Origin of the sequence: Psychrobacter pocilloporae, from assembly GCF_029872915.1 — a bacterium.
GTDB lineage: Bacteria > Pseudomonadota > Gammaproteobacteria > Pseudomonadales > Moraxellaceae > Psychrobacter > Psychrobacter pacificensis.
Map to the genome: position 1 here is coordinate 57,672 of NZ_PGFT01000001.1, position 57,671 is coordinate 115,342.

Annotated in this window: 39 protein-coding genes, 4 tRNA genes, 6 rRNA genes and 1 pseudogene (2 of these 50 cut by a window edge); 20 read left to right on the forward strand and 30 right to left on the reverse strand. The window is 45.2% G+C overall.

Features of this window, described 5'->3' with window-relative positions; translation table 11 throughout:
• The 4 genes in view from CUR83_RS00275 to CUR83_RS00290 are tightly spaced (at most 50 nt apart) and all read right to left on the reverse strand, a layout consistent with a single transcriptional unit that may run on beyond the window.
• Window positions 1–985, reverse strand: the 5' portion of a protein-coding gene (locus CUR83_RS00275) for a PDDEXK-like family protein (RefSeq protein WP_212564083.1). 314 nt of this gene lie to the left of the window's left edge; the window shows 985 of its 1,299 coding nt (coding positions 1–985); its start codon is at window positions 983–985; the stop codon falls past the left edge of the window.
• Between the two features lie 50 nt (window positions 986–1,035).
• Complete coding sequence (locus tag CUR83_RS00280) at window positions 1,036–1,956, reverse strand: class II glutamine amidotransferase (RefSeq protein ID WP_093070101.1); 921 nt, start codon at window positions 1,954–1,956, stop codon at window positions 1,036–1,038.
• Entirely contained in the window at window positions 1,957–2,331 is a 375-nt protein-coding gene (locus tag CUR83_RS00285) for a hypothetical protein (protein WP_227517134.1), read from the reverse strand.
• Window positions 2,332–2,379: 48 nt separating this feature from the next.
• Window positions 2,380–3,546, reverse strand: coding sequence for a homoserine kinase (locus tag CUR83_RS00290; RefSeq protein ID WP_093070099.1), 1,167 nt, complete (start codon window positions 3,544–3,546; stop codon window positions 2,380–2,382).
• A 186-nt stretch (window positions 3,547–3,732) separates the two neighbouring features.
• Between CUR83_RS00290 and hisF the strand changes: the two genes are divergently transcribed.
• The 7 genes and pseudogenes from hisF to glmS all read left to right on the forward strand — a co-directional run bounded on the left by hisF (window position 3,733) and on the right by glmS (window position 11,521).
• On the forward strand, window positions 3,733–4,515 hold the full coding sequence (gene hisF, locus CUR83_RS00295) for an imidazole glycerol phosphate synthase subunit HisF (RefSeq protein ID WP_071002744.1): 783 nt from the start codon (window positions 3,733–3,735) through the stop codon (window positions 4,513–4,515).
• Between the two features lie 185 nt (window positions 4,516–4,700).
• The gene (gene ribH, locus CUR83_RS00300; protein ID WP_057762077.1) at window positions 4,701–5,219 is read left to right on the forward strand and encodes a 6,7-dimethyl-8-ribityllumazine synthase; all 519 of its coding nucleotides are present in this window, start codon (window positions 4,701–4,703) and stop codon (window positions 5,217–5,219) included.
• Between the two features lie 217 nt (window positions 5,220–5,436).
• A pseudogene (gene nusB, locus CUR83_RS00305) lies at window positions 5,437–6,285 on the forward strand (transcription antitermination factor NusB); the annotation flags it as partial.
• A gap of 11 nt (window positions 6,286–6,296) precedes the next feature.
• Complete coding sequence (thiL, locus tag CUR83_RS00310; protein ID WP_284718844.1) at window positions 6,297–7,340, forward strand: thiamine-phosphate kinase; 1,044 nt, start codon at window positions 6,297–6,299, stop codon at window positions 7,338–7,340.
• A gap of 3 nt (window positions 7,341–7,343) precedes the next feature.
• On the forward strand, window positions 7,344–7,949 hold the full coding sequence (locus CUR83_RS00315; protein WP_284718845.1) for a phosphatidylglycerophosphatase A family protein: 606 nt from the start codon (window positions 7,344–7,346) through the stop codon (window positions 7,947–7,949).
• Window positions 7,950–8,116: 167 nt separating this feature from the next.
• Window positions 8,117–9,493, forward strand: coding sequence for a bifunctional UDP-N-acetylglucosamine diphosphorylase/glucosamine-1-phosphate N-acetyltransferase GlmU (gene glmU, locus CUR83_RS00320; protein WP_093070089.1), 1,377 nt, complete (start codon window positions 8,117–8,119; stop codon window positions 9,491–9,493).
• Window positions 9,494–9,676: 183 nt separating this feature from the next.
• Window positions 9,677–11,521, forward strand: coding sequence for a glutamine--fructose-6-phosphate transaminase (isomerizing) (gene glmS, locus CUR83_RS00325; protein WP_071002739.1), 1,845 nt, complete (start codon window positions 9,677–9,679; stop codon window positions 11,519–11,521).
• A 424-nt stretch (window positions 11,522–11,945) separates the two neighbouring features.
• Here the strand turns inward: glmS and CUR83_RS00330 are convergent, their stop codons facing one another.
• Window positions 11,946–12,311: a MerR family transcriptional regulator gene (locus CUR83_RS00330; RefSeq protein ID WP_071002737.1), complete on the reverse strand. Its 366-nt coding sequence runs from the start codon at window positions 12,309–12,311 to the stop codon at window positions 11,946–11,948.
• 86 nt (window positions 12,312–12,397) lie between these two features.
• Between CUR83_RS00330 and CUR83_RS00335 the strand changes: the two genes are divergently transcribed.
• The 3 genes from CUR83_RS00335 (at window position 12,398) to CUR83_RS00345 (ending at window position 14,245) form a co-directional block, all read left to right on the forward strand.
• Window positions 12,398–13,276 carry an alpha/beta hydrolase family protein gene (locus CUR83_RS00335; protein WP_071002736.1) on the forward strand — a complete coding sequence of 293 codons (879 nt, stop codon included), beginning with the start codon at window positions 12,398–12,400 and terminating at the stop codon, window positions 13,274–13,276.
• Window positions 13,251–13,655 (forward strand): hypothetical protein, encoded by a 405-nt coding sequence (locus tag CUR83_RS00340; protein ID WP_201604183.1) that lies wholly within the window; start codon window positions 13,251–13,253, stop codon window positions 13,653–13,655. Before CUR83_RS00335 ends, CUR83_RS00340 begins: the two co-directional genes overlap by 26 nt.
• Before the next feature lie 65 nt (window positions 13,656–13,720).
• Complete coding sequence (locus CUR83_RS00345; RefSeq protein WP_058023454.1) at window positions 13,721–14,245, forward strand: PaaI family thioesterase; 525 nt, start codon at window positions 13,721–13,723, stop codon at window positions 14,243–14,245.
• A 417-nt stretch (window positions 14,246–14,662) separates the two neighbouring features.
• Here CUR83_RS00345 and CUR83_RS00350 read toward each other — a convergent pair whose 3' ends face one another.
• The 7 genes from CUR83_RS00350 to CUR83_RS00380 form a co-directional block, all read right to left on the reverse strand.
• Window positions 14,663–15,481: a sulfite exporter TauE/SafE family protein gene (locus tag CUR83_RS00350; protein ID WP_071002733.1), complete on the reverse strand. Its 819-nt coding sequence runs from the start codon at window positions 15,479–15,481 to the stop codon at window positions 14,663–14,665.
• 66 nt (window positions 15,482–15,547) lie between these two features.
• Window positions 15,548–16,051 carry a flavin reductase gene (locus CUR83_RS00355; protein ID WP_201587532.1) on the reverse strand — a complete coding sequence of 168 codons (504 nt, stop codon included), beginning with the start codon at window positions 16,049–16,051 and terminating at the stop codon, window positions 15,548–15,550.
• 103 nt (window positions 16,052–16,154) lie between these two features.
• Window positions 16,155–17,183, reverse strand: coding sequence for a methionine synthase (locus CUR83_RS00360; RefSeq protein ID WP_212564082.1), 1,029 nt, complete (start codon window positions 17,181–17,183; stop codon window positions 16,155–16,157).
• A 57-nt stretch (window positions 17,184–17,240) separates the two neighbouring features.
• On the reverse strand, window positions 17,241–18,233 hold the full coding sequence (locus CUR83_RS00365; protein WP_071002731.1) for a DUF1852 domain-containing protein: 993 nt from the start codon (window positions 18,231–18,233) through the stop codon (window positions 17,241–17,243).
• Between the two features lie 264 nt (window positions 18,234–18,497).
• Window positions 18,498–19,016 (reverse strand): hypothetical protein, encoded by a 519-nt coding sequence (locus tag CUR83_RS00370; RefSeq protein ID WP_284718846.1) that lies wholly within the window; start codon window positions 19,014–19,016, stop codon window positions 18,498–18,500.
• Window positions 19,017–19,218: 202 nt separating this feature from the next.
• Window positions 19,219–22,308 carry an efflux RND transporter permease subunit gene (locus CUR83_RS00375; RefSeq protein ID WP_284718847.1) on the reverse strand — a complete coding sequence of 1,030 codons (3,090 nt, stop codon included), beginning with the start codon at window positions 22,306–22,308 and terminating at the stop codon, window positions 19,219–19,221.
• Window positions 22,305–23,648 carry an efflux RND transporter periplasmic adaptor subunit gene (locus CUR83_RS00380; RefSeq protein ID WP_284718848.1) on the reverse strand — a complete coding sequence of 448 codons (1,344 nt, stop codon included), beginning with the start codon at window positions 23,646–23,648 and terminating at the stop codon, window positions 22,305–22,307. The genes CUR83_RS00375 and CUR83_RS00380 overlap by 4 nt, the downstream gene beginning before the upstream one ends.
• Before the next feature lie 485 nt (window positions 23,649–24,133).
• Between CUR83_RS00380 and CUR83_RS00385 the strand changes: the two genes are divergently transcribed.
• On the forward strand, window positions 24,134–24,262 hold the full coding sequence (locus CUR83_RS00385; RefSeq protein WP_256714007.1) for a hypothetical protein: 129 nt from the start codon (window positions 24,134–24,136) through the stop codon (window positions 24,260–24,262).
• A 165-nt stretch (window positions 24,263–24,427) separates the two neighbouring features.
• Here CUR83_RS00385 and recG read toward each other — a convergent pair whose 3' ends face one another.
• A complete protein-coding gene (gene recG, locus CUR83_RS00390) occupies window positions 24,428–26,779 on the reverse strand; it encodes an ATP-dependent DNA helicase RecG (RefSeq protein ID WP_284718849.1) in 2,352 nt (783 codons plus the stop codon).
• 406 nt (window positions 26,780–27,185) lie between these two features.
• Here recG and CUR83_RS00395 point away from each other — a divergent pair, with 406 nt between their 5' ends.
• The gene (locus CUR83_RS00395; protein WP_284718850.1) at window positions 27,186–28,172 is read left to right on the forward strand and encodes a patatin-like phospholipase family protein; all 987 of its coding nucleotides are present in this window, start codon (window positions 27,186–27,188) and stop codon (window positions 28,170–28,172) included.
• A gap of 140 nt (window positions 28,173–28,312) precedes the next feature.
• Here CUR83_RS00395 and CUR83_RS00400 read toward each other — a convergent pair whose 3' ends face one another.
• Entirely contained in the window at window positions 28,313–28,900 is a 588-nt protein-coding gene (locus CUR83_RS00400) for a hypothetical protein (RefSeq protein ID WP_284718851.1), read from the reverse strand.
• A 341-nt stretch (window positions 28,901–29,241) separates the two neighbouring features.
• On the opposite strand from CUR83_RS00400, the gene argA reads away from it, so the two are divergent.
• On the forward strand, window positions 29,242–30,564 hold the full coding sequence (argA, locus tag CUR83_RS00405; protein ID WP_071002725.1) for an amino-acid N-acetyltransferase: 1,323 nt from the start codon (window positions 29,242–29,244) through the stop codon (window positions 30,562–30,564).
• A gap of 94 nt (window positions 30,565–30,658) precedes the next feature.
• On the opposite strand, the gene bamJ is transcribed toward argA, so the two are convergent.
• Complete coding sequence (gene bamJ, locus CUR83_RS00410) at window positions 30,659–31,390, reverse strand: BamJ family beta-barrel-assembly machinery protein (RefSeq protein WP_284718852.1); 732 nt, start codon at window positions 31,388–31,390, stop codon at window positions 30,659–30,661.
• Window positions 31,391–31,867: 477 nt separating this feature from the next.
• On the opposite strand from bamJ, the gene CUR83_RS00415 reads away from it, so the two are divergent.
• The gene (locus CUR83_RS00415; protein ID WP_093070061.1) at window positions 31,868–33,538 is read left to right on the forward strand and encodes a mechanosensitive ion channel; all 1,671 of its coding nucleotides are present in this window, start codon (window positions 31,868–31,870) and stop codon (window positions 33,536–33,538) included.
• A 137-nt stretch (window positions 33,539–33,675) separates the two neighbouring features.
• Here the strand turns inward: CUR83_RS00415 and CUR83_RS00420 are convergent, their stop codons facing one another.
• Window positions 33,676–35,115 carry a hypothetical protein gene (locus CUR83_RS00420; RefSeq protein WP_212564080.1) on the reverse strand — a complete coding sequence of 480 codons (1,440 nt, stop codon included), beginning with the start codon at window positions 35,113–35,115 and terminating at the stop codon, window positions 33,676–33,678.
• Window positions 35,116–35,409: 294 nt separating this feature from the next.
• Between CUR83_RS00420 and budC the strand changes: the two genes are divergently transcribed.
• A complete protein-coding gene (gene budC, locus CUR83_RS00425) occupies window positions 35,410–36,192 on the forward strand; it encodes a meso-2,3-butanediol dehydrogenase (RefSeq protein ID WP_093070056.1) in 783 nt (260 codons plus the stop codon).
• Between the two features lie 18 nt (window positions 36,193–36,210).
• Here the strand turns inward: budC and CUR83_RS00430 are convergent, their stop codons facing one another.
• From CUR83_RS00430 to CUR83_RS00440, 3 genes are all read right to left on the reverse strand, one after another.
• On the reverse strand, window positions 36,211–36,912 hold the full coding sequence (locus CUR83_RS00430) for a lysophospholipid acyltransferase family protein (RefSeq protein ID WP_093070053.1): 702 nt from the start codon (window positions 36,910–36,912) through the stop codon (window positions 36,211–36,213).
• A gap of 167 nt (window positions 36,913–37,079) precedes the next feature.
• Window positions 37,080–38,969 carry a DNA topoisomerase IV subunit B gene (gene parE, locus CUR83_RS00435; RefSeq protein WP_186474995.1) on the reverse strand — a complete coding sequence of 630 codons (1,890 nt, stop codon included), beginning with the start codon at window positions 38,967–38,969 and terminating at the stop codon, window positions 37,080–37,082.
• A 110-nt stretch (window positions 38,970–39,079) separates the two neighbouring features.
• Entirely contained in the window at window positions 39,080–39,733 is a 654-nt protein-coding gene (locus CUR83_RS00440) for a YqiA/YcfP family alpha/beta fold hydrolase (RefSeq protein WP_186474996.1), read from the reverse strand.
• A gap of 188 nt (window positions 39,734–39,921) precedes the next feature.
• On the opposite strand from CUR83_RS00440, the gene CUR83_RS00445 reads away from it, so the two are divergent.
• Window positions 39,922–40,182 (forward strand): DUF1289 domain-containing protein, encoded by a 261-nt coding sequence (locus CUR83_RS00445; RefSeq protein ID WP_071002718.1) that lies wholly within the window; start codon window positions 39,922–39,924, stop codon window positions 40,180–40,182.
• A 166-nt stretch (window positions 40,183–40,348) separates the two neighbouring features.
• Here the strand turns inward: CUR83_RS00445 and CUR83_RS00450 are convergent, their stop codons facing one another.
• The 11 genes from CUR83_RS00450 to CUR83_RS00500 form a co-directional block, all read right to left on the reverse strand.
• Window positions 40,349–40,846, reverse strand: a complete 498-nt coding sequence (locus tag CUR83_RS00450; RefSeq protein ID WP_186474997.1) for a hypothetical protein — start codon at window positions 40,844–40,846, stop codon at window positions 40,349–40,351.
• Between the two features lie 146 nt (window positions 40,847–40,992).
• A 5S ribosomal RNA gene (gene rrf, locus CUR83_RS00455) occupies window positions 40,993–41,106 on the reverse strand.
• Between the two features lie 162 nt (window positions 41,107–41,268).
• Window positions 41,269–44,124 (reverse strand): 23S ribosomal RNA (locus CUR83_RS00460).
• A 340-nt stretch (window positions 44,125–44,464) separates the two neighbouring features.
• A tRNA-Ala gene (locus tag CUR83_RS00465) sits at window positions 44,465–44,540 on the reverse strand.
• Between the two features lie 96 nt (window positions 44,541–44,636).
• Window positions 44,637–44,713 (reverse strand) — tRNA-Ile (locus CUR83_RS00470).
• Window positions 44,714–44,786: 73 nt separating this feature from the next.
• Window positions 44,787–46,323, reverse strand: a 16S ribosomal RNA gene (locus CUR83_RS00475).
• A gap of 713 nt (window positions 46,324–47,036) precedes the next feature.
• Window positions 47,037–47,150: ribosomal RNA gene (gene rrf / locus CUR83_RS00480) — 5S ribosomal RNA — on the reverse strand.
• Between the two features lie 161 nt (window positions 47,151–47,311).
• Window positions 47,312–50,167: ribosomal RNA gene (locus CUR83_RS00485) — 23S ribosomal RNA — on the reverse strand.
• 340 nt (window positions 50,168–50,507) lie between these two features.
• Window positions 50,508–50,583 (reverse strand) — tRNA-Ala (locus CUR83_RS00490).
• A gap of 96 nt (window positions 50,584–50,679) precedes the next feature.
• Window positions 50,680–50,756: transfer RNA gene (locus tag CUR83_RS00495), tRNA-Ile, on the reverse strand.
• A gap of 73 nt (window positions 50,757–50,829) precedes the next feature.
• Window positions 50,830–52,366, reverse strand: a 16S ribosomal RNA gene (locus CUR83_RS00500).
• Together the 16S, 23S and 5S rRNA genes with 4 tRNA genes alongside form the textbook arrangement of a ribosomal RNA operon.
• 1,113 nt (window positions 52,367–53,479) lie before the next feature.
• On the opposite strand from CUR83_RS00500, the gene thrS reads away from it, so the two are divergent.
• The 4 genes from thrS to rnr form a co-directional block, all read left to right on the forward strand.
• Complete coding sequence (gene thrS / locus CUR83_RS00505) at window positions 53,480–55,414, forward strand: threonine--tRNA ligase (RefSeq protein ID WP_186475373.1); 1,935 nt, start codon at window positions 53,480–53,482, stop codon at window positions 55,412–55,414.
• 23 nt (window positions 55,415–55,437) lie between these two features.
• On the forward strand, window positions 55,438–55,941 hold the full coding sequence (gene infC / locus CUR83_RS00510) for a translation initiation factor IF-3 (RefSeq protein ID WP_071002713.1): 504 nt from the start codon (window positions 55,438–55,440) through the stop codon (window positions 55,939–55,941).
• 332 nt (window positions 55,942–56,273) lie between these two features.
• Window positions 56,274–57,518: a toxic anion resistance protein gene (locus CUR83_RS00515; protein WP_071002711.1), complete on the forward strand. Its 1,245-nt coding sequence runs from the start codon at window positions 56,274–56,276 to the stop codon at window positions 57,516–57,518.
• Between the two features lie 139 nt (window positions 57,519–57,657).
• On the forward strand, window positions 57,658–57,671 hold the beginning of the coding sequence (rnr, locus tag CUR83_RS00520) for a ribonuclease R (protein WP_284718853.1). 2,263 nt of this gene lie beyond the right edge of the window; only the first 14 of its 2,277 coding nucleotides appear in the window; the start codon lies at window positions 57,658–57,660; the stop codon falls past the right edge of the window.

The following is a 57,671-nucleotide window of genomic DNA, read 5'->3' on the forward strand; positions in this document are numbered from 1 at the left end:
CGAAATAAACATTCTTATAGACCTGTATAAAACAATTAATATCGTACTCTTCTAAACTACCAATTTTACACTGAATACCGTATTTTCTAGATGGTTTCTGAGGTTTATAGTAGTTCTTAATTTTTTTATTCCTATCACACAACTGTAGATTCTCATCACAAAAATTGAAATCATAGCCTTTCTTCTTTAATACTTCTTGTAACTCTTGCCAAAGTTTCTTTTGTAAATCAATTTGAAAGCTGACAAGCGACTCGCTCAGCTCATGCGCCAGTTTAAAATTGTCTTTTTGGTATAACAGTTCAATATGCGCTTGTTTCATTTTTGCCGACCTTGTATCACCCGTCAATTTTCCAACCAATCTTCTGTACTGTAACAATGTGTGCTCAATATGGGGATATGGTTTTGCCTCAATAATACAAGCATCTAACCAATTTGCCACATCCTCTTTATAGCTTATTTGCGCAAAATCACTGTCTTTTAAATTCCCTTTACTATAAGTACTAACTGGATCACCATATTTATTTAAATATAAGATATAGATATTTTCTGGTTCATAGTTCATATTTCTACAAGCTTCATAATAGCGCTGGAGCTGTGCTCTTTGATCATAAGCATTGATTTTGTTTTCAACAACGATGATATTTTCGTTATTTTTTAAAATAATATCTATCCGACCAGAATTTGTGATAGCCACTTCAGTTTGACACGTATAGGGTTGATTTAGACAAAGTGGCAGACGTTTTTCATCTTTATTTTTAAAAGCTACATTCACTACCTGATCGATAAATAGCTTTTGAAAGGCATCCATACCATGGCTACCTGTTGGACTTAAAAGCTCCGCTAAAAACTTAGAATGTAGACCCACTTCTTCATCATCTCTTCTCAAGATAGAGAATATATTGAAACCATACTTTGTATTGGATGCTTCTTCTGTCGCTGCCTGATCAATTTTCTCTAACGCTTGGAAAAGATTGTTGTAGACCATAATCGCTCGTTATTTTTTGTAAATGTTAATGTTGACTGCCACACTGATTCCTAAACACTCGCCCCCACTTCCCGCGCAATGGCGATACCTTCATCAATGGTCAAAAATTTACGCAGGCTTGGGCTGTCTTTATAAATGACGTCACCATCTTGAAAGATTAAGCATTCATTGACGGCGAGCTGCTGCCACTTCTCATTTTCAGTCAATGGCACGGTCACCAAAATCGTCACCTTATCGGTATCGGTGGTGACATCGCTAAAATTAATCGCCATATCATCGTCCGCCAGTTTGGCTTCACCAAATGGCGCTTTGCGCGTGAGATAAAACAGTAAGCTACCTGCATACGCCAGTTGCCACCTGCCATTGGATATTAAGCAATTAAATAACCCATTGGCCGATAGATAGCGACATTGGGTGGTCAAAAAATTAAACAGTGTCTTGTCATCAGGACGGGTTTTAAAGCTGCTCTTTAAACGATTGACCAAATAGCAGAATGCCATCTCAGAATCAGTACTGCCTACTGGTTGACAATGCGCGGCATTGCCGTTGTCTTGCAAGCGCTGACAGCGTTTGATAAATTCGCTATTCATCTGTCCATTGTGCGCAAATACCCACTGTTCGCCCCAGACTTCACGGACGAATGGATGGGTGTTTGCCAAGCAGTTCTGCCCTTGCGTCGCTTTACGAATATGCGCAATAACGTTCATGGCTTTGATTGGATAGTTGTTAACCAAATCAGCGACTGGCGATAGATGGCTTGGACGATTATCATGAAACAAACGCAGACCCGTTGAGTCATTTGCCGTCTCATCATTGGTTTTGTCATTATTGCTGCATTCGCTGCGCTCAAAAAACGCAATACCAAAGCCATCTTCATGACTGTCCGTCATACCGCCGCGCTTGCGAAACCCTGCAAAGCTAAAACCAATATCTGTTGGGGTATTACAGTTCATTCCTAAGAGTTGACACATTTATAAAGTACCGCCGTTATTGTCATCTATTATTGAGTTACCTTGAGTAGCATTGCCTTGAGTAGCATTGCCTTGAGTAGCATTGCCTTGAGTAGCATTGCTTTGATTGGCAGATAGCGCATCAAAGTCAGCATCACTCATCTCATCAAGCAAAGCGGCACCATCAGTTGGGATGGTATCCAAAATGCGCTGAGCTTCTGCCAAGACGGTGTCTTCTACCCAGAGAACGATACCCGAGTTCATACCAGGGATTGCGCTGAGCGGCTGCAAGGACACGGTTATGCCGTTATTACGTAATAGATTGGCATGCAGCTCGCCTTGTATATTGGTATCAAAGCGCGCCAGTTTGTGCCAGTTGTCAACGTGATCGGTCATGGGATCGCCTTCAAAGTGTTGGTAGGTACATACCTGAGTAAAACATACTTATGCCAATTGGTCTAACGTATATGTTTCAATCGTAAAATCATTGGTGTTGGTTAAGTGATCATGTGCTTGCTCAGCTTGGGTAATACTGCTAAACACACCGACTATTTGATTGTCTGGTTTGCTTAATAGTACAAATACGGTGTTTTGCGACTTTTCAACATGCGCCCAATGGTAAGCGGCCAGACGCTTCATTAGGTCAGGGTTTTTGACCATGATGTTATCACCCGTACGACCTTCGGTACGGTTGTAATGAATCACATTGAGGCGCAATAACCAAAAAATCACGGCCGCTTTTGCTAGCATCACAGGTAGTGCACGTTTTTCCTCACCATTGAGTGGACGTATCGATTCATAACCTTGTAAGAACGCTGCCATTTTACTGCGGTCAAAGTTCACAGATTCACCTTGTTCTGCGCCGCCCCACGTGGTACAAAAATCATTGATAGTGATCGCAATATCCATCACGTAATGCTCGACGCTGACTTCGGTGAAGTCTAGTAGACCTGTCAGACGCGCCTCGCCTTTTTGTAGATTCCATAAGGTATTGTCGGCAAACATATCTAAATGGCATAGACCTTTTGGCAAGGTATCTAATGGCAGCTCTGAATAAGCGCGCCAAATATCGCTCATCAGCTTGCCTTCGTCACCTGGCATGAACTGCATTTCACGGTCACGCACGTCGCTCCATGGATACAAAGGCACGCCGTACTGCTCACTTGGCTGCAATGCTTGCAGCGTCTCATGTAGCGTCGCCAATGCTGCGCCAATATCGTGACACATCGCTTGCGTAGTTTGCTCGGGATGTGAGCCTGCTAGACACGGCACTAAAGTGATGGCTTTGTCTTCATAATGGATGACATAGCGTTTATCATCACCATCTGTTCGCGAACCATTTGACTCAATAACGGCTAACGGTGCGGCGACTGGTAATTTGCCATTTAACTGATTGAGGATAACGGCCATTTTTTCGATATCAGCAGGAGGACGCTCTTCAAATAATGTAAACACGTAAGAGTAGGTGCCGTCTACATCGTCAGTCGTTTGAATAAACCAGTTTGAGTTTTTAATACCTTGAGTGATCGGAATCGCGCGGGCAAACGATACGCCAAAACTTTGGCAAAAGGCGGCAAACTGATCATCGGTTAACTGGGTATAGACGGACATGACATCTCACTTATAGCAATTGGGTAAAGAGGTTAGATAGAATAAATTGATGCGGTAATGACCGCAATTGTACCGCACATCATAAAACGATGGTGAAAAGCGTAATAATCTTGCGAAAACCTGCCTGAAATAGCAGTGATTTTGCTAGACTAGCGCCTATGAATTGATTATAAGGTGAAAGACCCTATGTTAGCAAAGCGTATCATTCCTTGCTTGGACGTTGACAATGGCCGCGTGGTCAAAGGCGTACAGTTTGTCGATATCAAAGACGCAGGCGACCCTGTCGAAGTCGCTCGCCGCTACAATGAACAAGGCGCTGATGAGATTACTTTTTTGGATATTACTGCGACCAATGACGAGCGCGATACCACTTATCATACGGTCGAGCGTATGGCTGAAACGGTATTTGTCCCACTCACCGTAGGCGGCGGCGTGCGAAAAATCGCTGATATCCGCAATTTGCTCAATGCGGGCGCAGATAAAGTCGCAATTAACTCAGCTGCGGTATTTACGCCTGAGTTCGTCGGTGAAGCCGCGCAGAAGTTTGGCAACCAATGTATCGTTGTGGCCATCGATGCCAAACGCGTCGCTGACATCAACGTCGATGGGATTACTGTGCCGCGTTGGGAGATTTTCACCCATGGTGGCCGTAAGCCAACCGGTATCGATGCCGTCGCTTGGGCGAGCAAAATGGCTGAGCTGGGCGCTGGTGAATTGCTGGTCACCTCAATGGACGGTGATGGCACCAAAAAAGGCTACGATTTGGCACTCATGCAACAAATTACGAGCCGCGTCAATGTGCCCGTCATTGCCTCAGGCGGCGTCGGCAACCTGCAACATTTGGCAGAAGGCGTGTTAGAAGGCGGCGTCGATGCGGTACTTGCCGCCAGTATTTTTCACTTTGGTGAGTATACCGTGTCGGAGGCCAAAGCCTATATGGCAGCACAAGGGATACAGATGCGTCTGTAGCACGCTCGTAAAATACAAATAACACCCAAAAAAATGCTATCATAGTGCTAACCATTTATTTTCGTTCAATTAACTAGAGCAACGCCAAAATAATAGGCGGCCAAGTCGATTGAACGCATCAGACTGTTTAGCTATTTATTGATGCCTATATTTCAATTGAACGCTTATTAAGCAAAGGATTTTTTATGTCGAATTTACAACAGCAGCGCAACGACGTGACTCATATCGATGGTAACTTGCATCAAAACGCTGACGCGCGCATTGGTATTGTCGTCGGTCGTTTTAATGGTTTTGTCGTTGAGTCATTGGTTGATGGTGCGATTGATGCCCTACTCCGTCATGGTGTATTGGGTAGCAACATTACTGTTATTCGTGTGCCTGGAGCATTCGAGCTGCCACTTGTGGCCCAGCGTGCTGCGGAATCAGATCGTTTTGACGCCATTGTGGCATTGGGTGCAATCATCCGTGGCAGCACGCCACATTTTGATATTGTAGCCAGCGAGTCGGCCAAAGGTTTGAGCGCTGTGGCAATGGATTATAATATTCCTGTCGCCAACGGTATCATCACTACTGACAGCATCGAGCAAGCTATCGAGCGCTCCGGTACCAAAGCAGGTAATAAAGGCTCTGAAGCTGCGATGGTCGTATTAGAGATGATTGCTGTTCTATCACAGCTTGATATTGATGATATCGATGAAGCTTAAGCCTTAAAGCTCAAATTTATTAGTCTAACTGGTGCTGCTATTGAGCAATAGCAGCACCTTGTAACATGACGCCAGCTATCAACACACTGGCTATTTTTTGAATTTTCGCCGTATTTCTATACTCTTTAAAGTTTTAAATAAACAAAGCTAAAAAGCTACTTTGTTAATTTATATTTTGACTGGGTATCATCTCAAAAAATTTAGGTACAGACCCCCTATGACTGACCAACTCAAGCGCGCGATTCGCGCTGCGAAAACCGCACAAGCCAATCAAGCTGAAGCTACCCGTATAGCGAGCAGTAGTGCAGGTGATCAAACCTTCGATATGAGTGAGTCTTCTTACAAGACCAGTCATACCGCTATCCGTAAGGCGCGCCGCTTTGCTATGCAAGGTCTATACGAGTGGCTTGTCACCGACCGCCGCTTTGATATAGATGGCAAGCTTGGCTGGAAAGACAATGCGCCGCATGATATCGCGGCACGCACGCGCGCAACCAACGCTATGCACACCGTCCATATCGGCTACTATCACGAAATGATGCGCGATATCCCAGAGCAGATCGACGCCCTAGACGCGCTTATCAGCCAACACCTTGATCGTGAGATTGATAAGTTAGATACGGTTGAACACGCTATTTTGCTGATTGGTGCGTACGAGCTACAAAACCGTATGGAGATTCCTTACAAGGTTGTACTCGATGAAGCAATGAAGCTGAATAATCACTTTGGCGCGACTGACGCTCACAAACTGATCAATGCGGTACTGGATAAAATGGCTGGTGAGCTACGTGCTTTAGAGGTACAAGCAGATACCAATGCCAACCTACGTACGTCACAAAAAGCGGCGGCTAAACAATCTGAAGCGAGTTCGGCTGAAGTAACGGTAGCTGACAATATCGAAGCGGCTGCTGAAACAGAAAGCGCGATCGATAATGCGCCGACTGCATCAAATAAGCCACGTATCAGCGCTAACAAAGCTAACGTTAAACGCAGTAGTGCCAGTAAAGCTAGTGCCAATATCAGTGACTTCAAGGCGAGCAAGAAAAGCGCTAACGATACCAAAGACTAAGACTAGTTATGAACGAGTTTGAGCTGATTGAGCGTATATTTTTGCAGCGGCAAGCGGCACAGAGCGCAGCGGCTGGTACTAAAAACAGCATCGAAAAAGGTATCGGTGATGACGCGGCTGTGATGGCATTGCCAGCAAGATCACGCTTGGTTAGCTGCATTGATACATTGGTTCAAGGGCGTCACTTTCATGCTGACTTTGCACAAGTAGATAAGCTTGCGTTTGAAATTGGTTATAAAGCTGTTGCGGTTAATGTTTCAGACATTGCAGCGATGGGCGCGACGCCGCATAGTATTTTGCTAGCGTTGGCATTGCCTGAGCGTCTAGCGAATCATGAATGGCTCACGACATTTGCCAAAGGATTGTTTCATGCCTGCCAGCTGTTTGGCGTGACGTTGATTGGCGGTGATACCACGCGCAGTGCGCAATTGGTGCTGAGTGTCAGTGCGCAAGGATTGCTTGCCGCAGGTACACCAGCTGTTTATCGCTCAGGGGCACAAGTTGGCGATAAAATCTATGTTTCAGGCACCCTTGGTGATGCTGCCTATGCCCTCAAGCACCCCGATAGCCCTATTGGTAAGCAACTGGCGCATCGCTTGCACATGCCGACGCCGCGCATTGCCTTAGGTGCCGCCTTGGCACAAGCTGGCGCAACCTCGATGATCGATATCTCTGACGGTCTTTATCAAGATCTTGGACATATCTGTCAGCAAAGCTCAGTCAGTATGCGTATTCATTTAGATCAATTACCGAGTAGCAAGTCACTAGCCACGGTAGAGTTATCTGAGCGTTTGTTATGTCAATTAGCGGGTGGCGATGACTACGAATTGGCGTTTACCTTGCCTGCACATATTGAACCACCTACTTCTAATACGCCTGTCACTTGTATTGGAGAAATCGTTGCGCGCGCAGATTCTATTGCGACAGATGCCAAATCGCCTAATCACTCACGTCTTGAACTGTTTTATCAAAATCAGCCAGTCACACCGACTCAATCTGCCCCCTTCTCTACGTGGCCTAATCTCACCGGTTATCAACATTTCACAGGCTAATTCATGACTGATCAACACTTATCTAAGCCTGATATTCGACAAGCAAATGACTGCCCGCCTCTACCAATCGGTGCCAGTATGCTTGACCGCATGGTTTATTGGCTCGGACTAGGTTTGGGCAGCGGCCTACCTCGACGCGCGCCCGGTACGTGGGGCACGGTTGGTGGTCTGATTGTGGGTGTGCCACTGATGAGCTTGGGTTTCGTTCCTTTTTTAATCTTGACGATTTTGTCGTGTTTGGTTGGTGTTTGGATTTGCGGGCGTACGTCTGAGTTGATGCAGGTACACGATGATCCGCATATTGTGTGGGATGAATGGGCTGGCATGTGGATTACCCTATTGCCGTTATCTTATATATTATCATATGTATTTCCTACGTCTGAAAATACCTTGTCGATAATGATGCTGCCGATGTTTTGGGGCTGGCTACCGACTGCTTTTATCCTATTTCGCGTATTTGATATTTTAAAGCCACCACCGATTGGTTGGGCAGACAAAAAGGTTGCGGGTGGCCTTGGGGTAATGTTGGATGACATTATTGCAGGGGTTATGGCAGCAGTGATTTGGTTGATTATTTACATCATTGTAATGATGTTTATGTCTTTTTAATATTATTCCGCGGAAATCATTACTTCGGTTTAGCCATCTTACGTATTTGATTTTACTTGCTTAAGTTTTGGGTATTCAAGTTACAAAGCTTGCACGTCATAATTTTTTTTGTGCAAGTTTTTACGCTATAATTCAACATTATATTTTGTTACATTTGTAGGCTTATTATGACATCTCCTCTTTCTGTGATTATTTTAGCGGCCGGTAAAGGCACTCGCATGCAGTCGGCAAAGCCAAAGGTTTTGCAGACCCTAGCTGGTAAGTCATTATTGGCCCACGTATTAGATACTTGCAATCAGCTCACTGTTGATGAAACCATCATTGTCCATGGTTTTGGCGGTGATCAGGTAAAGTCAGAGATTACCAACCAATATACACAGTCGTCGTTTACTTGGGTTGCTCAAACTGAGCAGTTAGGAACAGGTCATGCGGTCAAAGTGACACTGTCTGATTTACCGAAATCAGGGAAAAGTCTCATTCTATATGGTGATGTGCCATTGGTCAGCTGCCAGACATTAGCTGCTTTAAAAGCTGCCAATACTGACGGTATGTCTATGCTGACGTTGACTGTCGATAATCCGTTCGGGTTGGGTCGTATCAAACGTGACCAAAACGGCAACATTGAAGCCATCGTTGAGCAAAAAGATGCCAGTGCTGACGAGCAAAATATTAAGGAGATCAACAGTGGTATCTACTGCGTAGACAACGCCCTACTGCATAAGTATTTGCCAGAGCTCTCTAACAATAACGCGCAACAAGAATATTACCTCACTGACATCGTCAAAATGGCCGTCGCTGATGGTATTACGATTGCCGCGATTGAGCCTGAGCATACGTTTGAGATTGAAGGGGTTAATAACCGCCAACAACTCGCAAGCCTAGAGCGCACGTGGCAACGCAAGATAGTCGCCGACCTACAAGAAGCGGGCGTTCAATTTGCCGATCCCACGCGCGTGGATATTCGCGGGTCGTTGAGTGCCGGACAAGATGTGTTTATTGACGTCAATGTGGTATTTGAAGGCGACTGCACTTTAGGCGACAATGTCTATATTGAAGCAGGCTGCGTCATCAAAAACGCTCAGATAGGCAATGCTTGTTATATTAAGCCTTACTGTGTGATTGATCGCGCTGACATCGGAGCTGGTGTCGACATAGGACCTTTTGCACACCTGCGTCCTGATACGGTATTGTCTGACAACAGCAAAGTCGGTAACTTTGTTGAAATCAAAAAATCAACAATCGGTCAAGGCAGTAAAGTAAATCACCTAAGCTACATCGGTGATGCAACTGTCGGCACAGGCGTCAATGTCGGTGCAGGTGTCATTACTTGTAATTACGACGGTGTCAACAAGTCGCAGACCATCATTGGAGATAATGCCTTTATTGGTTCCAATGCAAGCCTAGTCGCGCCAGTAACCATCGGAGATACGGCTACCATCGCTGCAGGTTCTGTCATTACCAAAGACGTTGATAGTAGTGCTTTAGCATTTGGCCGAGCTCGTCAGGTACAAAAAAATGACTTTCAACGACCGACTAAAAAATAACTGATTTATTGAAAGTTTGATCAATCGTCGTCATTCTTGAGTAAACCTAAGCAGTACGGCAATCGTGGTAGTACTGCTTCATCATACTTTTGAGCTAATAACTGAGCATTGGTAGCTAACGACACTTATTAGTCTTGTACCATCATATATTGAATTATTAAAAAACAAATTTAAGGAGATGCCATGTGTGGAATCGTTGGCGCAGTTGCTGAACGCAATATTGCGAATATCTTGCTTGAAGGTCTTAAGCGTCTAGAATATCGAGGCTACGATTCGGCTGGTTTAACCGTCATTCGTGATGGTGAGCTACATCGCGAGCGTCAAGTGGGCAAGGTTCAAGCCTTGGTCAATGCGGTTGAAGCCAGTACCGATTTTTTTGATGGGCATATTGGTATCGCTCATACTCGCTGGGCCACGCATGGCGAACCTGCACAGCGCAATGCCCATCCGCACATATCTGGTAAGATTGCCGTCGTTCACAATGGTATCGTCGAAAACTACGCTGAACTCAAAAAAGAGCTCATCGCTAAAGGCTACGAGTTTACCTCACAGACCGACACCGAAGTGGTGGCACATCTGATTCATGACATTTATGAGCAAACCAATGATTTGCTAGAAGCGGTACGCGCAGTGATTCCTAAGCTGCATGGTGCATTTGCTTTAGGCATCATTCACGTGGACACACCAGATGAGCTGGCCGCGGTACGTTTAGGCTCGCCTTTGGTCATCGGTGTTGGTATTGGTGAAAATTTTATCGCCTCAGATCAGCTGGCACTACTGCCAGTCACCAACCGCTTTATGTACCTAGAAGAAGGCGATATTGCCAAATTGACCCGTGACAGTATTAAAGTCTATGTCAATGGCGAGGAAGTCAGCCGCGAAGTGCATGAAATCGATGCCAAGCAGCATAATGCTGACAAAGGCGAGTTCAAGCACTATATGCTCAAAGAAATCTATGAGCAGCCAGATGCAGTCGCGCGTACGCTTGAGATGGCGATTGATAACCGCCAAGCATCAGCCCTGCGTGATGACTTTTTAGCACGCAATGAAGCGCAATTATCAGGCGTACAGCATGTACAGATCATCGCTTGCGGCACCAGTTATCATGCGGGGATGGTTGCTAAATATTGGTTTGAGAGCTTGATGCGCCTATCCTGCTCTGTTGAGGTTGCTAGTGAATTCCGCTATCGCAATCCTGTAGTACTCGACAACTCGCTGGTGATTTGTATCTCTCAGTCTGGTGAAACAGCCGATACCTTATCAGCCCTGCGTGAGATCAAAAAACAAAACCCAGCAGGACTGGTTAGTCTAGCACTATGTAACGTGCCTACCTCATCCTTGGTTCGCGAGACAGACATATTCTTGCCGACCCTTGCAGGTCCTGAGATCGGTGTAGCATCGACCAAAGCTTTTACCACCCAGCTGGTCGCACTCATGCTATTGGTCTTAAAAACAGGCGCAGTACAGCAGCGTATCGACAGCGCAAACCTAAGCACCTTACTTGGCGAGCTACAAAAGCTGCCCGGTCAACTCTATGCCAGCTTGCACCTTGATGCTCCGATCAAAGCGATGGCGGAGCACTTTGAAGATAAGAAAAGCTGCTTATTTTTAGGGCGCGGTCTACAGTTCCCTATCGCTCTGGAAGGCGCATTGAAGCTCAAAGAAATCTCTTATATCCACGCTGAAGGCTACGCCGCAGGTGAGCTCAAACACGGTCCGCTAGCGCTTGTTGACAAAGACATGCCAATCGTCGTGCTGGCACCCAAAGACAGTATGCTCGATAAGCTCAAAGCCAACATGCAAGAAGTACATGCCCGTCACGGCGAACTGTTCGTCTTTGCTAGTGAAGATAGTCACATCAATGCTGAAGACCGCCTACATGTAGTATATGTTAAAGCAGTTTGCGAGACGCTTGCCCCTATCGTCTACAGCGTACCCATACAGCTACTGTCTTACCATGTGGCCGTGATGCGCGGTACTGATGTCGATCAGCCACGCAATCTTGCCAAATCAGTGACGGTTGAGTAATACAAGTTATTGATTTTATTATAATTTTTATTAATAAATTACCCGTCACACTATTGTGTGAGGATTCATCCTTTGCTATCTTGTATCAACGAGGTGGCAAAGGATTTTTTTGTGAATAACAAAAATAGAAAAGGACCCACAACAACTGAGTCTTCGAAAGATTATCAGCCATTTGTCAAAATAGCTGATATATTCTCACTTGGAAGATCTCACCGTGTCTTTGGTCACAAGACTAAACGAACACACCACTATAGGCCTATGTCAGCAACCAAGGAAGAGATAGCTGAGTTCATGAAGTCTGAGTTCCCTTAAGCAAAGTACAAGATTGAGGCAGTAAATAGCAGTAGGTCAATTTTATCCCATGATATTGGTTTAGATGATTTGAGACCTGGAGGTACTGTATCGGGACCTTTCATAACTTAGATTAAAGCGCTAGCTTATCCTTATAAGAACACATGCCTTTTAATGCATCATCTATTAACGCTTTCATTTTAGATAACTCTAGAATCTTAACTTCAATTTGCTTGTTTTTTTCTAGAAGCTTTTCACCCATTTGTGATTGCGTCAGGTTGTTTGAATACAATAGCTCTGTTAGCTCTCTAATCTCTTTTAAGGTGAAACCTAACTCCTTCGCCATAATAATCATATTGAGCTGTTCTACAATCCTGTTATCGTAATCTCTATAACCATTAGATTTTCTAGATGGTGACGAAATTAATCCTTCCCTTTCGTAAAAACGAATGGTATCTCTGCTTAGTCCGACTGTTTCAGTTAATTCTTTTATATTCATTAGCGAGCACCCTCAATTAACGCTTGACTGTGGAGTAATGTCCATAGTTTATAGTAGGCGTTAATTAACAACAAGTAGGTTCTTTTATGGATATAAATATTCTGACGGACGACAACGTCGAGCTGCGTGCAACCCTCTATAAAGCGAATAACCCTAAGGCCGTTGTTCTAATAAATCCAGGAACCGCTACTAAAACTTCTTATTATTTGCCGTTTGCTAAATACTTAAGAGAGCATGGTTTTCATGTCATTCTTTGGAACTATAGAGGGTTTTGCGATTCTAAAATAAGTCATCTAAAGGAGTGTCATTACCAGTATTCTGATATTGGGCGCTATGACATTCCAGCTGCCATCGATACAGCTAAGCGCCTATTTAAGGATTTACCCTTGTATTGTGTGGGTCATAGTACTGGTGGTCAACAGGTAGGTCTGGCTCATAACGCCGATCAATTAGATGCTCTAATTGCAGTGGCTGTCTCAGCAGGATACTTTAGCTATATGCCGCTTCGCTATCGTCTTAAGGCTAACTTCTTTTTCCGTTTTTTAGCCCCGCTTAGTAATAAAGTCTTTAATTATGTGCCGGCTAAAAGCTTCAAACTCATGGAAGATTTGCCAGCTGGTTTTACAGATGAATGGGGGGCTTGGTGCCGAGAAAAAGAGCTGTTTTTCTCAGATAAATTCTATGGGAAAACCATTCCCCTTGGGACTTACAAGAATTTTAATGTGCCAACTTTCGTCTTCACTGCCGATGATGATGAAATCTGCACTGAACGCAACCTGCATAATTTTTGGAAAAATGTGACTAGCGATCAACCCATCACTTTTAAACGCTATACCATTAGCAAGGGATCAGACCAATCAATTGGGCATTTTGGCTATTTTAGAAGCAAGAACACTCATATTTGGCAAGATATTTTAGAGACGATCAACAAGGTACACCATGATAAATCGTTACAAACATTATAAGACCTTAATTTTCATTGTATTACTTAATGTGTTCTCGAGCATTTTGCACTATGTTCATAATGTGGTTTATTTTGACCACTATCCTGAGCCTGATTGGTTATCCCCTCATCTGGTAGATGCTTTTTGGTTCGTCATGACACCAATCGGTATCTACGGCTTGATCGTGGCTGTCAAAAGCCAGATGAGCAAGGGGCATTGGTGGCTTTATTTGTATGCCTTGATGGGTTTATTGTCACTACTACACTACAACGTTGAGACTGATAATATTATGACGATCACCATGCACAGTCTTATCTGGTTTCAAGCAATATGTGCTTTTTGGTTAATCGGCTATGTAACGATGTATTTTAAAAATAAAAGCAAACATCAAGAACACTAATTGATAAAACTTTGGTCTTTATAAGAATGAGCTAACCTCTTATTTATCGTTTTAAGGAATTGAAAATGAATGTTGAAGAAACTATAGCAACATGGGAAACAGAAGAAGCACTCATTAGAGAAAAGCTAGGTGACGCTGACGTCATTCCATTATCAGACTTAACCACTCGCAGCGGTATGGACATTTTTAACGCTATGTTTGCAGGAGAGCTGCCTCATCCTCCTATTGGTCTAACGCTCGACTACACTCCTATTCATATGGAAAAAGGTATTGCCGTTTTTCAAGGGCGTCCAAAGCGTCATCATTACAACCCATTGGGTACAGTCCATGGTGGCTGGTTTTGTACGCTTTTAGATTCTGCTGTTGGCTGCGCTGTACATACCCTTTTACCAGCAGGAAAAACCTATACAACTTTAGAGATAAAAGTAAATATGGTGCGAGCTTTGACAGTGGCAACACCTTTAGTACGGGCTGAAGGTAAAGTCATTCATGCTGGTCGAAGAACAGCAACTGCTGAAGGAAAAATTGTAGGGCCTGATGGCAAGTTGTATGCTCATGCCACCACAACCTGCATCATTCTTGATGTTTAGATAGAATTTTCGATATAGTCAATACACTCTAAAAATGTCATAGCGCTACTGGGATGAATTTTGCGCAGCCTCTGGGAACGCAGCACGCAAGTAAAATTTATACCAGTAGCGCGTTTAAATCCATAACAGTTTTACATTCAGCTAACTATAGTTAATGAAGCTTACCTGACAGTCTCAAGTCTAATAGCTTCTAAACCAAAGAAAACCGCTAAGAATATAATGGATGTTATAGTGAAACCATTATAAAAATGGTATAGCAAGATTAAACGCTATTTTTCGCAGCCTCTGGAGACGCAGTCACAGCAAGTAAGAAAAGTAGCATTTTATAACAGATTACTAAACTAGGCGTGATTTTCAATATTAAGCAATATCATATCGTTCTTAGTCTTCATATTTCAAACACACCAATCCAAATCTTCAAAATAACCCTTTATACAGAAAATAAAGTCCCACTACGAATAACAATACCGAAAAGCACTTCTTTAACAGGGGTGGTGAGAGCATATGAGCAACTTTTGCCCCAACTTTAGCGGTAAAAAAGCTCATACTCGCAATGCCCAAAAAGGCATAAATATGCACAAAGCCAATGGTATTGGGTACATCAACTTGCTGCTGCATACCAAAGAACATAAAGCCGAGCGCACCAGCAATGGCAATAGGCAAACCACACGCCGCCGACGTGCCTACCGCCTTTTGCATGACCACATTATAACGGGTGAGATACGGCACCGTTAAGCTGCCACCGCCAATACCAAAAATGGCCGAAGCCACACCAATAATACCACCTGCCGCAAGTTGCTTGGGTTTAGACGGTAATACCACAGGCGTATGACTCGCATCACTCATATGTGTACGTCTTTTACCAGCGGTAAACATTCTATAAGCGACCCACAGTAAAAACACCCCGACAATCAGCTGCAGATATAACCCTGATATTTGCCCTGCTATCCCTGCTCCCAAAAAACACCCTAGCGCCAAACCAGGTGCTAGATTTTTAAAGACCGGCCACATGACGCCGCCCTTTTTATTATGCGCCATCAAGGAGCTGATCGAGGTGACGATGATGGTCGCAAGCGACGTTCCCAAAGCCAGATGCATAATGGTATCGGCATCGTAGCCCATTTGGGTAAAGACGATAAATAACAGCGGTACGATAATGGTGCCACCGCCCACGCCGAAAAGCCCGGCCGCAAAACCTGCTAGTGCACCTATGATTAAAAAAATGAGTAGTTCCACGGGATAGTGTCTTCTTATATAGATTTATTTTCTGAGCAAGTGCTCTATATTAATGCCAGTTATGACTTATACAAGCTCAACTTGACCGACGTAATGATAAGCACGGTTAAAATACACTAAACTCTCATCTTGCCCGCTTGGGGATTCTGGAGGTTTGATAGCGACCACTCGGCACATCAGCACACTATGCGTACCCACTTCTTGAATGTGCTCAATCTCACAATCAAAGCTCACTAGCGCATCTTTCAGGATAGGCGCGCCTGTCACAAGCTCAGTCCAAACCCCTTGCTCGAAACGCTCATCTGAGCTTAGTTTAGAAGCAAAAGCATTGGATAAGTGTTCATGCTGGGCACCAAGCACATTGACGCTCAAGACTTTATTATCCACAAAATGCCTATGCGAGCGCGCGGCTTGATTCATACACACCAGCAGTGTCGGCGGTGTATCAGTGACGCTACATACCGCCGAGGCAGTAAACCCATGAGTGCCTGACGGACCATTGGTGGTGATCAAATTGACCGCCGTGGGCAATAGCGCCATGGCATCTCTAAAATCAGTGGCTTCAATCATATCTTTTATCATTACTACAATCCTGAGAAACGTTAAATCTATAAGTACCTTGTTAACTGAGGCCACTCATAAGCTTAAACAAGCCAGAACTTGTTAAGTTTTGCTAAACGCTCAGCTCTTGCCGCACGATTGCCGCACCAGCGCTCAGCGCATGTAGCTTGCCGCGTGCCACCTCACGAGACAACGGCGCCATACCGCAGTTGGTCGAGGGATACAGCTTGTCCGCATCGACAAATTGTAAGGCCTTGCGTAGCGTATCGGCTACCTCCTCAGGAGTTTCAATATCATTAGTGGCGACATCGATTGCACCAACCATCACTTTTTTACCGCGGATGAGCTCTATCAAATCCATCGGTACGCGCGAATTTTGACATTCCAAAGATACGATATCGATCTTTGACTGCTGCAGTTTAGGAAACGCTTGCTCATACTGACGCCACTCTGAGCCCAGCGTTTTTTTCCAGTCGTTATTGGCTTTGATGCCGTAACCGTAGCAGATATGTACTGCTGTCTCACATTGAAGTCCTTCTATAGCACGCTCTAACGTAGCGATACCCCAGTCGTTGACATCATCGAAGAATACATTAAATGCAGGTTCATCGAATTGGATAATATCCACACCAGCCGCTTCCAATTCTTTGGCTTCCTGATTAAGAATCGTCGCAAACTCCCATGCCAGTTTTTCACGGCTTTTGTAGTGACCATCGTACAAGGTATCAATCATGGTCATCGGCCCTGGCAGCGCCCATTTGATCGGCTTGTCAGTATGCTTACGTAAAAACTTGGCATCTTCTACAAACACAGGTTTTTGGCGGCTCACGGCACCAACCACTGACGGTACGCTGGCATCATAGCGATCACGAATTTTAACGGTTTTACGGTTTTCAAAATCGACGCCGTCTAAGTGCTCAATAAATGTAGTCACAAAATGCTGACGGGTCTGCTCACCGTCACTGACGATATCGACGCCTGCTTGCACTTGCTCTTGTAGCGATACTAGCAGCGCATCCTGTTTTGCCTGAAGCAATTCTTCACCGTCAAGTTGCCACGGCGACCAAATTTTTTCAGGTTCTGCCAACCAAGAGGGTTTTGGCAAGCTGCCAGCGGTCGATGTTGGTAATAATAAAGTCATGTCGTATTGTCTTCTCTATTTTAGGTGTTATAGCGTGCGCTTTTATATTTGGATTTTTTAAGCGACGTTCTTGTTTACAGCGTAATTGGCTGCCCATGCTTCAAGAATATCTTGGTAAGGCTTGATAAAATGCGTTTCGGTAAATTTGCCTTGTTTGACCGCCATTTGGCTACGCTCTTCACGGTCATAGACAATCTGCGTGAGCGAATAGTCTTGGTATTTTAGGCTTGGCTGATAGACCTGACCTGCCGTTGAATTGGCGTTATAAATCTCAGGACGATAAATCTTTTGGAACGTCTCCATCGTGCTGATTGCGCTGATCAGCTCAAGATCGGTATAGTCGCTGGTCAAATCACCCGCAAAATAAAACGCTAATGGTGCAGCGCTGCCCTCAGGCTTAAAGTAACGTACGACTAGGCCCATCTTATGAAAATAATCATCGGTCAATGAGTACTCATCTTGCTTGTATTCTACGCCCAATACTGGATGCTGATTGGCAGTACGATAATAGGTCTTGCTGGTTGAGACACTCAAGCAAATCACAGGCTGTTTGTTAAAGTGGGCTTTGTAGGCCTCTGAGTTCAATAAATATTGAAACAATTTGCCGTGTAAGTCGCCAAAGTCGTCAGGCGCTTTGGTATTTGGATGCTTATTAAAATGCTCCAGTAGCACCACGCTAAAATCATAATCGCGCACGTAAGATGAGAAACTGTTGCCAATCATGCCATCGATGCGCTTGTTTTCTTTATGGTCCACGATGGTGGTTTGTAGCATCTCAATCACAGGGAACGCATCGCCATTGCCCTCGATATCCATGTTGGCAGACACAATGTCGACTTCGACCGAATAACGATCGGCATTGGGGTTGTCCCAATGTGCCAGCGCGTTAAAGCGGTTATTAATCATGGTCAACGCTTTACGCAGATTGTCTTCACGCTGCTCGCCGCGCGCCAGATTGGCAAAATTGGTCGTCATGCGCGTGCTGCTGGCAGGCTGATAGTTTTCATCAAAACGAATGTGCTTGATTGAGCATGCAAAAGGCTTAGTCATGGTGATTCCTACCCTACAAATTGAGATAACACTAAATGTCTGTATGAGTATATTAAACCAAACCTTTAACATGAATAAAAACGATATAAACTTGTTATAAGATGAATTTTATTCATTTTAAGAAAATGACCTGCTTGTTTTTTTTGAATAAAGTACATCTCTATATATAAGAAACCCCAAGATAACAGCACTGCTATCTTGAGGCTTAAGTCTTTACGTATGAAAACGCTCAAATATATCGGTCACTAAAAACCTTGCTCTTCGCTACACCCCAAACCCACAGGTAAGGCTGTTATCTTTTTTATCAAAGGTTAAATGCTTGTAGCCCTCGCCCGTCACTTGATAGCCACTACTGTCGTTTTTGGTTACGGTGTTAATATCATGTTTATCAACAGGCAGCGTGAATTCACTGCGTAGCGACTGTGGGTTATTGGCAAAATACAGCTTCAAATGCGACCATTCAAAACCGCTGAGATATTCAATTTTTGAGAGCTGTTTACCAAAGGCGGTCGCGTTATTTAGCATGTAAGTGGTGATGGTTTCGTCCAAATGCTCCAGTTGCTCCTCATCAGACGAATTGTAAGGTTTGATACGTGTATCGGTATCAATAATGGACTGCTGATACGTTATGGGCAAGCTGCTGGTTGTCGGGTTAGGATAATCACAGCCTTTTTGCATGGATTTGAGATATGGGGTCCAGTCGGTACTGGCTGCCTGCCGCGTTGCACAACTGGTTAGTGATAAGGCGGCGACCATACTGAAAATGATGGCGGTTAGCTTCATGAGTGCCTCCTAATGACAAATCATAGAATACGGTTTGATAATGGCGTTACTATAACGTATTGATATATCAGACAATTAAACGATAGGTAAAAAGGCATATGGGTTCTATGATAGTTTGGTTGTGAGAAGTATCAAAAAACCCCATACGCGGTAGTCACGTATGGGGTGCATGATCATCATGATGACTGTGTATTGCAGTATGTTAAATATGTGGGCTTCTCTTCTTCCCATGTGGCACCAGCCATTTGGCAAACCATCCTGACACATCGTCCATCAACGTATAAACCACTGGGATGACTACCAGACTGAGGAGCGTTGAGGTGACCAGACCGCCCAATACGGCGGCCGCCATCGGTCGCCTAAACGTAGGATCAGCATCACCCCAACCAAAGACCAGGGGTAACATGCCTGCACCCATCGCAATGGTGGTCATGATGATAGGCCGCGCACGCTTGCGACAGGCATCCATAATGGCCTCAAAACGCGCGAGCCCGCGGCGCTGAGCAATCAACGCGTAATCGACGAGTAGGATTGAGTTTTTGGTTGCGATACCCATGAGCATAATAAAACCAATCATCGAGGGCATCGACAGACTACTATTGGTAATGACCAAACCCACAAACGCGCCGCCTATCGATAACGGCAGTGCCATCAAAATGGTAAATGGCTGCAATAAACGGCCAAATAATAAAATAAGAACGCCTAAGATACAGACCACACCCACCGACATCGCAATGATAAACCCACTAAACAGCTCCGCCATATTTTCGGCTTGACCTTGATCAATGATGGTAATCGATGGCGGCAGCGTCTGCATCGCTGGTACCGACTTGACCGCCTGCACCAAGTCGCCAAGCTCGCCATCAGAAGGCTGCACAGTAATACTAATGGCGCGCTCACGATCGAGCCGGTTGATCTGGGCCGGGCCTGTCCCAAAGTTTAGATCGGCCACCTCGCCCACGCGTACCCCTTGTCCTGCAGGCAGCGCGCTTGGCACGTATAGGCCTTCTAATTGGCTGACGTTTTGTTTGGCGACATCAGGCAGTCGCACCACAATAGGAATCTGCCGAGTATCGAGATTAAGCTTAGATAAGCGCTGCTCATAGTCGCCGACCGTCGCCACTCGTAGCGTGGTGGCGATATCTTGCGTGGTGACGCCTTTATCTGCCATTGCCAGTCTGTCAGGCATGACCGTAAGCTCTTGCCTCGGCAGGCTACGGTCACTGGTCACTGCGCCGGCGCTAGGCAGCGCTCGGATTTCAGTCATAATCTGCTGGGCGGTCTGCTCTAGCACCTCTGGATTGGTACTGGTCAAAGAAAAGTTATAGCCCGTCTCGCCGCCGCTCGATAGACCAACGGTAAAGCGTGCGCCAGGTACCTCCGCGAGCAGATGACTGATTTTACGCTCAATCTCTTGCTTAGAGATACGCTCTGCTCGTGGCGCAAGGACGATATCTAGCCCTGCGATATTTTCGGCTTTGCCGCCAGAGCTGGGCTCCATAGCAGCTTGCGCCTCCCCTACCGAGGTAAAGATATTGGTCACTTCGGGCATGGCCAAGATACGCTCACTGGCCATCGCTGCCACGCGCTCGGTATCTTCGAGCGCCACATCTGGCGTCAGCTCAATCTCAACACGCGTCTGATCGATATCATTGTCAGGAATAAAGGAGGTCGGTAGCAACTTCACCAGCATCAATGAAGCGACAAACAGCACCAAAGTTGCGCCGATGGTGATCCAGCGTTGTCGTAAGGTCCATGAAACAATCTTAAGATACCAATCCATCAGCGCGCTTTGTTTTTCCACGCGATTTTTTTCTGGCCGCAGTACGTAAGCTGCCATCATCGGCGTGATCAGTCGCGCTACCATCAAGGACGCAAATATCGATAAAGCCGCTGTCCAGCCAAACTGACGGAAGAACTGCCCAACAATACCGCCCATAAAGGCCGTCGGCAAAAACACAGCAATCAAGGTAAAGGTAGTAGCAACGACTGCCAGACCAATCTCATCAGCCGCTTCCATCGCCGCCTCATAAGGTGTCTTGCCCATACGCAGATGACGAATGATATTTTCGACCTCTACGATGGCATCATCGACCAACACCCCAATCACCAATGACAATGCCAATAAAGAAATAATATTGAGACTAAAGCCAAACAGATACATACCCAAAAAGGTAGGAATAACGGACAATGGCAACGCCACAGCTGCGACAATGGTCGCACGGATATTGCGCAAAAATAAAAACACCACCACGACGGCCAATAGTCCACCTTCTATCAGCATACGCAGTGATGCTTGATAATCCTCGGCAATAGGGGTGGCTCGATCATAGACTTTTCCGATGCTGATATTACCCGTATCGGCCGCCAGTTTGGCAAGCTCGGCATCGACGCGCTCCATGACCTCGACCTCACTGGCACCGCGCGAGCGGGTGATGTTAAACGCCACCACCGTCTGCCCATCGAGCTTAGCAATCGAACTTGGGTCAGCAGCACCATCGGTGATTTGCGCCATACGTCCAAGCGCTTGCGTGCCACCTGTCGGCACGGCCACTTGTAGGTCGTTTAATTCGCTTGCGCGCTCGACCGCCCCAAGCACGCGAATGGTTTGCGTGGTTTTACCGACCTCGGCTTCACCACCTGAGCTGTCCTGCTGAATCCCAGCGATTTGCTGCGATAGCTGAGAGATAGGAAACTTTAAACCACTGAGCGCAATCGGGTCCGCTGCCACGGTGATCTCACGCTGCAGGCCACCGATACGGCTAACGGTACTGACACCAGGGATATCAGATAACCGCTTAGTGACCGTATCATCAACGAACCAAGACAGATCTGCCACATTCATGTTTTCTGCGGCGACAGAATACGTCACCACCGGAAACCCTGCGGTTGAGACCTTAGTAATAATCGGATCATTGGCCGCGGCTGGCAGATCCCCTCGCACCTCACCGACGGCTGAGCGCACATCATCGACCGCTTCTTGGATGTCTTTTTCTAGGACAAACTCAGTGACCATGGTGGCAGCGCCGGTTTGTAGGGTGGTGCGAATATGCTTGACACCTTCGATACTGGTCAGCTTATTTTCGACTTTTTTGGCAATGTCGTTTTCGAGCTGGGTAGGTGCCGCGCCAGGCAGGGTGACGGTCACTACCACGGCAGGCAAATCAATGTCAGGGAACTGCTGCACCTTCATTTGCATAAAGCCATAGATACCGCCCAACGTCAGCAGTACAAACAGCAAAATAGCGACCAACGGATTTCTAATCGAATAAGCAGATACATTTAGGCTCATGAGCGCGCCTGCGAAGCTGTATCAGCGTTATTATTGGATTGATTCAGACCATCGACGATGCGCACCAAATCGCCATCGTTTAAAAAACTACCGCCTTGCTTGACGATTTGACTGTCGCTCGGCAATGGCTCTGTGACCGCCACACTATCGCCGAGACGCTCACCCAAACTCACACGCTGCTGCTTGATACGGCCTGTTTTTTGCGCTGCGTGGTTGGTGCGAATTTGTGTGACCATCATCACATAGTCATAGCCATCATTGCTGACCACCGCACTGTTAGGAACGGTTTGGGTGTTGCTGCTACCCAATAAAAACTCACCCGTTTGATACATGCCAGCGCGTACTTTTGCGTTGGCCGCTAGGCTAGCATAGATGGTGATTTGGCGATTGTTATCCGCTGTCGGTGCGATACGGTTCACCTGTCCCATCACACTATCATCACCGGGTAGAGCAACTCGTACAGGTGTACCAATATTGATATCGCCGACAAGCTTGGGATCTAACTCTGCTCGCCATTCCAATATACCGTCTTTGATAATCGTAAATAATGGCTCACCACCTGCAACCTGCCCAACCTCGATCATTTTGTCACTGATAATACCGCTGACAGGGGCAACTACTGTGGCATTATCAAGGGTCAAACGCTGATTGCTTAAACGGGCTTTGGATGCTTGCAACGCTGCGCGGGCACGTACCTCAGAAGTACGGTAGCGATCGGCTTCTTGTTTACTAATGGCGTCAATATCGATGAGTGGCAATACGCGGGCCGCATCGGCGCTGGCGTTGGCAAGTGTGGCTTCTGCCTCTGCCACATCGGCCTCAGCTTGCAGCACTTGCTGCTCCATCGCATCGGTATCAAACATGGCGAGCACTTGCCCCGCTCTCACGCGGTCGCCCTCTTCGACCAATACACGCTCGATGGCCACACCACTGACTTTTGCACTGACACTAGCGATATCTTTGGCGTTGATGGTGCCATCAGCGCTAAGTGTGCGACCGATATCATCTTGGCTTGGGCTGACGGTTTCTACTGACAAAACAGACTGCCCCGTACTCGCAGTGCTATCAGCTTCATTGCCACCTGCCACACCACTAGAGGCGACTGGCTCCTCTCGTAACTCGTCTGCACTACCGCCCCAATACTTACCTAGCACAAATCCAATCACCAGCACCGCAACCAATGCTGGCAACAACCATAGTGGCATTTTTGCAGGAGAGTTTTTAGATAAGGCATCAGATTGACGATACGGTGGTAGCTCAGCGTGTTGAGGTGTCTCAACATTGGGTTGCTGTCCGCTAGTCGGTTCTTGCTTATTATCAGGGTCTTTAAAGTCACTCATAGTCGGTCTCTATAAATAAGCACAGTACTCGCTAGCGCCGTAAAAGGTATAAAGGAAACAAAGTGGGGCAGGCAGATCTTGTTGATAGTCGCTTTTAATATTGTAGACTAACGCTCAATGGGGTCAATCCTGTTAAGTATCCGCATAGTCAGCCGCCGACCCAGCATAAGATACTATTAAGATATTGAACTTCATCAAGATATTATCACTAAAAACGATGATACGAGTGTTAAATAAAAGCAGATGATGTAGGTATATGACGCTATTAATTCTAGGCTTAAACGCTTCACAGCATGCTATTTCACATTTAGATCGTCAATACTCATGACCAAACATACCGTGATGATGAATGGCATGACATAAGACAACGCCTCTCAAAATCATTAGTCATAAAACCCAGCGATACAGACGCCCTACAGTTTCGGCTTGTATTTATGAGGGGATTTGTCATTATGGTTCTAAATCTATTAATAAAGGAAACCATCATGGCTAATAAATCAGAGGTGAAAAAGCTCAAACAAGAAATTAAAGACACCAAAGCAAAGATTAAGCAAAAAAATAAAGACCTCAAAGCGCTTAAGAAAGCATTGAAAAAAGCAAAAAAAATGAAATAGCTTAAACGGTGTAGCAATTGGCTGTAATAAATAGAAGAGGATGGCAATGGCTGTCCTCTTTTTTTGCTCTTTTTTACTCTCAGTATCAGGATGATCTTATATCATTCAGTGTCATGACGAAAGCCAGCACTAACCACATAACTGATTACCTCACTGATGTATGAACTAGGCATTGGTATAACGACTCGCCTCTGGCATCCAGCGATGAATCAATTGGCTGACATCCGCTTTTCTGGTAGGGTCTGCAATCAAGTGCTTGGCCAAACGCTGCGCAATCGCAAATAACTGCTCATCACGGATAAGATCGGCCAAATAATAGCCAACATTGCCTGTCTGGCGTTTACCGAGCAGTTCACCCGGTCCGCGCAGCTCTAAGTCTTTTTGAGCGATAACAAAACCATCAGTGCTATCACGTAGCACGTTCAAACGCTCCGTGCCTGTTTCTGATAATGGTTTTTGGTATAACAACACACAAAAGCTCTTGGTTGAGCCGCGCCCAACGCGCCCGCGAAGCTGATGCAATTGTGAAAGCCCTAGACGCTCCGCATTTTCGATCACCATGAGCGATGCATTGGGCACATCAACCCCCACCTCAATCACGGTTGTGGCAATTAACAAATCCAAATCACCCGCCTTGAACGCCTGCATGATGGCTTGTTTATCCGCAGACTTCATTTTGCCGTGTACTAAGCCAATGCGAATGTCTAAGCGCTCATTTAAATCTTCATACGTGGCTTCAGCTGCTTGTGCATCGAGCACGCTAGATGCTTCTACTAAGGAGCACACCCAATAAGCTTGCCTGCCTGCCTCGCAATTCACGGCAATACGTTCGATCACCTCATCGCGGCGATTGCGATCGATGGTCACCGTGGTAATGGGGGTACGCCCTGGCGGCAACTCATCAATAATGGAGGTGTCCATATCGCCATAAACGCTCATGGCAAGCGTTCGCGGAATCGGGGTAGCGGTCATGATTAGCTGATGCGGTGTGCTATTGGCCACGCCTTTATTGGTCAATGCCATACGCTGCTCAACACCAAATCGATGCTGCTCATCAATGATCACGAGCCCTAGCTTGGCAAACTGTACTTGCTCTTGAAACAAGGCATGCGTACCAACGACAATTTGTACCGTGTTCTCACTCACCGCTTCTAAGGCCTCACGGCGCTGTTTGGCAGTTTGCTTACCCGCAAGCCAACCAACACCGATACCTAGCGGCTCAAACCATTGCTTAAAGTTCACGAGGTGCTGTTCTGCTAAAATCTCAGTCGGTGCCATGACTGCTACCTGCCAACCACTATCAAGCGCATAACCCGCCGCTCCTGCTGCAACCAAAGTCTTGCCAGCGCCCACATCACCTTGTACCAGTCGTAGCATTGGGATAGAGGTTGCCATATCAGTCGTGATGTCTTTCATCACTCGTTTTTGAGCACCTGTCAGATCAAACGGCAATGCACCAAACAGCTTATCAGCTAGCGGACTGTGGGTTGTACATTTGGGTGCTTTATGCTGATGCAGCTGCTGACGACGGTACAACAGGCTGAGCTGATGGGCGGTCAACTCTTCGATAATCAAGCGCTGACAGGCAGCGTGAGTACGCGCCGTCAGTTGGGTCAACAGCTTATATTGCTGGCTTGCGTTGGTGTAGGTGGGCGGTGTATGTAGCAGTACTAGCGCTTCAAATATCGTTAAGTTATAAACATTGCTATGAGCGATGCGAACAGCTGCGCTATGGCTATCATTATTGACGTTGTAAACGGACGCAGTAGGCCTATTCACACTATTGCCAATCACATGATCAGGCACACTTCGCGCCAATGTCGAAAAAATATCTTCTGGAAACTCTGTCTCTAGCAGTACAGATTTGGCTGGCTCAAAAGGTACTAATGGTAAGTCAGCCACGACGGCAAAATCCTCCGTCGTAAACAACGTCATCGGTAGACCCTGACTACGAACTGTTTGCAGGGCCAGTTTGATCAAAGTGCGCAGCTTATTTTGGTGCAAGCCTTTCACACTAGGATAAATGGGCTGTAGACCCGTATCAGTCGTAGCTATATTATCTGTGATAACTTGATATTCAGGATGGTGTATTTGTTTGCCGTAACGACTGACTTTGACTTCACCAAACAGCTGTAATCGCGTCCCCACATTCATGGTCTGCGCAAGGCCGCGATAGACTTTAAAAAACCGCAAAGCTATGGTGCCCGTATCATCATCCACAGTTACGGTCATGCCGCTACGTTTAGTATCGACATGGACCACACGTCCGGTCATCATAGCCGACTGTCCGTGCGCCACTTCTGCGATTGATACCAGTCGACTGCGATCTTCATAATCACGCGGCAAATGCAGTAGCAAATCAAATATCCGCTTGATATTCAATTGTGCCAATTGCTCAGCTACCTTTGTCCCAACACCTGCCAACGCTGTCACTGGCATATCTAACGCCGAGAGTGGCAAGTCAGGCCTTATATGGTCTGCTGAATTGGCTGAAGAAACATTCATCGATACTGGCATCAAAGATCCTAACAAGGTTATTTATTATTTTTATCTATGTCATCGGCTGTTTTAAATATAACTCACCTAAGAAAGATTGTCATAAAATGACCCGTAAAAGCAGCAAAATATAAACATCGATTCATCTCATTATAGCTGAACAGTCAATGACTTATGCTAAGCTATTCCGTCATGACTGCAAAACCCTTTAAGACAACTTGTTTACATCTATTATAGTCGAACCACTATTAAAGTGTTACAGCGTTAGACTCGTTTAGCCTACTACTGTAGTACTTGCACTCGTCTGCCTTGTACCACTTTTAATATTGATTGACTATATATAAATAGTAGCTGTCTTATTTTCTACAACATGGTTTTTCTGCATCATGGTTTTTATAAACTACGGTCATTTTATAAGGTGTTTTTTATGTCAGACTCTGCTCTATATCGACCGTCTCATCAAGGTTTAAGTATATTACGTCTTAGCATGCTTGCCATAGTTGGGTTATGCGTCAGTGCTTGCAGTACCCTAACACCCACTGCTCAAACACCTAAAACGCCAGCGCCTATCGTGAAGTTACCTAGCGTCGCATTGGTCTTGGGTGGCGGCGGTGCCAAAGGGTTTGCCCACGTGGGTGTGATAAAGGCATTGGAAGAGAGTGGCATCAAACCTACCCTGATCGTCGGCACGAGTGTCGGCAGTTTAATCGGTAGCCTGTATGCCAGTGGATACACGCCTGCACAGCTTGAGCAGTTGGCACTGACCACCACTGATGGCGAGCTGACAGATTTTACGTTGTCCAATCAAGGCTTTGTCGAAGGCATCAAACTCAAAAACTTTGTGAATGAAAAAGTTCGCGGACAAGTCATAGAAGACTTTCCAATTACCTTTGCCGCCGTTGCAGCAGAAAAAAACACCCTAAAAAAAGCCGTCTTTACCACAGGTAATGCAGGGCTTGCTGTCCAAGCATCCTGTAGCGTGCCCAATATTTTTATTGCCCCGCGTATTCCAGAAAAAGTCGGCAAAAAATATATTGACGGTGGCGTGGTCAGCCTCGTACCCGTTGACAGCGCACGCGACTTGGGCGCTGATATTGTTATTGCTGTTGATGTGACTGCCGCTCAAGTCAATGGCCCTATTGATGATAGAGCAATAACCATCAGCTCATTAAGCGACTTTTGGGGCTTTCTTGAAACCAATATCGTATCCTCTACCAATCGCTCCCCATCAATAAGCCGCGAACGAGATCGCGCGGACATTGTCATTACGCCTAATGTCGGTCGTAATAGCTCAATAGTTACCAGGCAGCGTCGTACGCTGATAGAAGCAGGTGCACAAGCCACGACGCCACAAATCAACGCCATCAAACAGCTGATTCGAGAGAAATCTACTAGCAAATATGCGACGCTTTAATTAACTTTATTGCGTACTCATCACAAGAGTTAAGCGACATTAAATCCAATGCATAAAAAAGCACCACCGTTATAAACGGTGGTGCTTTATCAATAATAAACATCATTATCTGACGAACTTTTACTATAAAGGTCTCAGCGTTATTTAACGCGCGCGCGATATTTCACTGCAACGGTGTCGTTCAAACCGACACCTTCAAGATCCCAACGAACCGCTTTATAGTATTTTAGTGCCACATCTTGTAGTTGATTGTCTACCTTGGTACGTAGTGGCATACGGGCGAAGTTGTTGCCATCAACACTACCATATGGGAACTCAGGTGCCACTGTACCAAGCAATTCTACTTGATCTGGGATACTCATGGTGACCGTCATCTTACGGACGCGATCGGCATTGGTGTTGGTAAAGTAGCCTTGATACTCCAATACGTTACCTGATTGCAAACGAGTATTGGTATCGACAGGGACGAGTACTTCTTGACCATTGGCATCAACACTGACCAGTGACGCGGTAATTTTACTATTAACCGCTTGGGCACTTGAGTTGCTGCTCGCATTTGTATTGGCTTGAACTGCCGTTGAGCTATCAACTGCTTGCTCTGGTGTTGGCAGCATGGCAGATGCCTGCGTGACTACCATCGCACCGATGAGCGTACCGGCAACAACGTGAAATAAGCGATGACCGCTCCAAGCACTAAATGGGCTAGCAAATTGGTTACTTTTTTTCATAGTTCTCATTATCCCTGATTGATATATCGGTAAAGCACAGATGGCAAAAACTGAGTTGTCTTAACACATAGTCAATAATTAAAAGAATCAGATTCATTATTTTTATTGATTATCTTCGTTCATTGACAGTAAAGCAATAGCGCTTAGCATAGCAAAAAGCATTTGTGGGTACATTAACCCCGTGTTGAGGTTGTGTATATCACCGATGAGCAATAAAAAGACCTCAACACAGCTGAAATAAAAGATAGCTCATAACCGCGTTTTTTGCTATGGTAAATCTTTAGCGTTAGGCATTTTTTTGCTACGCCCTTTTTCTTATTCTAACGACTACTGCTCCCATTATGACTACTAGTTCCATGCCACAGATTAACCCTGAATACGTCCATTGGTTCCGTAACTCTGCCCCATACATTAATACGCATCGCGGTAAGACTTTCGTGATTATGTTTGGCGGTGAAGCGGTCAATCATCCTAACTTCAGCACGCTGATTCATGACTTTGCCTTGCTCCATAGTTTGGGTATCAAGCTGGTACTGGTACACGGGGCGCGACCGCAGATCGAAAAAAACCTAAAAGACGACAATATTGAATCTCCGCTGCATCAAGACATTCGTATCACGCCGCGTGCTGCAATGCCCGCTATCCTGCAAGCGGTTGGCGCAATTCGCTTACAGATCGAAGCACAGCTGTCGATGGGACTGGCCAATTCGCCGATGTACGGCTCACGTATTGACGCCATCTCAGGCAATTTTGTCACGGCGCGCCCTTATGGCATTCGTGAAGGCATTGATTATCAAATGACGGGTGAAGTGCGCTCTATTGACGTTGAAGCCATCAAAAACAACCTACTGCATGACCATATCGTGATTTTGGGCTCTATGGGCTATTCTGCGACGGGTGAAGTATTTAATTTGCTCGCTGAAGACGTTGCACTTAGCGCCGCAGTAGAGCTGGGTGCTGATAAGCTGATATTTTTGGGCGAAGAAGCAGGTATCAATGATGGTGATCGTTTGCTACATGAGATGATTCCTAACGAAGTGGATCGCTTCTTACGTGACCGTGATTTGAACTGTGAAATCAATTATTTCTTGAACTGCGCAAGCTTGGCTTGCCGTCAAGGTGTCCATCGCACGCATATCATCTCCTATGCCAAAAACGGTGCATTATTAGAAGAATTATTCACTCGTGACGGTTCTGGTACGCTAATTAGCCATGATCCTTACGAAGAAATTCGCCGTGCCAATATCGATGACGTCGTTGGCCTTATCGAGCTGTTATCCCCTCTAGAAGAGCAAGGTATCTTAGTCAGCCGCTCACGTGAACGCTTAGAGCAAGAAATCGACAACTATAGCGTCATCGAACGTGATGGTATGATTTTGGGTTGTGCAGCCTTGCATACGCTAGACGCAGAGTCCGCAGAAGTCGCTTGTGTTGCCGTACGTCCTGAATATCGCAATGGTAGCCGCGGTGCTGATTTGCTCGCGTTTTTAGAGCAGCAAGCGCGCAGCCATGGTCTACATAAACTGTTTGTACTGACCACGCGTACCGCCCATTGGTTCGTTGAGCAAGGCTTTGCGGAAGTTGAGGCAAGTGCCTTACCAGCAGCACGTCTGGAGAAGTACCACAATGGTCGCAACTCTAAAGTCTTTCAAAAAAACCTATAATTTATAGACAAACTGATATAAAACCTCTGCGCATAAAAAAGCCTTCATAATCATTATGAAGGCTTTTTTTATAGATGAATGCTTCAGCCGCGCATTACTTTACTTTTAATAGCTCAACCGTAAAGATAAGCGTGCTATTTGGCTCGATACCAGCGTTACCCGCTTCGCCATAGGCGATGTCTGATGGGATATAGAACTCGTACTTGCCGCCCTCTTTCATCAACTGTAGACCTTCCGTCCAGCCAGCGATTACTTGGTTTAGTGGGAACTCAATTGGCTCACCACGCTCATATGAGCTGTCAAATACGGTACCATCGATCAATTTACCTTCGTAGTTCACTTCCACCACGTCAGTTGCTTTTGGCGATTTACCTGTACCTTCTTTCAATACTTTATATTGCAGGCCAGAATCCGTTTGCTTCACGCCTTCTTTTTTCGCATTTTCTGCTAAGAATGCTGTGCCAGCAGTTTTATTTTCTGTTGCTTTGGTTTGCATGTTTTTTGCGAACTGCTCTTCTTGCTCTTTTTGATACGTCATCAATACTTCTTGCATTTGCTCTTGGGTCAATGCTGAATCATTGCCTTCGTAACCATCACGGAAACCTTTTTCAAAAGTATCCAGGTTCAAATCTTTGACAGCTTCTTTATTGCCTTCTGCCATCATGAATCCTAAGCTATAGCCCACTTTTTCACTTGCTGAGCTTTGCTCTGTGATAGAAACGCTTTGAGCAGCTGTTTCTTGACTGCCGTTATTGGTGCTACAGCCTGTCATTAACAACATAGCACTAGCAAGGGCACTAATGCTTAAAGTAGTGATTTTTTTCATAGATTACTCTCTGATAGATTACTCTCTGATTGTAAGAATAGTGGCGAGATGTCACATTGCTCTATAATAACAAATCTTAGTTTTGGGAACCACGCTTTACATGAAATTATCGGGCGAATGTACAGTCTGTGTTAATATTTCCTATTATAATAACAAGTTATCACACAAATATAGTGGCAGGTAAAGCTTTCTATCTTTAAATCCATCAATACATAGGCTAAGCTAAATTAGGTAAGGAGATAAGTAATCGAATGTTGGTATTTATCATTGATATATGATTGTCAGTAGCAAAGCGATAACTAAAAACCAGCCTGATACTTTTGATAATTACTTTTATTCGAAAATGATAATATCTTCCCATAACTCAATTTAAAGACACTATTTATAATAAACTATCTGTATATTTGTCTCATTCAACAGTGATTGTAATAACAATACTTTTGAGTGTTACCTATAGAATGATTCAAGGAGGATAAGATGAACCCAATGTATACATCTTTTAACGGTTATCTTGGTGGGCCTATCGGTTCTATCATTGGCGCTATCTTGATATTTATCATTGGTTGGCTGGTCGCACTTGGTATCGCAGCACTTGTGCGCGGTGTCCTATCTAAAGTCAATCTTAATCAACGTATGAACTCTTCAACCGGTAAAACTTACGATCTTGAGGGAATTATCTCCAAGATTGTTTTTTGGTTTATTTTTATCATTGCTATTTCAGGGGCGCTTAACCAACTAAATTTAAACTCAATCTCGGCGCCATTTGCAAATATGGTTAATCAAGTATTGGCATTTATCCCTAACCTCGTCGGTGCGATCGCGCTTGGTGTAATTGGTTGGGTTATCGCCACTGTCGCACGCACTGCAATCAATGCGGCGCTTTCTAAAACGACAATGGACGAGCGTCTAAGCGCACAAGCAGGCGTAAAACCAATGAGCAGCACCATCGCTGATATGGTTTACTGGTTCATCTTATTGGTTGTTTTGACCATGGTACTCGGTCAGCTAGAGCTTGATGGTTTGTTTGCACCATTGACTAATATGGTCGACAAAATCTTCAGCTTTATCCCTAACATCCTAATCGCTGGTGTGGTCTTTGTTGTTGGTTATATCATTGCCAAAGTCGTACGCGGCATTGTGACCAATCTTGTTTCTACTTTTAATGTTCAAGAGTTAGCGACGAAAGCTGGCTTAAGTGAACAAAACAGCCTACCTAATATTGCCGGTTCGCTAGCATTTTTAGTGGTTATTATCCCAACGATTATTGCTGCTTTGAACGCATTAAAAATCGACGTTATTGCTCGCCCTGCGACCAATATGTTGAATAAAATCATGGAAGCATTGCCTAACATCTTCATGGCAGTGGCTATCTTATTTGTGACTTTTTATGTTGTACGTATGGTTGCAAATATCGTCAAAGGATTGCTTGAAAACACTCAAATCAATCAAATGCCTGCCAAAGTTGGCTTGCAAGAGACTATGGGTGACAAGAGAATCTCTGACTTAGTTGCTTATGCGATTATCTTCTTTGCTATGCTATTTGCTGCTATCGCAGCTGCTGATTTACTAGGTTTCGAGCCTATCTCAGCAATTATTACGATGTTTATCGCATTTGGCGCTAACATCATCTTAGGTGCGATTATCCTGTTCATCGGATTTTGGCTTGCCAATATTATTGCAGGTGTTGTTGAGCGTTCTGAACAAGGTTCACAATTCTTAGCAAACATTGTGCGTGTATTGATTATGGGCCTTGTACTTGCTATGGGTCTAAAAGCAATGGGTATTGCAGATTCAATCGTGAATCTAGCATTTGGTCTAACGCTAGGTGCCGTCGCCGTCGCCTTTGCCCTATCATTTGGTCTTGGTGGTCAAGAAGCAGCCGCACGTTTCCTACGTAAAATGCAAGATAGAATGGATCGTGAGCGCGACGAAGCAAAAGCAAAATCCACGCTGCAGCCAAGCTCATCAACGCAAGAAAAAGTTGCTGATTCAGTTCGTGACAACACACCTTCAGCTGCTAGCACGTCAACTACTGATTTGCGCACTGATGTGATTGACACTCCTCGCGTAGATACTGATACCAATGATATCTATAACAGTAATCAAATCCTTCCTGGTAATGATCTTAACGATGATATCAATAAATAAGTATCAGTAATTACCTACTCTTAGATAAGAAAAAGACAGCCTAGGCTGTCTTTTTTTGTGAGTGTCAGTATAAGTTAGACTTACAGCAGCTTCTAGCAGAATACTCAGCTCGATTTTCAAAATATGTTACGTGCTCATTATTTCTTTCGCGCTGGTATAGAAAGGCTTAGACGTACTTGAGGCAACTTGTCAGATTGAGGATGACTTTCAGAGTTTTGAGCAGCTTGCTTCTTTGCCTTTTGCGTATTTTGAAGCGACTTTTTACTCTTTAATTGTTGTATTTGCTTGGTTAGCTGTCGCTCTCTTTGCGTCATCGCGTCCACTGACTGAATCCACACATCAATATCGATGAACGTTTCATTTACCTCAGTAATAAAGTCGATACCGAGTACAACGATATGATGCAGCTCTGCTATTGGCAATCGAGTCGCAACATCCTGTGCAATTTTTGCTAGATTCGGTTGAATAACATTTTTGCTATTCTTTGCTTGAGCGTTTTGTCCATAGAATATCAGTACATAATGCCGCCCCAAGGTTTCGTAGGAATGCTGATGTACGATATATCCATCTTGTTGCAGCGTCTTACTTTGCTTAGGATGTCTATATAGCGTACGGATCAGCTCATGACGCGAAAATAAAGACTCATCTAATAGTTGCTGCTGCCAACGAAACCCCAACGGCTCAGTTGATGATTCTTGGTCATTACTAGATGTCTGCTTATCAGCATATGCTGCTATCATTTGTGTACTGAGCTGTGACCATAGCGTGGCTGCCTGCTGCATATGCTGTTGGTACATCTGCGCAGTCGTGCTCTGATTCTTATATGCAAGCGCCATGGCCACCAACGCTGGATTAGGTTTGTCCTGAATGTCGTACTTGATAAGTGCATTGTCTACTGTGATCGCAGGTGTGAATAAAGAGGCGCTTTGCAAAAATTCAGCGACTAGCACTTCTTCTGATACAAAACTTGGGACATGGCTGATAGCCGAATATTGTAGTTGCTCTAAGTGATAATTCAAAAACCGCCATAACTCACAGGGTGTCTGTACCGCAACCAGTATTAAGTGCCAGTCATGCCAGCTGAAGACTTGCAATTGCTGCCCGCCCTCACTCATGTCTACAACCAAGTCCTCCAAAAAGTAACGAGCACCAAAAGCATGTTGCAAGTGATTTAATTGCTTGCTGTCCTGACTATCAGTATTTTTCTTATGACCATCTACTACATTATCAGTCAGCTGAATATCGAAAACCAAAATATCATGAGTCTGTGCAATATGTTCATTTTGAGACAATGAAGATTTATGCCATGCCAGCGCAGCTTTTACAGCAGTCATACGTGCTCGCTCAATATCAGCTGAGCTTGTACTCATTGGCAAGTATAATATCAGTGCCAGCAGTTGCAGCTTGCCCGACGAGAGCTGGTAATGATACGAGCGTGCGCTATAGCGAGCATCATATTGCTGTTCAGTAGTCTGCATACCAGCCAGAGCGATGTCTACCGCTGCTGTCTGTAAGTAACAGGCCAGCTCACTAGCAAGGTAGCCCCCATCGGATATTATAGTAGACGAATGAGACACAGATTCTAGCCCTTTATAATCTTATGATATGTGATGAATGACATTTTGGCTGATTAAAATGGTGGCATATTTATAAACATAATCATCAGCATTTCAACATTTTTACGAATGTAAAATTACGCTACATAAGCACTATCAGACGCAGTCGCTTTCAACGTAATGACTTGTTATGATGATATCAAAGCAGCAATGCTTGTGCGTGGATCTTATAGTTATAAGCTGCGCTCACGTATCAATGTCAGGTACGTTTATCGAATTTTAATAAGCACTATATAATAACAAGGATTGAGCATTATGAAGCGTTTCAAAGAAAAAACCGTCATTGTCACTGGAGCCGGCTCAGGTATGGGACGCGCCACTGCTCTGCGTTTCGCTAATGAAGGCGCGACTGTGGTACTAGTGGGACGAACCTCTGAAACTTTAGAGGAGACCGCAAAACAGTTTCCAGAAGATCATACATGGATTCATACCGACAACTACATGACCATCACCTGTGATATTAGTGTACAAAGCCAAGTACAAGAAATGGTAAAACGAGTGATTGAGAGATTTGAAAAGCTCGATATCGTCGTCAATAATGCGGGCAAAGGTATGGAAGGCAAAATAACGGACTTATCTAGTGAGGATTGGCACGCAGCTATTGATGTCAATTTAAATGGTACTTTTTATGTCTGTCAGGCTGCAATGCCGCATCTCATCAAGACACAAGGCAATATCGTCAATGTCTCATCGCTCTCAGGTATCGGCGGTGATTGGAACATGGCCGCTTACAACGCTGCCAAAGCAGGCGTCACCAACTTGACACGTACGTTAGCGATGGATCATGGCCCTGATGGTGTGCGCGTCAATGCGGTCAACCCTACCGCGACTAAGACCAACATGACCAAAGACATGCGAGAAGATCAAGAAAAGGTCGATAAATTTTTAGCACGCTGCCCTCTAGGACGCTTTGTGACTCCTGAAGATATCGCCGCCGCGATTACCTTTTTAGCCAGCGAAGATGCGGCGATGATTACGGGCGTTAATTTGCCTGTCGATGGCGGCGTGAGCGCCTCGAACGGACAGCCTAATTTCTAAACCTGCTATACTCTACGATTATCCTTTAAAGAAGGCTTGATTAACATCTTGTAGCGGCTGTGAGAGCCGCTCAGGATGATAAGGCATTACCCCGCCGTACTGGGCATAAATCTTTGGCAAATCCTCTTCGATATTACCCGTCGGGTAAACCATCTCCAAAAATCGCACTTCTTTAGTATTATAATCTAACGCTACTGGTAAGATAGGTACATTGGCTCCTACTGCCAAGTAATAAAACCCAGTTTTCCAGCTGTCAGTATATTTGCGCGTGCCTTCAGGCGCTAAACCCAAAAACAAAGTCTTATTATTTTTAAACTTATCGATACTCGCTTGTAGCACTGAGCCTTTGGCTTCGCGATTAATAGGTATGATACCAAGCCAGCGCATGAGCTGCGCCAGCACTGGTATTTTGAACAGCGTATGCTTGCCCATAATACTGATTTTGAGATCCAGTGCAAACAAGCAAGGTAGCGCATATATCCCGTCGATGTTGGAGGTATGAGGGACAGCCAAGACCACCGCTTGTGAGATATTAGGGATAGAGCCTACGGTCTTCCAGCCCGCCGACTTCATCAGCATACGACCTATTTTAGGAGTCAGTTTACCGCCGCGCTTAGGGATTAAGTTGCCCAGATCTTTTTTATTAAGCTCAGGCAATACTTTAGAGCGTCTGTTCGCAGTAGGTTTAGCAGTGGGACTGGTTTTTGGGTTTGAGGACATAATAGCACTACACAATGAGAATACCCCATCATAGCATTAACCTGAGCGGACTAACTTATTATTTATATTTTGCTTTATCTGTATAGCTTGACTAGATTTTAGTCATAAAAAAGGGATAACGCTTAACGCTTATCCCTGTGTGAAAATCGTTTAAAAACTTTGTAACTCTATAACGCAATATCGGCTAAGTTACCTTTATTCTCAAGCCATGACTTGCGATCAGCGGCACGTTTTTTCGCGAGTAGCATATCCATGATGCCATTGGTCAGTACCATATCGTCCATATCAAGCTGCACCAAGCGGCGCGTATCGCGGCTCATCGTCGTCTCACGTAGCTGCTCAGCACTCATCTCACCCAGTCCTTTAAAGCGGGTGATTTGCGCTTTTTTATTGCCCGGTACCTTGGCTAATATATGCGCAAGCTCTGGCTCATCTAGCGCGTAATGCACCTCTTTACCCACATCGACACGGTATAACGGCGGCATGGCAACGAATAAATGACCGGCATCCACTAGCGCAGGGAAATGCTTCACAAATAACGCGCAGATCAGCGTCGCAATGTGCAGGCCATCAGAATCAGCATCTGCTAAGATACATATCTTGTCATAGCGCAGCTCGGACAGATCATCAGAGGCAGGATCCACACCGATCGCAATAGCAATATCATGAATCTCTTGGCTTGATAGTACCGTATCCGAAGAGACTTCCCATGTATTCAAAATCTTACCCCGCAGTGGCAATATCGCTTGATAGTGACGATCACGTGCTTGCTTAGCACTACCGCCTGCCGAGTCACCCTCTACTAGGAACAGCTCTGCGCCATCGCGCAAATCACCGCGACAATCCGCCAATTTTCCCGGTAACGCTGGTCCCTGAGTGATTTTCTTACGAGCGACTTTTTTGGCTGACTTTAGGCGACGTCCTGCTTTATTAATCGCCAATTCAGCAATCTGCGTGCCCATATCCGCATGTTGATTTAGCCACAAGCTAAAGGCATCTTTTGCCAAGGTCTGTACAGCGGCTGCAGCTTCGCGGCTAGAGAGACGTTCTTTGGTTTGACCAGAAAACTGCGGCTCAGAAAACTTCAGGGATAAGATATAGTTCACCCCATCCCACACATCTTCTGCGGTTAGCTTCACACTGCGTGGTAATAAATTATGAATATCACAAAACTCACGCAACGCTTCTAGGATACCTGTACGCAGTCCATTGACGTGGGTACCGCCCTGCGCTGTCGGAATCAGGTTGACATAGCTTTCTTGAATCGGTGTACCACCCTCAGGCAGCCAAGACAAGGCAAAGGTCACACCCGCACGTTCGCCCGCTTTTGCATCATAATTATAATAAAACGGTGCTTCAGGTAGTGTCTCAAGACCGTCTAGCTGCTCGCTTAGATACTCGACAACCCCATCGGTAAATTGCCAAACGACCTTTTCATCATTGATATCATCGGTGAACTCAATCGTTAGTCCCGCGGCCAAAACCGCTTTGGCTTTCAAGTTGTGCTTGAGCTGTTTAACATTAAATTTGGGCGTATCAAAAAAGCTACCATCTGCCCAGAAGTGCACTCTGGTACCACGTTTGCGTTTGTTTGAGCTGACTGATTCCGTCAACGGCGTCACGGCTGCGCCATTTTCGAACGCCATATCAAACTGGGTGCTATCACGCCATACCGTCACTTCGACGCGCGTAGATAGCGCATTGACGACAGAGATACCTACACCATGCAGACCGCCCGATACTTCATAATTAGAAGTCGAGAACTTACCACCCGCATGCAAACGGGTCAAAATCAACTCAATCCCTGATTGACCAAACTCAGGGTGAATATCGGTTGGCATACCGCGCCCATCATCTTCGACAGACAGCGACCCATCACTATGCAGCTGCACTTTGATGGTTTTGGCATAACCCGCCAACGCTTCATCCACCGAGTTATCAATGACCTCTTGCGCCAAATGGTTTGGTCGCGTAGTATCGGTATACATACCTGGGCGACGACGTACGGGTTCCAGCCCTTCTAAAACTTCTAACGATTGCGCATTATATTGACTCACAAATGCATCCTTAACTATTCATGTGCGTTTAACTCTATAAAACCATTATAACCAAAAACAGCGACGTTAAGGTCAATAGTCCATCGTTCACGTCATATAATGTCGTCTATCTAAGACCTTACTAACTCTCGTAGCATCTCTATCACCATCGGTAGCTGCTCACCAAAGTCACTAAAGCGATGGTCTCCTCCTGCTTGTACGGTTACTGATGCGCCCTGACTTTGATAAAAGGCCTGAGACAACTCAGCGTTTAATAGCTCATCACCTTGTTTCAGCAGTACAGCAACTTTATTGGGATAAATAACTTGAGATATCCGATGATCTGCAAACCATTGCAAATCTGACGGCGTAATACGCCAACCGCCTGCCGTCGTATGCAGGACTTTATTATCCGATGACTCATCACTACTATCTTGATTTGATGCTGAATTATCAGAAAAGCGCTGTAGCGTAACGTGAGGCTGCGTGCTAGGATTTAGCAGCAATGCAGGACAATCTATTTGATTACTGATTAAGGTAGAAAAATACCCACCCAATGAGCTACCGACCAATACCGTGTTGGACGATCCCGTCTGTTGGTCTTTGCTACTGCTTAGTTCTTCTACCAATGACAATAACTGCTCACGCACTTGCGCAGGTGATTTATTCAAATCAGGACGCAGTACATTGATATCAGGATGATACTGCTGGCAATATTTTTCTAACAGCAGCCCTTTAGTCGAGTTTGCATCGCTGTCCAGTCCATGGATATAAATCAGGTTCACGTATCATCTCACTTATTAATTTTGTTATGATTGTCTCATATAGACCAGTGACGCTAAGCATAGCACCCGATGCACAAAAATAATAACAATAAAACGGCACACTATTAGTCAATATTTGCGACATAATAATATGGTCATAATCGTCCGGTACCAGTCAAAGGAATGACGGTAATCGCAATGGAGTCGCCATGAATCAACAGTTTGAGCTGTTCGACATTGACAACCCTTGTATCGGTGTCTGTCAAAGCAATAAAAAAGGCTATTGCTTTGGATGCCTGCGCAGTCGAGCCGAGCGCCAACGATGGCATGATATGACGACAGAGCAGCAACGCGAGGTGCTAAGGCTTATCGCAGGACGTAAACTACGTATCGAGCTCATGCGGCTGCGTAAAAATGAGCAGCTAGGATTTGATTTTGAAGAAAAGTTTGAGATGGGTGAGTTGTTTTAGGAATTAGAATTGTGATAAATACATAACACTTCGAATTTTTCACGTAGAAAATTAATCTCTAAACTTATAAATATTGAGAAAATTATGTATACAATACAGCCGATGTATTCAATTACAGAAAATAGATAAAATTAATATGTGATAAGTATTGTAGAGTATAGGATTTTTAGGTTCTCTTCCACTGAAACTCAACACCTAACGTGCAGTCAACCTTACCTGGTGTACTTTTATGAGTAAGCCCTCCAGTCATAATTAGTCGCGATTTACTATTAGTTATATAAAGAAGTAATGTAATAGCATCTACATGTCGATTAGACTTTGGGACTGCTGTAGCAAGAAAGTACATATCCCTAATACGACCTTGAAGCACATACTGATCAATTTCTTCATCACCTCCTTTATGAGAATATATACCCTCAACAACATCACCACTTTGCTTAAGGGATAGCTTGATAAAACCATCACTATCTTTGAGGTCTTTAAGATTTACTCCCTTAAATTCGCATACCTCCCAGTCTCCATCAATTCTTACTCCTCTATATATTTTGTCGCCATACCAAGGCAAAACTTTTCTCCTAAAAAACTCACTAACTAATATAAATAAAGCTGTGGCAAAAAGGCTGCTACTAATTCCTACAACTAAAGAAACCAAAAAACTATCCATTTTTCATCCTTGATTTAAAAAAAACTATGTTTTATAGTTCAAAGCTTTTAAAAATAATTTTTATCAATTGAATAGTATAAGTCTATATCGTAAGCAAAGAAAAGCCCCTTGATACTAACGTATCAAGGGGCTAATCAGGAATAAGGAGCTGACGATGACCTACTCTCACATGGGCAAACCACACTACCATTGGCGCAACGATGTTTCACTTCTGAGTTCGGGAAGGGATCAGGTGGTGCCATCGCGCTATTGTCGTCAGCAAAGGGGGTTAGATATGAGTCTGTTCGTGTGACTTTTGATAAGTACCACTTACCCTAACTGAATCAAGGTTAACGGTGATATCGAAATGTTCTGTCTGTTTCTATAGCCTAGGCTATATAAGATAGATTAATTAGACTTGATACAAACCACTTGGGTGTTGTATGGTCAAGCCAAACGAGCAATTAGTACAGGTTAGCTACACACATCACTGTGCTTCCACACCCTGCCTATCAACGTCCTAGTCTTGAACGGCTCTTTGGGGAAATCTAATCTTGAGGTGGGCTTCCCGCTTAGATGCTTTCAGCGGTTATCCCATCCGAACGTAGCTACCGGGCAATGCCATTGGCATGACAACCCGAACACCAGTGGTTCGTCCACTCTGGTCCTCTCGTACTAGGAGCAGATCCTCTCAAATTTCCAACGCCCACGGTAGATAGGGACCGAACTGTCTCACGACGTTCTAAACCCAGCTCGCGTACCTCTTTAAATGGCGAACAGCCATACCCTTAGGACCTGCTTCAGCCCTAGGATGAGATGAGCCGACATCGAGGTGCCAAACACCGCCGTCGATATGAACTCTTGGGCGGTATCAGCCTGTTATCCCCAGAGTACCTTTTATCCGTTGAGCGATGGCCCTTCCATACAGAACCACCGGATCACTAAGACCTACTTTCGTACCTGCTCGACTTGTGGGTCTCGCAGTTAAGCGCGCTTTTGCCTTTATACTCTTCGACCGATTTCCGACCGGTCTGAGCGCACCTTCGTACTCCTCCGTTACTCTTTAGGAGGAGACCGCCCCAGTCAAACTACCCACCATACATTGTCCTCGGTATTGTGATACCTGAGTTAGAACCCCAACATGACCAGGGTGGTATTTCAAGGATGGCTCCACCAAGACTGGCGTCTCGGTTTCAAAGCCTCCCACCTATCCTGCACAAGTCAGGTCAAAGTTCAATGTAAAGCTGTAGTAAAGGTTCACGGGGTCTTTCCGTCTAGCCGCGGGTACACAGCATCTTCACTGCGATTTCGATTTCACTGAGTCTCTGCTGGAGACAGCGCTGCCATCATTATGTCATTCGTGCAGGTCGGAACTTACCCGACAAGGAATTTCGCTACCTTAGGACCGTTATAGTTACGGCCGCCGTTTACTGGGGCTTCGATCAAGACCTTCGCTTACGCTAAGCCCATCAATTAACCTTCCAGCACCGGGCAGACATCACACCCTATACGTCCACTTTCGTGTTTGCAGAGTGCTGTGTTTTTAATAAACAGTTGCAGCAGCCTGGTATCTGCGACTGCCAGCAGCTCAAGGAGCAAGTCCTATCACCACCAACAGCGTACCTTCTCCCGAAGTTACGGTACCATTTTGCCTAGTTCCTTCAGCAGAGTTCTCTCAAGCGCCTTGGTATTCTCTACCTGATCACCTGTGTCGGTTTAGGGTACGATTCGTTTATAACTATTGCTTAGAAGCTTTTCCTGGAAGCATGGTATTTGCCACTTCGCTGTACATGTACAGCTTGCTATCAGATCTCGGTATAGAATAGCCCGGATTTACCTAAGCTATAAACCTACATCCTTTCACCTGGACAACCAACGCCAGGCTGACATAACCTTCTCCGTCCCTCCATCGCATTATAAACAAGTATCGGAATATTAACCGATTTCCCATCGACTACGCCTTTCGGCCTCGCCTTAGGGGTCGACTCACCCAGCCCCGATTAACGTTGGACTGGAACCCTTGATCTTCCGGCGTGGATGCTTTTCACACCCATTATCGTTACTCACGTCAGCATTCGCTCTTGTGATACCTCCAGCATGCTTTACAACACACCTTCACAGGCTTACACAACGCTCCCCTACCACTTGAAAACAAATTCAAATCCGCAGCTTCGGCTCCTAGTTTGAGCCCCGTTACATCTTCCGCGCGGGCCGACTCGACTAGTGAGCTATTACGCTTTCTTTAAAGGATGGCTGCTTCTAAGCCAACCTCCTAGCTGTCTATGCCTTCCCACCTCGTTTCCCACTTAACTAGGAATTTGGGGCCTTAGCTGGCGGTCTGGGTTGTTTCCCTCTCCACGATGGACGTTAGCACCCACCGTGTGTCTCCCGGATATCACTCATCGGTATTCGGAGTTTGCATCGGTTTGGTAAGTCGGTATGACCCCCTAGCCGAAACAGTGCTCTACCCCCAATGGTGTTCGTCCGAGGCGCTACCTAAATAGCTTTCGGGGAGAACCAGCTATCACCGAGTTTGATTAGCCTTTCACCCCTATCCACAAGTCATCCCCTGGCTTTTCAACGACAGTGGGTTCGGTCCTCCGGTGCCTGTTACGGCACTTTCAACCTGCTCATGGATAGATCACTCGGTTTCGGGTCTATACCCTGCAACTAGTCGCCCTATTAAGACTCGGTTTCCCTACGGCTCCCCTAAACGGTTAACCTTGCTACAGAATATAAGTCGCTGACCCATTATACAAAAGGTACGCGGTCACCCAACAAGTGGGCTCCCACTGCTTGTACGCACACGGTTTCAGGTTCTATTTCACTCCCCTCACAGGGGTTCTTTTCGCCTTTCCCTCACGGTACTGGTTCACTATCGGTCAGTCAGGAGTATTTAGCCTTGGAGGATGGTCCCCCCATCTTCAAACAGGATTTCTCGTGCCCCGCTCTACTTAATATGTTAACGCTAATGTTTCGAATACAGGACTATCACCTACTATGGTCAGCTTTCCCACGCTGTTCTTCTACATTAGCATTAATCGGCTTCTCCCCGTTCGCTCGCCGCTACTAGGGGAATCTCAATTGATGTCTTTTCCTAAGGGTACTGAGATGTTTCACTTCCCCTCGTTCGCTTCCTAATAAATTAGGATACCTACCTTATGGTAGGTGGGTTTCCCCATTCAGAAATCTCCGGATCACAGGATATTGCCGCCTCCCCGAAGCTTATCGCAGGCTGTCACGTCTTTCATCGCCTCTGACTGCCAAGGCATCCACCATGTGCGCTTCATTACTTGACCATACAACCCCAAGTAGTCTTTCGACTTCTATGTGTCATACAATCTAATTATGATAACGATATCACCTATGTTTATACGCTTGATTCAGTTCTCTTTACTTTTTTAATAACTCACCCCTGGGATAACAAACAATGTCGTTAAGAGGTGAGTTATTAAGGTTAAGATGGGCGCGTGAATACGCTCATCCTAACCCAGACTCATATCTATGTTTTTAAATAGTTCCTATGCTCTCGTCGAGTCATAGTTTTCTGTATAAAACAGAAAGAAGTAATCGTGTGCAAATCACTTGTTTCTATTTGATACCTATTTTATTTAGCACGCTAAGCTTAGCTGTATGTAGTGGTGGAGCCAAACGGAGTCGAACCGTTGACCTCCTGCGTGCAAGGCAGGCGCTCTACCAACTGAGCTATGGCCCCTGAGCGAGGATACAATCGAAGCACTGCTTCGATCCGAGCGCAAGAGGAAATCCCTTAAAGGGGATTTACTTAGGGCTCTTTCACCTACATTAATAATGGTGGGTCTAAGTGGACTCGAACCACTGACCCCCGCGTTATCAACACGGTGCTCTAACCAGCTGAGCTACAGACCCTGATACGTCCTAAAACGTAAGCTTAAACTAAAGAACAACTTGTTGTGAATTCTTGCTGAACGAATGCTGTCTATAAGGAGGTGATCCAGCCGCAGGTTCCCCTACGGCTACCTTGTTACGACTTCACCCCAGTCATCAACCACACCGTGGTGATCGCCCTCACTAAGTTAGGCTAACCACTTCTGGTGCAATCAACTCCCATGGTGTGACGGGCGGTGTGTACAAGGCCCGGGAACGTATTCACCGCGGCATTCTGATCCGCGATTACTAGCGATTCCTACTTCATGGAGTCGAGTTGCAGACTCCAATCTGGACTACGATAGGCTTTTTGAGATTCGCATCACATCGCTGTGTAGCTGCCCTCTGTACCTACCATTGTAGCACGTGTGTAGCCCTGGTCGTAAGGGCCATGATGACTTGACGTCGTCCCCGCCTTCCTCCAGTTTGTCACTGGCAGTATCCTTAGAGTTCCCACCCGAAGTGCTGGTAACTAAGGACAAGGGTTGCGCTCGTTGCGGGACTTAACCCAACATCTCACGACACGAGCTGACGACAGCCATGCAGCACCTGTATCACAATTCCCGAAGGCACTCTCGTATCTCTACAAGATTCTGTGTATGTCAAGACCAGGTAAGGTTCTTCGCGTTGCATCGAATTAAACCACATGCTCCACCGCTTGTGCGGGCCCCCGTCAATTCATTTGAGTTTTAACCTTGCGGCCGTACTCCCCAGGCGGTCTACTTATTGCGTTAGCTGCGTCACTAAGTCCTCAAGGGACCCAACGACTAGTAGACATCGTTTACGGCGTGGACTACCAGGGTATCTAATCCTGTTTGCTACCCACGCTTTCGAGCCTCAGTGTCAGTATGATGCCAGGAAGCTGCCTTCGCCATCGGTATTCCTTCAGATCTCTACGCATTTCACCGCTACACCTGAAATTCTACTTCCCTCTCACCTACTCTAGCCTAACAGTTTCAGATGCAGTTCCCAGGTTAAGCCCGGGGATTTCACATCTGACTTATCAAGCCACCTACGCTCGCTTTACGCCCAGTAATTCCGATTAACGCTTGCACCCTCTGTATTACCGCGGCTGCTGGCACAGAGTTAGCCGGTGCTTATTCTGCAGCTAATGTCATCGTCCCCGGGTATTAACCGAAGAGTCTTCTTCACTGCTTAAAGTGCTTTACAACCAAAAGGCCTTCTTCACACACGCGGCATGGCTGGATCAGGGTTCCCCCCATTGTCCAATATTCCCCACTGCTGCCTCCCGTAGGAGTCCGGGCCGTGTCTCAGTCCCGGTGTGGCTGATCATCCTCTCAGACCAGCTACAGATCGTCGCCATGGTAGGCCTTTACCCCACCATCTAGCTAATCCGACTTAGGCTCATCTAATAGCGAGAGCAACAAGTTGCCCCCTTTCTCCCGTAGGACGTATGCGGTATTAATTCGAGTTTCCCCGAGCTATCCCCCACTACTAGGTAGATTCCTAAGTATTACTCACCCGTCCGCCGCTCGACGCCTGATAGCAAGCTATCATCGTTTCCGCTCGACTTGCATGTGTTAAGCCTGCCGCCAGCGTTCAATCTGAGCCATGATCAAACTCTTCAGTTTAATCTTGCTTGAAGTCTTCACTATAAATAGTAAGACGACTTCTAATCTTGGCTCATCTAATCTGGCAAAATCGCTCGTAATTATGTTCGTAATGAATTAACTTTGAGTTTTTCTGCTGTCTTAAATGATAATTTTTATAGTTGGTGTTCTACCGAAAAGATAGTCGACCAACTTTATTTTTTAGCATTCTGAATCAGCAAAAATCCACACAAGTTGTTCTTTAGTTATGCTTTTAAATAGTTTCAATCACTGTCGTCCAGTCATCGATATATAGGGTATTACTTACGCTTTTCGCCTTCCCTGTTGCCGGTTAAGCTATCTAGCGAGCCGACTATCTTATCATAATGATTTGAATTGTCAAGACTTTTTATAATTTGTTTCGCCAGGTTAACTGGGTTATTAATATGTAATCTACACATCTCTCACTGCCAGTCCGTCTGATGAGGGCGTATTATAGAGGGTTTATTTATTTAGTCAAGAAGTATTTTCTATTTAGTTCAAACAATTTGCATCATTCAAATCAGTAAATCACTTCCCTTTCGACTGGGACGCATTATACGCGGGTTTGAGGCTGGGTCAAGGCTAATTGATCCTTTTTTATAATTATTTTGCCAAATAAAATGAGCAGCTATTGATCAGGAAATTATTATTAAAATGCCGACAAAGAAAAGCCCCTTGATACGTTAGTATCAAGGGGCTAATCAGGAATAAGGAGCTGACGATGACCTACTCTCACATGGGCGAACCACACTACCATTGGCGCAACGATGTTTCACTTCTGAGTTCGGGAAGGGATCAGGTGGTGCCATCGCGCTATTGTCGTCAGCAAAGGGGTTAGATATGAGTCTGTTCGTGTGACTTTTGATAAGTACCACTTACCCTAACTGAATCAAGGTTAACGGTGATATCGAAATGTTCTGTCTGTTTCTATAGCCTAGGCTATATAAGATAGATTAATTAGACTTGATACAAACCACTTGGGTGTTGTATGGTCAAGCCAAACGAGCAATTAGTACAGGTTAGCTACACACATCACTGTGCTTCCACACCCTGCCTATCAACGTCCTAGTCTTGAACGGCTCTTTGGGGAAATCTAATCTTGAGGTGGGCTTCCCGCTTAGATGCTTTCAGCGGTTATCCCATCCGAACGTAGCTACCGGGCAATGCCATTGGCATGACAACCCGAACACCAGTGGTTCGTCCACTCTGGTCCTCTCGTACTAGGAGCAGATCCTCTCAAATTTCCAACGCCCACGGTAGATAGGGACCGAACTGTCTCACGACGTTCTAAACCCAGCTCGCGTACCTCTTTAAATGGCGAACAGCCATACCCTTAGGACCTGCTTCAGCCCTAGGATGAGATGAGCCGACATCGAGGTGCCAAACACCGCCGTCGATATGAACTCTTGGGCGGTATCAGCCTGTTATCCCCAGAGTACCTTTTATCCGTTGAGCGATGGCCCTTCCATACAGAACCACCGGATCACTAAGACCTACTTTCGTACCTGCTCGACTTGTGGGTCTCGCAGTTAAGCGCGCTTTTGCCTTTATACTCTTCGACCGATTTCCGACCGGTCTGAGCGCACCTTCGTACTCCTCCGTTACTCTTTAGGAGGAGACCGCCCCAGTCAAACTACCCACCATACATTGTCCTCGGTATTGTGATACCTGAGTTAGAACCCCAACATGACCAGGGTGGTATTTCAAGGATGGCTCCACCAAGACTGGCGTCTCGGTTTCAAAGCCTCCCACCTATCCTGCACAAGTCAGGTCAAAGTTCAATGTAAAGCTGTAGTAAAGGTTCACGGGGTCTTTCCGTCTAGCCGCGGGTACACAGCATCTTCACTGCGATTTCGATTTCACTGAGTCTCTGCTGGAGACAGCGCTGCCATCATTATGTCATTCGTGCAGGTCGGAACTTACCCGACAAGGAATTTCGCTACCTTAGGACCGTTATAGTTACGGCCGCCGTTTACTGGGGCTTCGATCAAGACCTTCGCTTACGCTAAGCCCATCAATTAACCTTCCAGCACCGGGCAGACATCACACCCTATACGTCCACTTTCGTGTTTGCAGAGTGCTGTGTTTTTAATAAACAGTTGCAGCAGCCTGGTATCTGCGACTGCCAGCAGCTCAAGGAGCAAGTCCTATCACCACCAACAGCGTACCTTCTCCCGAAGTTACGGTACCATTTTGCCTAGTTCCTTCAGCAGAGTTCTCTCAAGCGCCTTGGTATTCTCTACCTGATCACCTGTGTCGGTTTAGGGTACGATTCGTTTATAACTATTGCTTAGAAGCTTTTCCTGGAAGCATGGTATTTGCCACTTCGCTGTACATGTACAGCTTGCTATCAGATCTCGGTATAGAATAGCCCGGATTTACCTAAGCTATAAACCTACATCCTTTCACCTGGACAACCAACGCCAGGCTGACATAACCTTCTCCGTCCCTCCATCGCATTATAAACAAGTATCGGAATATTAACCGATTTCCCATCGACTACGCCTTTCGGCCTCGCCTTAGGGGTCGACTCACCCAGCCCCGATTAACGTTGGACTGGAACCCTTGATCTTCCGGCGTGGATGCTTTTCACACCCATTATCGTTACTCACGTCAGCATTCGCTCTTGTGATACCTCCAGCATGCTTTACAACACACCTTCACAGGCTTACACAACGCTCCCCTACCACTTGAAAACAAATTCAAATCCGCAGCTTCGGCTCCTAGTTTGAGCCCCGTTACATCTTCCGCGCGGGCCGACTCGACTAGTGAGCTATTACGCTTTCTTTAAAGGATGGCTGCTTCTAAGCCAACCTCCTAGCTGTCTATGCCTTCCCACCTCGTTTCCCACTTAACTAGGAATTTGGGGCCTTAGCTGGCGGTCTGGGTTGTTTCCCTCTCCACGATGGACGTTAGCACCCACCGTGTGTCTCCCGGATATCACTCATCGGTATTCGGAGTTTGCATCGGTTTGGTAAGTCGGTATGACCCCCTAGCCGAAACAGTGCTCTACCCCCAATGGTGTTCGTCCGAGGCGCTACCTAAATAGCTTTCGGGGAGAACCAGCTATCACCGAGTTTGATTAGCCTTTCACCCCTATCCACAAGTCATCCCCTGGCTTTTCAACGACAGTGGGTTCGGTCCTCCGGTGCCTGTTACGGCACTTTCAACCTGCTCATGGATAGATCACTCGGTTTCGGGTCTATACCCTGCAACTAGTCGCCCTATTAAGACTCGGTTTCCCTACGGCTCCCCTAAACGGTTAACCTTGCTACAGAATATAAGTCGCTGACCCATTATACAAAAGGTACGCGGTCACCCAACAAGTGGGCTCCCACTGCTTGTACGCACACGGTTTCAGGTTCTATTTCACTCCCCTCACAGGGGTTCTTTTCGCCTTTCCCTCACGGTACTGGTTCACTATCGGTCAGTCAGGAGTATTTAGCCTTGGAGGATGGTCCCCCCATCTTCAAACAGGATTTCTCGTGCCCCGCTCTACTTAATATGTTAACGCTAATGTTTCGAATACAGGACTATCACCTACTATGGTCAGCTTTCCCACGCTGTTCTTCTACATTAGCATTAATCGGCTTCTCCCCGTTCGCTCGCCGCTACTAGGGGAATCTCAATTGATGTCTTTTCCTAAGGGTACTGAGATGTTTCACTTCCCCTCGTTCGCTTCCTAATAAATTAGGATACCTACCTTATGGTAGGTGGGTTTCCCCATTCAGAAATCTCCGGATCACAGGATATTGCCGCCTCCCCGAAGCTTATCGCAGGCTGTCACGTCTTTCATCGCCTCTGACTGCCAAGGCATCCACCATGTGCGCTTCATTACTTGACCATACAACCCCAAGTAGTCTTTCGACTTCTATGTGTCATACAATCTAATTATGATAACGATATCACCTATGTTTATACGCTTGATTCAGTTCTCTTTACTTTTTTAATAACTCATCCCTGGGATAACAAACAATGTCGTTAAGAGGTGAGTTATTAAGGTTAAGATGGGCGCGTGAATACGCTCATCCTAACCCAGACTCATATCTATGTTTTTAAATAGTTCCTATGCTCTCGTCGAGTCATAGTTTTCTGTATAAAACAGAAAGAAGTAATCGTGTGCAAATCACTTGTTTCTATTTGATACCTATTTTATTTAGCACGCTAAGCTTAGCTGTATGTAGTGGTGGAGCCAAACGGAGTCGAACCGTTGACCTCCTGCGTGCAAGGCAGGCGCTCTACCAACTGAGCTATGGCCCCTGAGCGAGGATACAATCGAAGCACTGCTTCGATCCGAGCGCAAGAGGAAATCCCTTAAAGGGGATTTACTTAGGGCTCTTTCACCTACATTAATAATGGTGGGTCTAAGTGGACTCGAACCACTGACCCCCGCGTTATCAACACGGTGCTCTAACCAGCTGAGCTACAGACCCTGATACGTCCTAAAACGTAAGCTTAAACTAAAGAACAACTTGTTGTGAATTCTTGCTGAACGAATGCTGTCTATAAGGAGGTGATCCAGCCGCAGGTTCCCCTACGGCTACCTTGTTACGACTTCACCCCAGTCATCAACCACACCGTGGTGATCGCCCTCACTAAGTTAGGCTAACCACTTCTGGTGCAATCAACTCCCATGGTGTGACGGGCGGTGTGTACAAGGCCCGGGAACGTATTCACCGCGGCATTCTGATCCGCGATTACTAGCGATTCCTACTTCATGGAGTCGAGTTGCAGACTCCAATCTGGACTACGATAGGCTTTTTGAGATTCGCATCACATCGCTGTGTAGCTGCCCTCTGTACCTACCATTGTAGCACGTGTGTAGCCCTGGTCGTAAGGGCCATGATGACTTGACGTCGTCCCCGCCTTCCTCCAGTTTGTCACTGGCAGTATCCTTAGAGTTCCCACCCGAAGTGCTGGTAACTAAGGACAAGGGTTGCGCTCGTTGCGGGACTTAACCCAACATCTCACGACACGAGCTGACGACAGCCATGCAGCACCTGTATCACAATTCCCGAAGGCACTCTCGTATCTCTACAAGATTCTGTGTATGTCAAGACCAGGTAAGGTTCTTCGCGTTGCATCGAATTAAACCACATGCTCCACCGCTTGTGCGGGCCCCCGTCAATTCATTTGAGTTTTAACCTTGCGGCCGTACTCCCCAGGCGGTCTACTTATTGCGTTAGCTGCGTCACTAAGTCCTCAAGGGACCCAACGACTAGTAGACATCGTTTACGGCGTGGACTACCAGGGTATCTAATCCTGTTTGCTACCCACGCTTTCGAGCCTCAGTGTCAGTATGATGCCAGGAAGCTGCCTTCGCCATCGGTATTCCTTCAGATCTCTACGCATTTCACCGCTACACCTGGAATTCTACTTCCCTCTCACCTACTCTAGCTTAACAGTATCAGATGCAGTTCCCAGGTTAAGCCCGGGGATTTCACATCTGACTTATCAAGCCACCTACGCTCGCTTTACGCCCAGTAATTCCGATTAACGCTTGCACCCTCTGTATTACCGCGGCTGCTGGCACAGAGTTAGCCGGTGCTTATTCTGCAGCTAATGTCATCGTCCCCGGGTATTAACCGAAGAGTCTTCTTCACTGCTTAAAGTGCTTTACAACCAAAAGGCCTTCTTCACACACGCGGCATGGCTGGATCAGGGTTCCCCCCATTGTCCAATATTCCCCACTGCTGCCTCCCGTAGGAGTCCGGGCCGTGTCTCAGTCCCGGTGTGGCTGATCATCCTCTCAGACCAGCTACAGATCGTCGCCATGGTAGGCCTTTACCCCACCATCTAGCTAATCCGACTTAGGCTCATCTAATAGCGAGAGCAACAAGTTGCCCCCTTTCTCCCGTAGGACGTATGCGGTATTAATTCGAGTTTCCCCGAGCTATCCCCCACTACTAGGTAGATTCCTAAGTATTACTCACCCGTCCGCCGCTCGACGCCTGATAGCAAGCTATCATCGTTTCCGCTCGACTTGCATGTGTTAAGCCTGCCGCCAGCGTTCAATCTGAGCCATGATCAAACTCTTCAGTTTAATCTTGCTTGAAGTCTTCACTATAAATAGTAAGACGACTTCTAATCTTGGCTCATCTAATCTGGCAAAATCGCTCGTAATTATGTTCGTAATGAATTAACTTTGAGTTTTTCTGCTGTCTTAAATGATAATTTTTATAGTTGGTGTTCTACCGAAAAGATAGTCGACCAACTTTATTTTTTAGCATTCTGAATCAGCAAAAATCCACACAAGTTGTTCTTTAGTTATGCTTTTAAATAGTTTCAATCACTGTCGTCCAGTCATCGATATATAGGGTATTACTAACGCTATCTGCCTTTTCCGTCTCCGGTTAAGCTATCTAGCGAGCCGACTATCTTATCATATTGATTTGAATTGTCAAGACTTTTTATAATTTGTTTCGCCAGGTTAACTGCGTTATTAATGTGTAATCTACACTTCTCTCACTGCCAGTTCGTCTGATGAGGGCGTATTATAGAGGGTTTAATTTTTGTGTCAACCTGTTTTGTTGATGTTTTTGGACTTATTTTAGCAGAATATAAAAAAGATAGCTTTTTCAATGGGTTGGAGCTGGCTGCTTTAAAAGGAAAGAAAATAGAAGTGTGCTCTGATTGACAGTTTTATCAGATATGTATTGCCGTTTATTATCTTTGAAGTATTTTTACCTCTTTGAATTTGCTTCTACTTCTTCCACCTTCAATATTGATATTACTACAAACATCGCTATACAGAGGGTCAATCGCCAAGTTTTATATAGTTTTGCCAACATTCTGTTTTGAAATGTTCAAAAATAACTTTCGCAGTTTATCTCTTATTGAGCTTAAGGCTCTACCCCTTGCTATCTAGTCTTGGTAGACGGTTTTTGCTATAATCACCCTTTTATTGCATTACTTATTTTTGCTGATTATCTGTATTAGATAGATGACAAAGTTCTGTCTATGATGTCGTTATTGGTTAAACACTCTTGAATAACCAATAAAACCCACAATATATAGCAGTACAAAGCAGTAGCAAGTAATGTGTCACTCTTACTATATATCACAATGATTAGATATAATTGATGCGGTCTTACGGTTATATGATTGATGGTTGCAATCATCACTGCCAACGGACCTAATAACAGGCGAATAGATTATGGTAGCGATTACTTTACCCGATGGTAGCGTGAAAAACTTCGAAGGTCATACAACAGTCATGGAAGTGGCGCAAAGTATTGGGGCAGGGCTCGCTAAAGCGACAGTTGCTGGACGTGTCAATGGTCACCTAGTAGATGCGTACGATCCTATCGTCGCTGATGCCAACGTTGAAATCGTGACACCAAAAGACGATGACGGTGTCGATATCATTCGTCACTCATGCGCTCACTTATTAGGTCATGCAGTTAAACAGCTATATCCTGATGTGAAGATGGTCATTGGTCCTGTTATTGATGATGGTTTTTATTACGATATCTTTAGTGAAACGCCATTTACGCCTGAGCACATGGAAGCTATTGAAAAACGCATGATGGAGCTGATCAAGCAAGATTATGACGTTATCAAAAAAATGACGCCACGTGCCGAAGCAATTGAGATCTTTGAATCACGTAACGAAGACTATAAGCTAAAACTGATTAATGATATGCCAGGTGAAGAAGCTTTTGGTCTGTATCATCATCAAGAATACGTCGATATGTGCCGTGGCCCGCATGTGCCCAATACGCGCTTTTTGAAAGTATTTAAACTGACCAAAATGTCAGGTGCCTATTGGCGCGGTGATGCGAAAAACGAGCAACTGCAACGTATTTATGGTACTGCTTGGGCTGATAAAAAACAGCTAAAAGCCTATATCCAGCGTATTGAAGAAGCAGAAAAACGTGACCATCGTAAAATTGGTAAAGCGTTAAACCTATTTCATATGCAAGAGCAAGCCCCAGGTATGGTGTTCTGGCATGCCAATGGCTGGACAATTTATCAAGTACTTGAGCAATATATGCGTAAAGTACAATACGATAACGGCTACGAAGAGATCAAAACGCCACAAATCGTTGATCGCAGTCTGTGGGAGCGCTCAGGACATTGGGGCAACTACGCAACTAATATGTTCACGACCTCTAGTGAAAATCGTGATTATGCCGTAAAACCAATGAACTGCCCTTGTCATGTGCAAGTGTTCAATCAAGGCTTAAAGTCTTACCGTGATTTGCCACTACGTATGGCAGAATTTGGTTCTTGCCATCGTAACGAGCCATCAGGTTCATTGCACGGTCTGATGCGCGTACGTGGTTTTACGCAAGATGATGCTCATATCTTTTGCACGCAAGCACAGATTCAGCAAGAAGTAGCAGAATTTATCAAGCTAACGCTTGCTGTCTATGAAGATTTTGGCTTCGATAACATTATTATGAAGCTCTCTACTCGTCCCGAAAAACGTGTTGGTAGTGATGAGTCTTGGGACTTTGCAGAAAAGGCGTTAGCAGATGCGCTTGATAGCTCAGGCCTAGACTGGGATTATCTACCTGGCGAAGGCGCTTTCTATGGTCCAAAGATTGAGTTTAGTCTAAAAGACTCGTTAGGTCGTATTTGGCAATGCGGTACCATTCAGGTAGATCCCAATATGCCTGAGCGCCTCGATGCTGAGTTCGTCAATGAGCAGAACGATCGTGAAGTGCCTATTATGTTGCACCGTGCCATCTTAGGGTCATTTGAGCGCTTCATTGGTATTTTGATCGAACACTATGCTGGTTGGATGCCAGTATGGCTAGCACCGCAACAAGTTGTGGTCATGAACATCACTGATAAGCAAGCTGATGCCTGTGAAAACGTGGTTAGTGAGCTCAAAAATGCAGGTTTGCGTGCCGTTAGCGACTTGCGTAACGAAAAGATTGGATTTAAGATACGAGAGAAAACATTAGAACGTATTCCCTATATGCTAGTATTAGGGGATAAAGAAGTGGAATCGGGCAGTGTCAACGTCCGAACGCGCGAAGGTGAGAACCTTGGCGTGATGAGTGTTTCTGAATTTATTACATTAGTACAGACCGCTGTCAGTAAAAAAGGCCGACAGACCCCAAAAACAGATGAGGAGTAATACCTATTAAACAGTCCAACCGTTTGAACATCAACGAAGATATCAACGTCAAAGAAGTCCGTCTCGTCAAAGAAGATGGCGAGCAAATGGGTGTGGTTGATATCGCAACCGCGATGAAAGCGGCACGTGATGAAAACCTAGATTTGGTTGAATTAGTTCCTGAAGCTAAGCCGCCAGTATGTAAGATCATGGATTATAAACATTTCCTCTATGATCAAAAGCAAAAGGCTAAAGAAGCTAAGAAAAACCAAAAGCAGACTCAGCTCAAAGAGATGAAGCTACGTCCTAGTACCGAAGAAGCCGATTATCAGGTTAAACTGAGAAAAATTATCAGCTTCTTGGAAGATCAAGACAAAGTTAAAATTAGCATCCGTTTCCGCGGACGTGAAATGGCGCACCAAGATCTTGGTCGCAAACAACTTGATCGTATCATTGAAGATACTGCTGATATCTCAAACGTCGAACAATATCCTAAGATGGAAGGTCGCCAAATGGGTATGCTGCTTGGACCTACAAAGAAAAAATAGTCTTTTATGAGATTGCTTTAAGTAGTGGCTGTCAGTCCATATAGTTATTTATAAATCTAACCATCAATATGCTACGGGATATTGATGGTTTTTTATTATTTGGACTGCCTACTGTCTCTTTTAAATGTATTTAGCCAGATATAATTGGCTGACGCTATTTTACAAAATCTACCTTCTCAACTATTTGATTACGCGGTAGTCTAAAGATCTGTTTTATATTTGCTAATCAGCATTTATCAAAATTTTTAGTCAGTGTACAACAATAATCTATATCACGACCAATAGAGTCGTTTATAAAAACACTGCTTTTATCTGACATCAAGGGAACTTTCATGCAAGAATTAACACCACCAGAAAACGCCACAACTCCTAGTATCTCTCTCACAGCGCCTGAACCTGTCAAAGAAATACAAAAAAGTGAAGCCGATCAAATGGTTAAGTTGGATGAAAGCCAAATTCCGGAGCTGGATGCCAAAGTGGATGCGTTCGTCGATCACGTGATTACTAACTCCGTGCACAGTCCAGAATTTCAGCAAAACGTCCAATCCATTCATAATCTGGGCACCAAAGAGATTCGTGAATCCGCTCAAGTCTCTAATCGTATGCTTGAGCTACCGGCCAAAAGCCTCAATGACAGCTTGTTTGACAATTCCCCTATTGCCAAATCTTTAACCGAATTACGCGGTATCGTCGAAGATTTAGACCCAAGCAAAAAAGAGCTGACCAATTCACGTAAGCTATTCGGTCTGATTCCATTTGGTAATAAAGTGCAAGACTATTTCCGTCAGTATGAGTCAGCGCAATCGCATATCAATGCAGTAGTAACCAGTTTATATAACGGTAAAGATGAATTGCTCAAAGACAATGCAATGATTGAGCAAGAAAAAGTTAATATGTGGGAGCTGATGCAGTCTATACGCCAGTATATCTATGTTGGCAAAAAGATAGATGAGCAACTAGAGCAAAAAGTCTACGCCATAGAAGCGACTGATCCTGAAAAAGCGCGTATTATCAAAGAAGAGATGCTGTTTTATGTGCGTCAAAAAAACACTGACTTTTTAACTCAGTTGGCCGTCAACGTACAAGGTTATCTAGCGCTCGACACCATCCGTAAAAACAATCTAGAGCTGATTAAAGGGGTTGATCGAGCAACGACGACCACTGTTTCAGCACTACGTACGGCGGTGGTAGTTGCTCAAGCCATGACCAATCAAAAGCTGGTACTTGATCAGATTACGGCATTGAATAAAACCACGAGTAGCTTGATTGAATCAACCTCTGCCATGCTTAAGCGTCAGTCAGGTGAGATTCATGAACAAGCAACAAGTAGTAGCATTGAGCTTGATAAACTGCAAAATGCCTTCAATAATGTCTATGACACCATGGATATGATCAGTAATTATAAAATCGAAGCATTAGAAAATATGAAACAAACGGTCAATAGCTTGACCACTGAAGTCGATAAAGCACAGAAATACCTGGATAAATCAAATCAAACCACAGTGCTAGAAGTCTCAAAAGAGCTAGACAGTAAAAAAATCACCAATCAATCAAGCAGTGTTGATATCGATATTTGATTGATCCCAATAGCGTTCATTTAAAAATGCAACGCTTTTTGCTATTGAAGGCACATAAGGCAATTGACGCAAGATATTGCGCTGCCGTTCGTGTTAAGATAGTCACTATTAATAATTTAAAAAATAGATACGGTAATTTATGAGTTGGAATGA

Coding starts and splice junctions, on each gene's coding strand:
- CUR83_RS00395 (WP_284718850.1), top strand. CDS start 27,186: ATGTCAGACTCTGCTCTATATCGACCGTCTCATCAAGGTTTAAGTATA.
- CUR83_RS00280 (WP_093070101.1), bottom strand. CDS start 1,956: ATGTGTCAACTCTTAGGAATGAACTGTAATACCCCAACAGATATTGGT.
- CUR83_RS00365 (WP_071002731.1), bottom strand. CDS start 18,233: ATGACTAAGCCTTTTGCATGCTCAATCAAGCACATTCGTTTTGATGAA.
- thiL (WP_284718844.1), top strand. CDS start 6,297: ATGAACGAGTTTGAGCTGATTGAGCGTATATTTTTGCAGCGGCAAGCG.
- glmS (WP_071002739.1), top strand. CDS start 9,677: ATGTGTGGAATCGTTGGCGCAGTTGCTGAACGCAATATTGCGAATATC.
- argA (WP_071002725.1), top strand. CDS start 29,242: ATGACTACTAGTTCCATGCCACAGATTAACCCTGAATACGTCCATTGG.
- CUR83_RS00430 (WP_093070053.1), bottom strand. CDS start 36,912: ATGTCCTCAAACCCAAAAACCAGTCCCACTGCTAAACCTACTGCGAAC.
- CUR83_RS00315 (WP_284718845.1), top strand. CDS start 7,344: ATGACTGATCAACACTTATCTAAGCCTGATATTCGACAAGCAAATGAC.
- budC (WP_093070056.1), top strand. CDS start 35,410: ATGAAGCGTTTCAAAGAAAAAACCGTCATTGTCACTGGAGCCGGCTCA.
- CUR83_RS00385 (WP_256714007.1), top strand. CDS start 24,134: ATGGCTAATAAATCAGAGGTGAAAAAGCTCAAACAAGAAATTAAAGAC.
- CUR83_RS00415 (WP_093070061.1), top strand. CDS start 31,868: ATGAACCCAATGTATACATCTTTTAACGGTTATCTTGGTGGGCCTATC.
- CUR83_RS00445 (WP_071002718.1), top strand. CDS start 39,922: ATGAATCAACAGTTTGAGCTGTTCGACATTGACAACCCTTGTATCGGT.
- CUR83_RS00340 (WP_201604183.1), top strand. CDS start 13,251: ATGATAAATCGTTACAAACATTATAAGACCTTAATTTTCATTGTATTA.
- ribH (WP_057762077.1), top strand. CDS start 4,701: ATGTCGAATTTACAACAGCAGCGCAACGACGTGACTCATATCGATGGT.
- CUR83_RS00355 (WP_201587532.1), bottom strand. CDS start 16,051: ATGATTGAAGCCACTGATTTTAGAGATGCCATGGCGCTATTGCCCACG.
- CUR83_RS00380 (WP_284718848.1), bottom strand. CDS start 23,648: ATGAGTGACTTTAAAGACCCTGATAATAAGCAAGAACCGACTAGCGGA.
- thrS (WP_186475373.1), top strand. CDS start 53,480: ATGGTAGCGATTACTTTACCCGATGGTAGCGTGAAAAACTTCGAAGGT.
- CUR83_RS00285 (WP_227517134.1), bottom strand. CDS start 2,331: ATGACCGATCACGTTGACAACTGGCACAAACTGGCGCGCTTTGATACC.
- CUR83_RS00335 (WP_071002736.1), top strand. CDS start 12,398: ATGGATATAAATATTCTGACGGACGACAACGTCGAGCTGCGTGCAACC.
- bamJ (WP_284718852.1), bottom strand. CDS start 31,390: ATGAAAAAAATCACTACTTTAAGCATTAGTGCCCTTGCTAGTGCTATG.
- CUR83_RS00345 (WP_058023454.1), top strand. CDS start 13,721: ATGAATGTTGAAGAAACTATAGCAACATGGGAAACAGAAGAAGCACTC.
- glmU (WP_093070089.1), top strand. CDS start 8,117: ATGACATCTCCTCTTTCTGTGATTATTTTAGCGGCCGGTAAAGGCACT.
- CUR83_RS00290 (WP_093070099.1), bottom strand. CDS start 3,546: ATGTCCGTCTATACCCAGTTAACCGATGATCAGTTTGCCGCCTTTTGC.
- CUR83_RS00330 (WP_071002737.1), bottom strand. CDS start 12,311: ATGAATATAAAAGAATTAACTGAAACAGTCGGACTAAGCAGAGATACC.
- CUR83_RS00515 (WP_071002711.1), top strand. CDS start 56,274: ATGCAAGAATTAACACCACCAGAAAACGCCACAACTCCTAGTATCTCT.
- CUR83_RS00360 (WP_212564082.1), bottom strand. CDS start 17,183: ATGACTTTATTATTACCAACATCGACCGCTGGCAGCTTGCCAAAACCC.
- CUR83_RS00375 (WP_284718847.1), bottom strand. CDS start 22,308: ATGAGCCTAAATGTATCTGCTTATTCGATTAGAAATCCGTTGGTCGCT.
- CUR83_RS00400 (WP_284718851.1), bottom strand. CDS start 28,900: ATGAAAAAAAGTAACCAATTTGCTAGCCCATTTAGTGCTTGGAGCGGT.
- CUR83_RS00370 (WP_284718846.1), bottom strand. CDS start 19,016: ATGAAGCTAACCGCCATCATTTTCAGTATGGTCGCCGCCTTATCACTA.
- recG (WP_284718849.1), bottom strand. CDS start 26,779: ATGCCAGTATCGATGAATGTTTCTTCAGCCAATTCAGCAGACCATATA.
- hisF (WP_071002744.1), top strand. CDS start 3,733: ATGTTAGCAAAGCGTATCATTCCTTGCTTGGACGTTGACAATGGCCGC.
- CUR83_RS00450 (WP_186474997.1), bottom strand. CDS start 40,846: ATGGATAGTTTTTTGGTTTCTTTAGTTGTAGGAATTAGTAGCAGCCTT.